Source organism: Brachyspira hyodysenteriae ATCC 27164, assembly GCF_001676785.2.
In the GTDB taxonomy this organism is placed as follows: domain Bacteria; phylum Spirochaetota; class Brachyspiria; order Brachyspirales; family Brachyspiraceae; genus Brachyspira; species Brachyspira hyodysenteriae.
Window position 1 is genome coordinate 2,998,919 of sequence record NZ_CP015910.2, and the last position, 42,529, is coordinate 3,041,447.

The window sequence follows — 42,529 nt, forward strand, 5'->3', positions numbered from 1 at the left end:
ATAATTCCATGTTTAGATGTAAGAGACGGAAGGGTTGTAAAGGGTACTAATTTTGAAGGATTAAAAGACGTTGATGATCCTGTTGAGCTTGCTAAATATTATAATAATTCTTTAGCTGATGAGCTTGTATTTTATGATATAACGGCTTCTTATGAGGGAAGAAAATTATTTGTAAATGTACTTGAGAAAGTAGCCAATGAAATATTTATACCTCTTACAGTCGGCGGCGGAATAAATACTATAAAAGATTTTGACATGGTTTTAAAATCCGGAGCTGATAAAGTAAGTGTAAATTCCGGAGCTATAAAGAATCCTGATTTAATAAGAGAAGCTGCCGAAAAATATGGAAATCAATGTGTTGTGCTTTCTATAGATATAAAAAGAGTTAATGGAAAATATTCTGTATTTTCTAAAGGCGGAAGAGAAGATACTGGAATCGATGCTATTGAATGGGCTGTAAAAGGAGAGAAGAACGGAGCAGGAGAGCTTGTAATAAATAGTATTGATACAGACGGAGTAAAAAACGGTTTTGATATAGAATTGCTTAAAGAAATAGCTAACAATGTTTCTATACCTTTAATCGCTTCAGGAGGTGCAGGAAACATGGAGCATTTCAAAGATGTATTTCAAGTTAAGGGTGTTGATGCTGGGCTTGCTGCTTCAATATTCCACTTTAAAGAAATAAATATTAAAGAATTAAAAGAGTATCTTCATAAAAATAAGATCGAAGTAAGACTTTAAATTTTTTATATATTTTAAATTTTATTAACGCACGGTGAATAGGTTTTTATTTGCTATTTAAATTATAATTCAGAATACATATATATTAGAAATTTATTTTAGCGTGCGGTGCATAAAGTCATAAATAAAAAAAACACTTGGGTGGGATTCTAAAAAATCTAATGAGATAATAAAAAAATAAAAGTTTATATTGCATATAAAAATTATAAGCCTTGAGGGTGGGGAGTGAAAATAAGTTTTAAAACTTAATTACACTTGCCCGCCCTTTATTATTATATGTGTTAATTTGTAATTATAATTTTTTAGATTTATAGCTTTAATTTGTAATTATAGCACCCGCCCTAGTATTTATTATATTTAAAAATTTATTTAACGCACGGTGAATGCATCTTTGTATGTTGTTTAAATTATGATTCATAATTAATTTATATTTTAAATTTTACTCTGCGTGCGGTAAAATCAATTATGAATTAATCTCATTTTCCATCATATTTTTCTTCTTTGTTGTTCTATAAATATAGATATACATTATTGCTGACAATAGTATAGAAACAACATCTGCTATAGGCTGTGACCATATTATCCCATTAATTCCAAAAAATTTTGTACCGAAATATATTGCAGGTACGAATGCTATTCCCTGTCTGCATACAGATAATATCAAAGAAGGCAATGCTTTTCCTAATGCCTGAAATGTTGATATGAATACGAATTGAAATCCTATAATAGGAGCTACTGAATATGCCGCTATTAAAAATTTAGAACCGTATTCTATAACCTCATCATTTTTTATAAATATTGCTATAAGCTCTTTTGAGAATATAAAAGCAAAAATTAAAAATATTATTCCTGATACAAAACTAAATAGGCATGAAAGTTTTATTGAAGCATTCATTCTTTTATAGTTTTTGGAGGCATAATTATATCCTATAAAAGGTTGTACTCCCTGCCCTAACCCTATGAATACCAAAAGAACAAGCATGAATATTCTTTGCGAAACCCCAAGTCCTGCTACTACATTATCATTATATCTTGAGGCAAAGTTATTTATTAAAATATTTGCTATGCTTATTAATACATTATTCATAAACACAGGGAAGCCTATTGAAAATACATTATTTAATATATCTTTTGATAATGCAAAATCTTTGAATCTTATTGAAAGGAAAGTGCTTTTTTTAGCTATATGCCAAATATAATATAATGTAGAAGAAGCATTTCCTATAATAGTAGCAAGAGCAGCACCTGCCACCCCCATATTCATATATAATATCATTATTGGATCTAATATAATATTGATTATAGTACCAAGCATCATACCTATCATAGCTTCTTTTGAAGAACCTTCGGAACGTACTATTTGCCCCAATGACATTTGACAAACTACAAATATTGCCCCGAATGCCACTATAAGTAAATAGTCTTTGGCAAATTTATATGTGTTTTGGCTTGCTCCTGATAATTTTAGTATATTATTTAAGAATACCAAAAAAACTATCATGCAAACAAATCCTGTAATTACGCTTGCAAAAAAAGCAAAAGATGAAACCTGCTTTGCCTTATCATAATTTCTAGCACCTAAACTTCTTGATATATAAGAAGCTCCGCCTATTCCGTATATAGAACCAAAGGACATAAGAACCAAATAAATAGGCATAGTCAAAGAAACGGCAGCTACCTGATTAGGATCATTAGTTTGTCCTACAAAAAAAGTATCTACCATATTATAGAATACGTTAACAAGCATTCCTAATATGGTTGGAAGCGCCAATGTTATTAATGCTTTATATACCGGATAATTTTCAAATATATCTATTTTCTTATCGTTCTGATTCATAATATTTTCCCAAAAAAGTAAAGAGTATTATATTACATTTGATTTTTATTATCAAGCATTAATCAAGTGAGAATTGAGCTATAAACCTAATAAAATCTTTGGCGTGTGTTAACATTTCTGTATTGGTATTTATTTTAGTAAAAATTTCCAATTTCCTTCTAATTTTCATATAAAATATCATATTTACAGCAAATTTTAAAGTATTTGTAAATATATTTTACATTTATTCTTGTAGTATAGTCTATTTATGTATAATATGTATTATTATGCTATGATTTTACTTGAGTTTTGTAAATTTATTGTAAATTATTTGTAAATAAATATTGCTTAATTTTTACATTCTGCTATAATTATAAATGTAAAGAGATTTTACAATATACACTGTAAGGAGATACAATATGACTAATTCATTAAACCTTTTTATTAAAATTACACCTAGCCAATTACCTCAAAATATTAGAACTTTTTTAGCTGCTAACTATAGAAATTCTAAAATCGTTTATATAGACAAAATTAAAGATGAATATGAAATAAAATTAAGCAACGGTATTTATATCAACTTTGACAAAAACGGTTCTTGGAATTATATAAGCAGCGATGACAAATTATCTGAAAATATACTTCCAAAAACTATAGCTAGCAAAATTAAAAACATAATGAAAAAATACAATAATGCTTATATATTTGAAATCAATAAAAGAATAGAATTCTACAGAGTAAGATTAACTAACTCTTTAGAAATTAGAATAAAAAATAACGGACAATTAATAATGGCATAACTTTTATCATTTTGTATCTCTTTAAAGTAATTAATATATAGGCTTGAGTCTTTAATTAGATTCAAGCCTTTATTTTTTAACTTCATTACATTTACCCACCCTCTAGGCTTATTATTTAAATCTGAAATTTTATTTTTTATTTTCTTATTATCTAATTAGAATTTTTTGCTACCCGCCCAAGCTTATTTTAAATTTAGAATGCATATAACGCACGCAGAATAATATTTAAAATATATACTAACTAAAAATAATAGTTTAAATAATAAATTAAAATCAGTTCACCGTGCGGTTAAGGAAATTCAAATAACAAATTCACAAACTCATTTTGACAAAATATATTCATTCTAGTATAATTAAATAAAAAAAGAGATATCATATATGCAAGAATTATTTTTATTTCCAAATTATAAAGCAAAAAATAATTATCTGAAAAATAATTTTAAAAAATATACTTTGGATATAACTAATTATCAAACACTTCATCAGTATTATAAAAGCAGTAAAGAAAGATTTTTTGAGAATTATAGAATAGAAAATAATGTTCAGGATATAGATGAATCAATAGCTATAATCAATATTCACAATATATTATTTCAATATAAAGAAAAAAATAAAGAGGCATTAATATCAAAACAAAATACAACTTATGAATTAGCATATACTTTATATAAACTCATAGAAGAAATAACATTAGCTAAATTTTATGGATTTAGATTAGATGAATATGATAATTTAAAAGATATAAATACAATAATAAATCTATATAAAGAATACAATAAAGAAAATAATCTATTAGATGAATTTGATATATTTGAACTTTTTATAAAATCAATAGAAAACAATGAATTAGAATTTTTAAATACTTATGAATCTATAAAAATTTATAATTTTGAAAAAATCCCTCCTTTGCATTTAATATTTCTTGAATCTCTAAAAAAACATTATAATAAAAATATAAAAATTATAATGCCTTATAGTATGGATAAGCATTTTAATAATTATAAATCATTCTTCCAAGGCATTGATAATTTTGAAGTCAGTCAAAACTCCAACTTTGCAAAAGCTTTGATTGGAGAAAATAAAGATATAAAAAAATATAAAGATAAAATAAAGTTTATATCTGGATTCGGTGCTAAACAGGAAACTGATACAGTAATTGATGAAATAATTAAACTTATAGACAGCGGAGTTAATCCTTATGATATAGGAATAATATTTTCTGATATTCAATTATACAGCGATATTGTTTCAAATAGATTAAAAGAATGCCAAATAAAATTTAATGAAAGAAGAGCCAACTTTATCTGGAGAGTACCTATAATACCTGTACTAACTTCTATATTTTTAATATTGGATAAATATAATGGAGAAATAGATGTTGATGCTTTAATAAAAATATTATCTTCTTCATATATAAAATTAGAAGGAATTAATCCTTATAATATAAGAGATTTGATTTACTCTTATGAAGATTATAATTCTATAGAAATATTTTCAAAAATGTCTTTCAAAGATTTTAAAAATAGAATTTCTAAAAAGTTTCAAAATAATGATGCCTCAAAATCAATATCAGATTTATTGGATTTATTGAATATACTTGTATCCAAAAAGAGCTATAAAGAAATAGGACTTGCATATATAAATATTTTAAAATTCCTAAATATAGAAAATACAGAAAATATAAAAGATACAGATAATATTGATAATAATAAAAATGAATATTTCTACAGAGATAATGAGGCATTAGCTTTATTTATTAATCTTATACTAGAAATAGCATATACAGAAAAATTAGAAAACATACAGAATCAGGAAATAAGCCACTTCGATTTTCATGCTGCTTTAAATACAATTTTAAGAGATAAGTCTATTGGAGAAGATAATGATAGGGATATATCTCTTACAGTGAGTAATTTATATGATGCAAGAGGATTAAAATTAAAACATATATTTATACTTGGGCTGAATAATGATTTTATAAACAGAAGACCTAATGCATTTTTTATAAGTGCAAAACTAAGAGAAGAAATAAATAGAAAAAATAAAAAAATAATCTTTAATACTCAGAGTTATTTATCAGATATTCATTATGCATTATTTTTAAATATATTATCATGCTGCTATGAGGATAGTAATATTTATTTCTCATTCAGATTCAAAGATGAAAAAGGAAATTTAGAAATTCCATTCTATTATATAGAAAATCTATACAGAGAATTGTATAATGAAGATTTCAAATTTGAAAGTTTAGAGAAAAACGGACTCATATACAGAAAAGAATATATACAAAGAGAAGATAATATTCATACAGATAAAGAAAATCTCATGAGCTTATTTTTATATAATACTATAGCATATAAAATTGATAATGCAGAAAATATTATAGATACAGTTTATCATAAACAGAATAAAAATATGCATCATGATTTTAATAATAATGAAGATATAAAAAATTTCTTTTTAAATATTTTAAAAGAAAAAGTATCCGTTACAACTTTGCAGGCTATAATGGAATGCCCAGCTAAATTTTTCTATTCAAAACTATATTCAAAAGAATCTGTTGAATCAAAAATACAGGGCATAAATTATATGGACAGAGGAAGAGCATATCATAAATTCTTCCAAGATTTTTATAAAGAAGTAAAAAATAAATATTCTGATGAAGGCTGCCATTTAATAGAAAGCGAATTTAATAATTACTGCAATATAGCAAATCAAGTCGTAGAAAACCATATAAATGATTTAATAAATATGTATTCATCTAAAGATTTAGAAGAAAAATATGTATTAGAATATAAATTCGATTTCAATGTTATAAAAGAAGAAGCATTGAATGTCATGTCATCTTTCATAAAAAAAGAAATAATAACTAATAAAATAAAAGAAGAAGATGAAGGATGTTTTTATATACCAACATCCTTTGAGAAATATATAGGAAGTAATTATAAAGAAGATTTTATAATTTATCAAAATAAAGATTTATCTATAAAAATAAAAGGTATAGCAGATAGGATCGATTTTAGTTATTCTGACAAAGAACATAAAAATATAAATGGAATTAGAATAGTAGATTATAAATCAAGCTATAAAATAGAAGAAGCTAAAGGTGAAACTCAAAAAGATATTATAAGAGAAACTATAAGAATATATTTGCAGCCAATTTTATATTTAAAATATATACTTAATGAATACATTAAAAAAAATATATCAGAAAAAATAAAATATTGTGAAGTAGTATTTACAGTATATAAAGAAAAAGATGTAATAAACGAATCTCAGGAAATAAATCAGATGTATAATGACAGAGACAGGCTCTTGTCTATATGCGGATATATTGACAGCGAATATAATTTAAATGACTATTTCGATGAAGTGTTTAATAAAATTTTAGAAGGAGAATTAGTTTATATATCAAACAGTACAAATTGCGAAAATTGCTATAATGCTCCTTATTGTGAAAAAGTTTATAAAAAAGATGATGATGAAAATTGATTATAACTTTTTAATTGAAATATTTTATTATTTACTATAATATAATCTGCATAATTAATATATTAAAAGGAATACTTTTATGAAAAGGATCATTGTAACAGGAGGAGCCGGTTTTCTAGGTTCTCATTTATGCGAAAGATTATTAAATGAAGGAAATTATGTAATATCTATAGATAATTTTTTTACAGGAAGCAAAGAAAACATTAAGCATTTATTAGATAATAAAAATTTTGAAAGCATAAGACATGACATAACAGAACCAATACATATAGAATGCGATGAAATTTATAATTTTGCCTGCCCTGCTTCGCCTATACATTATCAAAGAAATCCTATACATACTTTTAAAACAAGCGTTTTCGGTATACTCAATATGCTTAATTTAGCAAGAAACTGCAATGCTAGAATACTTCAGGCATCAACTAGCGAAGTTTATGGAGATCCTTTAGAACATCCTCAAAGAGAAAGCTATTGGGGACATGTTAATCCAAATGGTATAAGAAGCTGCTACGATGAGGGAAAAAGAAGTGCCGAAACTTTAATGATGGACTATCACAGAGAATATAACACAGATATAAAGATTATTAGAATATTTAATACTTATGGCCCTAGAATGAATGAATTTGATGGAAGAGTGGTTTCAAACTTTATTATACAGGCTCTAAAAAATATGCCGATAACAGTTTATGGAGATGGAAGCCAAACAAGAAGTTTCTGTTATTGTGATGATTTAATAGAAGGAGCAGTAAAAATGATGAACTCTGAAAACTTTATAGGACCTGTAAATTTGGGAAATACAGCAGAAATGACAGTTTTAGAATTTGCTCAAAAGATTATAGAAATGACAAATTCAAAGTCAGAAATTGTTTATAAAGATCTTCCTAAAGATGATCCTATAAAAAGACAGCCTAATATCACTTTAGCTAAAGAAAAACTTAATTGGCATCCTGAATATAAATTGGAAGACGGTTTAAAAAATACTATAGAATATTTCGACAATTATTTAAAAAGAAAATCATTATAGTATAAATAATTACATCTATAGTAATGTAAAAATTTTTGTAATTTTTTAAAATAAATTTTCACTTTTTCATAAAAATATTATATTTAATATACATAGAAAATAAAGGAAATAAAAAAATGAAGATAAAAATATTATTAACAGTAATATTAATTTTATTTGCTGTATCATGTGCTAAAAATAACCCATCAAACCCTATACAAAATAATAATAAAAGCAATTCTATAATCGGATATAATAATGGTGAAAATGGAAAAATAAATAATTATGGTGATAAAGTATCTATTGATTCATTAGATGGTATTGTAGAATACGGCGGAAAAGGACAATTAAATATTAAGTGGTTAGATGGAATTCATGCTGAAGGTCCTGAAGATATACAGGTATATGTAGATATTTATGAAGAAGATAAAATAGCTAGAGTACATGCTGGAGGTCTTTTTAATTTTGATAATATTAAGTTAGATAATAATAAAAATACATATTATTCAAGTGATGATAAAGGCAATTATACATTAACAATGAGATTTGGAAAGGATTCTATAACAGACTTTCAGGTTATAATATATTTTAACGGTGATAATTACAAATATTACGTTACAGCTGATAAATTAGATAAAATTATTAGAAATTAATTATAATAGAAAATTAATTAAAATAGGCTTTATATTTATTATAGAGCCTATTTTTTATATACATCTATAAAAATAGAATGTATTAAAATATAATAGTTAAAAATATTTTCTATTATATAAATTATAGAATATTATGAAGCCCGCATTATTTTAATGTAGGCTCCTTTATTATTTTAAATAATATGTATTATTTGTACTATAAACTTTTATTTTGGTAAATAATTTAATTTTTTATTTTTTATATTTTTATAATTATTTTACTATTATTACAGTTTTTTTACATTTTAGTAAATATTTATCATATTAATATTATATTAATCTAATAAATTTTATAAACTATATAAGTTTTTAATATATTATGTAAATATATTTTTATTTACTGCATTTATAAAAATAAGAAATAAATTTTCACTTTTTCATAAAAATGTTATATTTAATATACATAGAAAATAAAGGAAAATAAAAAATGAAGACAAAAATATTGTTAATAGTAATGGTAATTCTATTTGCTGTATCATGTGCAAATAATAATCCTGCTAATCCGGTTTCATCTTCTAATAATCTAGGAAATACATCAGGAACAGTAAATAAATCAAATAATAATATTAAAGATGATATTATTATAGAAGGTGGTGAACCTGTTAAGTATAAATTAAATGTTACTTATATAGTAGAAAATTTAGATACAGTTGGCAGATCAGGAGAAAAAATGGATATATATATAGATATCTATGAAGATAGTAATGATATTTTAATGCGTATACCTAGAGGAGTTGCCTTTCATAATGTAAAAAAATCTAATGGTAAATATGAAGGAACTTTAAAAAATTCAAATGGAACATATATATTATCAATGACAGTTTCTGGAGGTTATATAACAGATTTTAATCTCACAATACATGGTGATATGGAAAAATATTATTATAAATTACAATAGATGTTTTTAAACATTTGATTTAAAGAGGTATTTAATTATACCTCTTTTTTTTAATAAAAAACAATATACCCATATACCCTACTTGAATTTTATTAGAAATTTATTATAATTATATTGTTAGACTATTGTAACATTTTATAAAAAATAGTAAAATGAAATATGTTTTATATAGGGGTTTATATATGAAAATGACTTTAAAAATAGGAGGCATGCATTGTGCCGCATGTTCTAGGGCTGTAGAAAGAGCATTGAAAAAAACAGAAGGCATAGAAGATGCCAATGTTAATATAGCTACAGAAAAGGCTGTATTCAATTATGATGATAAAAAACTTAAGTATGATGATATAGTGAATGTTGTAGTTAAGGCGGGATATCAGGTTTTAGGTAAAGAGGAAGATCCTGCGGTTGTAAAGGCAAGAGAGATAAAAGATCAGAAAATAAGACTTATAGTATCAGCAATATTTTCTATACCTTTATTTTATATATCAATGGCGCCTATGGTAAGTTTTATTAAATTTCCAATACCTAGTTTTTTGGTGCATCATATTAATCCTCAAGTTTTTTCTATAGTTGCAATATTTTTATGCGTACCTGTTATGATATCAGGATATAAATTTTATACATTAGGTTTTCCTGCACTTTTTAGAGGTTCTCCTAATATGGACTCACTTGTGGCAATAGGAACAACTGCCGCATTTACTTATAGTATTTATTCTACTGTTTTAGCATTTATGGGGCTTAATCCTCATGGGGAAAATCTTTATTATGAGTCAGCTGCAGTTATAATAACATTAGTACAGTTTGGAAAATATTTAGAGGCTAGAAGCAAAGGAAAAACAGGTGAGGCAATAAAAAAACTTATGGGACTTCAGCCTAAAACTGCCACTATAATAAAAGACGGAGAAGAAAAAGAGATAAAAATTGCAGATGTAAAAGTTGATGATATAGTATTAGTTCGCCCGGGTGAAAAAATTCCTGTTGATGGAGTAATTATAGAAGGATACAGCAGTGTTGATGAATCAATGCTTACAGGTGAGAGCATCCCTGTTGAAAAGAGTGTCGGAGATAAAGTAGTTGGAGCTTCTATAAATAAAACAGGAAGTTTCAAATTCAAAGCTCAAAAAGTAGGAGCCGATACTGCATTAGCACAGATTATAAAACTTGTAGAAGATGCTCAGGGTTCAAAGGCTCCAATAGCACATATTGCAGATGTTGTTTCTTCATACTTTGTACCTGCAGTAATAACTATAGCTTTGATATCCGGTATAATTTGGTTTATAGCTCTTCATAATTTCGTATTCTCTTTAACAGTATTTGTATCAGTTCTAGTTATAGCTTGTCCTTGTGCTTTAGGACTTGCAACACCTACTGCAATAATGGTTGGTACAGGAAAAGGTGCTGAGCTTGGAATACTTTTTAAAAATGCTGAAGCATTAGAAGTTTCAGAAAAAATAAATGCTGTAATGTTTGATAAAACAGGTACTCTTACAGAGGGTAAGCCTTATGTTACAGATATTATTTCTGATTATAAAGACAAACTTCTTTTAATAGCTGCAAGTGCTGAAAATGGAAGCGAACACCCTTTAGGCGAGGCGATAGTAAGAGAAGCAAAAGAAAAAAATATAAAACTTCTTAATATAGAAAATTTCGAAGCCATAGCTGGTTTCGGAATAGAAGTATTCATTGATAACAAAAAAGTTTTAATGGGTAATGACAAACTAATGAATAAAGAAAATATCAATACAGAAAATTATAATTCATATATGGATAAACTTTCAAAAGAAGGTAAAACTCCTATGTATGTTTCCTATGACAATAAACTTTTAGGAATAATCGCAGTTGCTGACAAATTAAAAAAAGAAAGCATTGAGGCAATAAACAGACTTCACAAGCTAGGAATAAAAACTGCAATGATTACAGGAGATAACAAAAACACAGCAAATTCAGTTGCAAAAGAAGCTGGCATTGATATTGTATTTGCAGAAGTACTTCCAGAAGAAAAATCTAATGAAGTAAAAAAACTTCAGGATCAAGGCTTAACTGTTGCTATGGTAGGCGACGGTATAAATGATGCCCCTGCCCTAACCCAAGCGAATGTTGGAATAGCTATTGGAAGCGGTACTGATGTTGCTATAGAAAGTGCTGACATAGTATTAGTAAAATCAAATACAAATGATGTTGTAACTGCAATAGAATTAAGCAAGGTAACTATGAGAGATATAAAACAAAATTTATTCTGGGCTTTTTGCTACAATGTTATAGGCATACCTATTGCGGCAGGAGTTTTGCATGTATTTAGAGAGCCTTTAATAGCTTCTTCTATAGGAGGTTTTTTAACTGCTATTATGGGTAAGGATTTACTTTTGAATCCTATATTTGCTGCTCTTGCTATGAGTTTAAGTTCTGTTTCTGTTGTTACTAATGCTTTAAGATTAAACTTTTTCAAACCAAGCAAATAATTTTCATTTTTATTTATATACTAAGTTTTTAAAATCATATTTACTCAAAAGTCCATAGAAATTCAAAATTAAATTTCTACGGACTTCTTTTTTGCAATTTTAAAACGCATGCAGAATAAATCCAATAAGTAATAATAAGTTATAATTCAAGTTTTACTGAAAAATAAAATTCGATTTAACATGCGTTAATTAAACGCTAAAAATTTAAATAGAACTTGGGCGGGGGCTGTAAATTCTAATTCAGCAATATAAATAATTTAAATCATAATTTTAAGTAAGCAAAAAATATAAAAGGGCGGGGATTGTAAACTGTACTAAAATAATAAAACATATAAATTTTTTTACAAAAAAATAAATTATAGGAAACTTTTAACTAAATAATTCGTCTAATAAAGTAAATAGCATGCTATATTATTTTGAGATTGACTAATTTTGTAATAGGGGGAAAATTATAGATGAGAAGCAGAATTAAAATAGTTATAGATATAATAATGACTGTTCTTTATTTCGTTTTGATGGGATATCATTTTACAGGACGAACTATACATGAATATTTAGGATTTTTGATTTTTACATTTTTTATACTTCATAATGTAATGAATATTAATTGGTATAAAAATCTGCCTAAAGGAAAATATAATTTCAATAGATCTCTTAATACATTTATAAATGCAATGCTTTTTATATGTATGCTTGGATTAGTTGTAAGCGGAATATTATTTAATAGAGATTTAGTAGAATTTTTAAATCTAACTAATATCAAAGTATTTAATAAAAAGATGCATATAGTTTGCAGCTATTGGGGATTTATATTGATGTCTGTACATTTAGGAATGCATTGGGGAATATTTATAAATATGAGTAAAAAAATTATAAATATAAAAAAACAAATATATATATTGATAGCTTTGATAATATCTGTATATGGAATAGTTTCTTTTATAAAAAGAGGTTTTTATATTAATATGTTTGTAATTGCCAAAGTTCCTAAAGCTGAAGAAGCTGCAGTATTTTTCTTTATGGATCATGTTGCTGTAATGGGAGTTTTTATATTCATTACTTATTACTTACATAGATTAAGCAATAAATTAAATAAGATGAGTATACAGCAAGGATAATAACTTTATCTTTATAATTTTCAAAGTGCGGGAATAGATGTAATTAAGTTTAAAAATTTATTTACATCCCCCGCCCTTTATACTTTATAATTTCCTATTAAATATTTATATTAATTTTCTTTATAGCGAATACATAAATATTAACACCCGCCCAAGCTTTTATTATATTGACAATTTAATTAATGCAAATTCAATAATTATTTATTAATAAGTATTTTTTAATTAAACATTTTATTAGTATTGACAGATATATTTAAAAATATATAATTTATGAAATGAGTTTTATCTTTCAATAAATCCAACAATCTAATTTTCAGGATAATAGATGATAGTTTTAGAAAATGTCAGTAAGGTATTTAAAACTGCAAAAAATAAACAATTAAATGCAGTTAATAATGTATCTTTAAAAATAAACAAAGGTGAAATATACGGTATAATAGGTTTTTCAGGTGCCGGAAAATCAACTTTAGTAAGATGCATAAACTTATTAGAAAGACCTACATCAGGAAAAGTTTATGTAGACGGAGTGGAATTAACATCTCTAAAGCCCAAAGAGCTTAGAGAAAAAAGAAAAAAAATGGGTATGATATTTCAGCAATTTAATTTATTCGGTTCAAGAACAGTATTTAAAAATGTTGCATACCCTTTAAGATACCGAGGACTTTCAAAAGAAGAAATTGAAAAAAAAGTAATGTCTCTGCTTGATCTTGTAGATATAAAAGAAAAGGCTTATGTTTATCCTTCTCAATTAAGCGGCGGACAAAAACAAAGAGTGGCAATTGCAAGAGCTTTAGCTAATGATCCGCAGATACTTTTATGCGATGAAGCTACGAGTGCATTAGATCCTCAGACAACATCTTCTATATTAAAATTATTAAAAAAATTAAATGAAGAACTTGGAATAACTATAGTGGTAATAACTCATGAAATGAGCGTTGTAAAAGAACTATGTCATAGAGTTGCCGTTATGAGCAATGGTAATCTCATAGAAGAAGGAAATATATTTGAAGTATTCTCTCACCCTAAAAATCAAATCACTCAGGACTTTATAGATACTACTTCAAATGTATCTAAGATATATACACTTATAGAAGAAAAACATAATATAACTGAATTAAAAGCAGGCGAATGCATATTAAGATTAAAATATAAAAAAGACAGCGTTGGAGAGGCTTTAATATCTCATATTTCAAGGAAGTTTAATGTTGATGTTAATATAATATTTGGAAATGTTGAGCTTATAGATGAAAGCCTTTTGGGAGGACTTGTTGTTATACTACATGAAAAAGAAAAACATGGCATAACAAAAGCTGTGGAATTTCTTCATGAACAAAATGTTGATGCAGAGGTGATAAAAGATGCAAGATTTACTGAATAATTTAATGCCTAATGTTATGGCTGATTTACCTAGACTTTATCAAAGTATAATACAAACTTTTGTAATGCTTTTATATTCAGGTATAATATCATTTTTTATAGGCGGATTTTTAGGAGTGCTTTTAATAGTTACTAAAAGATTCGGTATAATGGAAAATATATTGGTATATGAAGTGCTAAGTAAAATAATTAACTTTTTCAGAGCTATACCATTTATAATACTTCTTGCTATGTTAGTGCCTCTTACAAGATTTATAATGGGTACTGCAATAGGAGTAAAAGGAGCTATTATACCTTTAATATTTGGTACAGTACCTTTCTTTGCAAGACAAATAGAAAGTGCATTATCAGAAGTTAATCCAGGACTAGTAGAAGCGGCTCAGTCTATGGGATCATCTCCTATAGCAATTATTTTCAGAGTATATTTAAAAGAAAGTATTGCCCCTATAGCAAGAGGTACTACTATAACAATAATTAGTTTAATAGGACTTACTGCTATGGCAGGAGCTGTAGGTGCAGGCGGACTTGGTACTTATGCTATACAATCAGGATATTATAGAAATAAATTAGATATTATATATGTGTCTGTAATACTTCTTGTAATACTCGTAGGTATTATACAGGCTGTAGGAAATTTTATAGTAAAAAAATCTACGCATTAAAAAATTATGATTAAGAGGAATTATTTATGGAAACTTTATTAAAAAGAAGAAAAGCTGTATTAATAGGAGCAGGACATGTAGGATCTCATGCCGGATATGCTTTAGCAGCTCAAGGTTTAGTTGAAGAAATTATTTATATAGATATAGATGAGAAAAAGGCATTAGCTCAGGCTTTAGATATATTCGATGCCACAGTTTATCTGCCACATAGAGTTGAAGTAAAAGCAGGAACTTATAAAGATATAGATGATGCTGATATAATGGTGGTATGTGCAGGTCCATTGCCTAATATGAATCAAACTAGAATGGATACTTTGGGTGCTACTATAGAAGTTATGAAAGATATAACAATTAAAATAAAAAATACAAAGTTTTCAGGAATCATAATAAATATTTCTAATCCTGCTGATGTTATTACACATTATATACAAAACAAATTGAATTATGATCCAAAAAGAATAATATCTACAAGCACCACATTAGATTCTGCCAGATTAAGAAGGGCTATATCTGAAGCGATTAATGTTGATCAAAAGTCAATACATGCCTATGCTTTGGGTGAGCATGGAGAAAGTCAAATGGTTCCTTGGTCAGCTGTTACTATAGCAGGAAAGCCTTTATTTGAACTTATGAAAGAAAAAGAAAAGTATTCAAAACTCGATTTAAAAGAATTAGCTAACAAAGGAAGAAGAGGCGGATGGGATGTTTTAGAAGGTAAAGGCTCTACAGAGTTTGGAATAGGTACCGCTTTGGCTGAAGTGGCACGCGCTGTACTTTGCGATGAACATAGAGTTCTTCCTGTTTCAGTATATTTAGATGGAGAATACGGACAAAATGATGTTTATGCTTCTGTTCCTGCTGTACTTGGAAGAAACGGGGTTGAAGAGATAATAGAAATAAAAATGAATGATGATGAGAAAAAATTATTTGATGAATCATGCAATGTTATGAAAAAGAATTATGAATTATCTTTGAATATGTGATATAAAAATAATAATGCTATGAAAAAAATAATTTTATTTTTTACTTGTATATTTTCTATTTCATGCTCTAATGCAAATGAAAATGTTCATATTGTAAAAGTAGGATATATAGGAGAATCTGATAAAATTATTTGGGAAGAAGTTATGAAAAAAGTTTCTAATGATAATATAGAAATAGAACTTGTATCTTATATAAATTATTCTTCTCCTAATAAAGCTTTGAATGATGGAGAAATTGATTTAAATAATTTTCAGCATTATGCTTTTTTTAATAATGAATTAGAAACAAAAGGATATGAGTTAACTGCAATAGCGGATACATGTCTTGCTGCTATGAATATATACTCTGATAATATAACAAATATTAATCAAATTAAACAATATGATAGAATTGCCATACCCGATGATGATTCTAACAGAGGAAGAGCTTTAAAAGTATTAGAAGCAGCAGGACTAATAAAATTAAAAGATAAATATAAACTTAACCCTAGCATAAATGATATAGAAGAAAATAAACTAAATCTAAATATCATTGAAGTTGATGCTGGAAGTATATATACTCTGCTTCCGGATATTGCATGCGCTGTAATTAATTGTAATTTTGCTTTAAACTTCGGACTTGATCCTTATAAAGATTCAATATTTAAAGATAGTCCAAGCAACTACAATGATAAGAACTATATAAATATTATAGCTGCTAGAACAAAAGACAAAGATAATGAGATATATAAAAAAATAATAGAAGCATATCAATCTGATGAGATTAAAAATATATATAATAAAAAATTTAAGGGTGTGTATATAGCTGTTTGGTAATTTAATTTTATAGTTTTAATGGGGGGAAACTATGAAATCTTTATTAATATTTTTTTTATTGATTAATATTCTTTCTTGTAATGATTCTAATATTGATATTATTAAGGTAGGTCATATAGGAGAATTTGATTATGATATATGGCAAAAAATAGACGAAGAATTACAAATTGAAAATGCCAAATTGGATCTGGTATATTTTGAAGATTATGAAATTTTAAATAAGGCATTAGATGACGGAGATATAGATTTGAATTCTTTTCAAAACTATTTATATTTTGTAAATGAAACTAACAAATATAATTATAATCTTCATATTTTAGGAAAAACTTTTGTGGCTCCTATGAATATATACTCAAAATTTATAACTAATATAAATCAAATATCATCGAATGCTAAAATAGCTATTCCTGATGATGAAGTCAATCTATCAAGGGCATTGCAAATATTAGAGGTGGCAAATATAATAAAACTTGAAAGATTTGATAACCATTTTTATAATATATCTAATGTCATAGAAAATAATTTAAATATTCAGATTATACCTATGGATGCTAGTATAATTTACTACAATATGGATAAAGTTGATGCCGCAGTTATAAATTACGGTTTCATTTCAGATTATATAAATTATAAAATTATTTTTTATGATGATATAACGCAATATTCACATATGGGTATGATGTCATATGCAAATCTGATTGTATGCAGAGAGAAAGACAAAAATTGTAATCTTTATAAATTTATAGCAGAAAGCTACAGACAAAAAATAAGAAAAAATATAGAAAAAAATATATTAGACGGTCTCATAGCAGTTGACTAATATTAGTATAGGAAATATATATGAAAAAACTATTATTTATTTTATTTTTATTATCATTTATTATTTCATGTAATTGCAAAAAAGATGAAGTAGTAAAAATAGGATACATAGGAGAGCTTGATATGAGTATATGGGAATATGTATCCAATGAAATGAAAGAAAAAAATATTATTTTGGAATTAATACAATTTTCAGATTATTCTATAATAAATAAAGCTTTAAATAGTGGACATATAGATTTAAATCATTTTCAGAATTACGCTTACTTTGTTAATGCCACAAATAAAAATGATTATTATTTGAGCATTATAGATAAAACATTTATAGCTTCTATGAATATGTATTCAAAAAATTTAACCAATCTATCTCAATTGCAGCTTAATTCTAAAATAGCAATTCCAAAAGATGAAGTAAATTTATCCAGAGCTTTAAAAATATTAGAATCTATAGGATTATTAAAATTAACTAAAAAGGATAATATCAATTATAATTTTACTACAAATGATATAAGAGAAAATTATTTAAAATTAGAGTTTGTAGATGTAGAAGCAGACGATGTTTATTCTGTAGTATCTTTTGTTGATGCTGCTTTCGTTAATCTCAATCTTAATTTTGATTTTAAAGATTCAAATATTTTATATTATGATGATCCTAGCAAATATGATTCTGATATGTATATTAATCTAATAGCTGCAAGATTAGAAGATGAGGATAACAGTCTTTATAAAACTATAGCTGAAGCTTATAAAAAAAGAATAAAAGAGGTTGTAGAATCAGGAAAATTAGAGGGAATTATCATCAATTATTAATAGTTTTTATTGAAATTATTCAAAAAATAATATAATCTAAATAAATTAATTTCATTAAAATTTTATAAAGGAGCGAAAATGAAAAAATTTTTATTATTGGTATCATCAGCCATATTATCATTAATGATATTATCATGCGGAAATACTTCTTCTGGTGATCAAAAGATAGTTAAAGTTGGTTTTGCTGGAGAGTCTGATTATCAAATTTGGGATCCTATAGTAGCTAAATTAGCTGAAGAAGGAATTAAAGTAGAGCTAGTATCTTTCTCTGATTATACTATACCTAATCAGGCTTTGAATGACGGAGAAATTGACTTGAATGCTTTTCAGCATTATGCATACTTTAATGATGAAGTATCAAATAAAGGATATGACTTAACTGCTATTGCTGATACTTATATATCTGCTATGAATATTTATTCTACTAATATTACTGATGTAAAAGAATTAAAAAACGGCGATAAAATAGCTATACCTAATGACCCTTCTAATGGAGGAAGAGCTTTAAAAGTTCTTCAGGCTGCAGGAATCATTAAAGTAAAACCTGAAGCAGGAGATACTCCTAGCGTAAGCGATATAATAGAAAATCCTTTAAACATTGAAATAGTTGAAATGGATGCGGGTGCTATTTACGGTGTTCTTCCTGATGTTGCTTGTGCTGTTATCAATGGAAACTATGCTATAGACTTCGGTTTGAATCCTGGTTCTGATTATATATTCAAAGATGATCCTTCTATTTACAGCGGAAAATCTTTTGTTAATTTAATAGCTGCAAGAACTAAAGATAAAGATAATGAATTATACAAAAAAGTTGTAGAAACTTATCAATCTGAAATAGTAGAAAAAGTTTATAATGAAAATTTCTTAGGTTCTTATCTTCCTACTTGGAAATAATATAAATATTAATTGAATAATATTTGAATTATAAAAAGAAAAGCATGAGATTTTTATTATCTCATGCTTTTTTATTTTGTTTTTTATATCATAATAATTTAATTAATCTAAATCGATATCATCATCTTCTTCATCTAAAGAAGGCTCTAATATAGCATCTTTACCTGTACTCATTATATCATTAACCAATTCATTAATATCTTCTTTATCAGATGAAAAATATTCTAATAACATAGAAAAATTCATTCCTGCTATAAGTCTAATATTAAATTTATTTTTCTCTTTTTTTGAAAATATATTTCCTATATTAAAAGGAGTTCCGCCATATAAATCTGCTAATATTATAATATCTTTCACATCATTCATTTCATCTAAGCAGCTTTGTAATTTTTTGGAAGTTCCTTCAAATCCGTCATCAGCTGACATGCATACTGTACGATATCCTGAAACTTCTCCTAATATCATTTTAGCAGATTCCATTATTTCATGAGCAAAATTACCATGGCTCATAAGTATTAAACTAGGTTTCATTTATTCCTCCATAAATATTTTATTAATTTCTTCTCTCAATTCTAAATAGGTATTATTATTTCTATTGGGGTGAATTCTGTTTGTAAGAACTATCATAGCCTCTTTAGAATTTAAATTTATTAATATAGAAGTTCCTGTAAAACCTGTATGATATAAAGTATATTTTCCATATCTTTTATCCCAGCCTAAAGTTCTATCTCCAAAATTAATATCTATTAATTTTTTTATTGAACTATGAGATAAAATTTTTTCATCGTCTTTTAATATAGAACAAACAAAAATATTTAAATCTTCAAGCGTAGAAAATAATCCTGCACTTCCTATCTCTCCTAAAGCATAAGCTTTGGAGTCATGAACTTCTCCGCATATTATTCCTCTTTTATCTGTAATCTCAGTTGGTATGCAGTAATATTTATTTGAAGGATAATATGAAGTATTATTCATATCAGCAGAATTAAAAATATAATCTTTAAATGCTTTATCTAAATTGAGATTTGTAATATTTTCTATTATAAATCCAAGTATAATAAAGCCTATATCAGAGTATATTGTTTTATGATAGTTTTCTTTATTTATAATAGTGTTATTAAATATTTTATTTCTATCTATATTGGTTTTATCTTCTAAATCTGCTTTAAGTCCTGAATTATGAAGCAGAAGCTCTTCTATAGTAATATTTTCATCTTTGAAATTACTGCAGAATTTAACAGCTTTATCATATAAATTGATTTTACCTAAATCCAATAATTTAAGCATCATTGAGGCAGTACCTACAACTTTTGTAAGCGAAGCTAAATCATAAATACTATTACTATCAACTTTATTTAAATTATTAGTTCCGTAAACACCTATATAATTATTTTTAATATAATTGTCTTTTATAAAACTATATGAAGCATTATATACGATATTATTTTCTACCGCTTTATTCAACATAGATGATATAGTGTCAAATTTATCCACAGTAATCCCTTTAAGTATAAATTATAATTTTTTAGGCACTTTTAGCTTTTTCTATAGCTATTCTCACCATGTTATTAGATTCTTTCAAAAGTTTCTGAGCTTTATCTTTATCTATAGAAGCCTTATTCATTATTATTGATACAGCAACAGATTTTCCGGATTCTTCAAATAATTTAGATGACTTTTCTATGTCAAGCCCTGTTATTGAAGATATCATTCTTACAGCTCTAGTTTCCAACTTTTTATTTGTAGGAAGCACATTAACCATATAGTTTCCGTACACCATTCCTGATTTTATCATCACACCTGTTGAAATACTGTTTACAACCATCTTAGCAGCTGTTCCAGATTTCATTCTAGTAGAACCAGATATTACTTCAGCCCCTACTATAGGAGTAATAACTATATCAGCAGATTTCTCAACATTTTCATTTCTATTTGATGATATCATCACAGTTAATGCCCCTACTTCTTTCGCATAATCTAATCCTCCTAATACATAAGGAGTTCTTCCGCTTGCAGCTATTCCTACAACGCAGTCTAAATTAGAAAGTTTGCAATTTACTAAATCTTCTCTTCCTAATTCTCTTGAATCTTCTGCGCCTTCAACAGCTCTGTACATAGCTTCTTTTCCGCCTGCTATGAGTCCGAAAGCTCTTTCAGGTGAAACATTGTATGTCGGAGTAAGCTCTACTGCATCTAAAGTACCCATTCTTCCAGATGAACCGGCACCTATATATATTAATCTGCCGCCTTTTACATATCTTTTTGCTATTTCATCTATAGCTTTTGCAATATTTTCACTTTCTTTGCCTACTGCCTCAGCAACTTTAACATCTTCAGAATTTATTATCTTAACCATTTCTATAGTACTTAAAGCATCTATATTCTTAGAATTTTCATTTACAGATTCTGTTACAAGATTATCTAAATTTTCCATATTTTATAACTCCATGTATACTTATTCTTCATCATCTAATTTTAATTCTCTAGTTAGAATGCTTGTATTTATGAGATTCTCTTTTATATTTTCAAAGTCTTTCTGTATAGCTCCGAAGTATAAAAGATCGCTCACAATAAGAGATGAATATTTTGAAGTAATAGCACCCATTCTGGTAAGCTCTTCATTATTAGGAACAGTGATCAAAACATCAGCCATCTTAGAAAGATTATTTGTTTTCTTTCTTGTTACAGCTATTATAGATGCTTTTTTTGAAGAAGCTATTTTCACAGGATAAATAACTTCATTAGTTCTGCCGCTATATGAAAAGGCTATAACTACATCTTCCTCTGTAAGATAATTAAAAAACTCAGCATTTAAATGTGCATCTTCATAAAAGAAAGCATTGAAATTTGCTCTCTTAAGTTTATGAAATAAATCATAAGCTGATATAGAAGAAGCTCCTATACCAAGCATATATATATTTCTTGCATTTCTTATTAGTTTAAAAGCCTTCTCCAAAGCCTCTTTATCTAATTGATAGAAAAAGTCTTCATTAGAGGATTTTATTAAAAGCATAATCTTATTGCATAGTTCTTCTACATTATCATCAGCTGATATTATGGTATTGATATTATATTTATTATCATCCTCACCATTTTTACTTGCTATAGATATTTTAAGTTCATCTAATCCCTTAAACCCAAGATCCTTAGCAAATCTAACCACAGAAGCAGATGATACTCCGCAGTTTTTTGAAATATCTAATGCAGTTAATTTAATAACCTCTTTTGGGTTTGACAAAATATAATTAGATATTTTCTTGTATGCTTTACTAAAATCTTCGTATTTATCTCTTATTATTAAATATGCATTCATTTTTACCACTCTTATTTTAAATATGCTTCTATAGATTGATCGGATTCATTTGGAAGCATTTGAGCAGTTACTTTTATACCATCGGCTATCATATCTTTTATTAATGCTATATCTTCATCTGTAAGGTTTACAGATTTCTTTATTTGCACAGAGCCTTCTTTTTTAGCTACATTACCAATATTAACAGTTTCTATAGGTACGCCGTCTTTGATTATCTTATTCATATCTTCTATATTTTTAGTTATTAAAAATATTTTATCTTCATCATATACGCCTTCTTTAAACTTTTCTGCAGCTTTAGCTTTTGATAATATTGATAATTTTACTCCTGCAGGTTTTGATATTTTTAAAGCGGCTATTATAGTTTCATCTTTAACAGCCTGATCATTAACTACAGCTATTCTTGTAGCTCCTACAGTATTTGTCCATACCATAGCAACTTGTCCATGTATTAATCTTTCATCTACTCTAGCATTTACTATACTCATATTATTATCTCCTTTTTATATATTTTAAAAATTATTTACTAAATAAACCAATAACAAAATCAAGCATTCCTTGAGAATTACCCAATACCATTCCTATTGCTATTATTACTACGATCAAATGAGTAGAATTAAATTTCTTCTTACCCAATAGCCAATAAGAGAATAATACTACAAGAAGCGGTATTAATGAAGGCATTATCTTATCAAGCATTGACTGTATATCCAAAGAAACCTCACCTAAATTGAATGTAAGATTAAGTTTATAAGTTATAACAGATGCTATTAATCCGCCTACAACTGTTAATCCCAAAATAGCAGCTCCTTCTGTTATAGGTGCTATAGAATTGGCAAATCCTACTGCCAATTTTTTACTTTGATTGTATCCAAGATAAGTAAATTTATATCTTAGAAAAAGTACAGCTAAACATGCAAATACTGGTACTATTAATCCTATAGCATTTCCGTCTAATGCCACATAAGAAGCAATAGAAAATACTATAGCTCTATATATAGCAAGAAATAAAGTATCGCCTACGCCGGCAAAAGGTCCCATTAAACCTGTTTTCAAACTAGATACAGCCTCTTCAGATTTTTCACCTAAACTCTCTTCCAAAGCCATATCTGCCCCTATTATAAGGTGAGACATTGCAGGAGTGGTATTGAAATATCCTAACTGCATTTTTAAAGCTTTTTTCATTCCTTCAGGATTATTTTTATATATTCTTTTTAAGGCAGGCATTATTACCCAAGCATATCCTAATCCCTGCATTTTCTCATAATTCCATCCCCATTGAAATCCGAATAAATTTCTAACATATACTTTATTAATATCGCTTTTAGTTAATTTATTATTTTCCATTTATTAACTCCTATTTTATTAAAATGAATTATTATCCGTCTATTTCTATTTCATCATCATCAGAAGCTGAATTACCTGCTGTCTCTTTTACAACTGTTTTATCCATTGTTCTATAATAATTAAGAGAAGCAAAAGCAAATCCTAATAAAGCTACAGCTAGTACAGTCATGTTTCCGCCGCTGAATGCTATAGCTACAAAACCTATTATGAAATAATAGAAATATTTTTTTAATGGTAAATATCTCATAAGTATTGCAATACCCATTGCAGGAAGTAAAGCTCCGGCAGCCTTTAATCCGTTCATAAACCAATCAGGTATGAAATTATTTATAGTCTGTATTACTGTTTCTCCGAAAAACAATCCTATAAATACAGGTATTACCCTTGATAATACCCATGGAAAAATACCTAGTACATTGCACATCTCTACTCCTCTGTAATTACCTTCCTCTGCATATCTATCTGCTTTGTGCTGGAATATCAAGTTAGTCATTCTTCCTAAAATATCAAGCTGTGTTAATAAAAGTCCTATAGGAACGGCTATAGCTATTCCGTATTCAGCACCCCTTTGTGAAATTATCGCATAAGAAGTACCTATTATTGCTCCGGATAAATAATCAGGAACTGTGGCTCCTCCATAAGTAGCTACTCCTAATGTGGCTAATTGCAAAGTAGCGCCTATAAATAATCCTGATTTTAAATCTCCCAACAAAAAACCTGTAAAAGCAGCAGCAAATAATGGTGTATATACGCCTATTTGTATAGAAATTTGATCTAATACGCCTATTACTGTGTATATACATAGTATTAGAATTACTACAGAAGATAATTCTTGCATAAAACATACTCCTAAAATATTTTTGTAATTATATTACATTAATTAAAATATTATACGTAAATAATGTAATTTCATTACATTTTAATAGTATACATAAAAAATCTGCTATTGCAAGTTTTTTTTATAAAAAATTCAAAATTTATCAATATAATTTTTTAATTTTAAAAAACCTCACTACATACCCGCCCTTTTATATTGGCATGTTCATTACATTCATAGACTAATTAATATTTAATATCAGTTTATAAAAGCAAGCCCGCCCAAAATTTAATTAGGTTTTATATCCTCATACCGCACGGTGAGCAGATTTTTCAATATAATGAAATTTGTATTATTAATTGATTAAAATTCTTCGATTGGTTTACCGTGCGTTTCATAAGTTACAAATTTAAAAAAAGCTTGGGTGGGTTTTAATATTTCTATATTTGTATTTAAGAAAAATAAGGTAAAAATTTCATAGTTATTTTTATAAGAATAAAGGGAGGGATATGTAAATAAATTAAAAAATTTTTAATTATAACATATATAGATGACAAAAATTGTCGCTGTATTTAAATAATAAAATAATAACTTATAAAGCATCAAATAAAATACTTAAGGATTTTTTTATATTACCGTTAATATTAGCAGTTAATTACTAAGTAAAGGAGTTATTAGTATGACTATCAATAGAATAAATAATAATAATGTACAGCAAGCAGCACAAGTTCAAATGCCTGTTCCTAAAGAAAATACTGCAGCTCAGAACCCTACTAATATACAAAAGATAAGCCAGCAAGGAAGCGGTATATCTCCTCTTTCAAGCAGATACACTTATGCTATAGGACGTGATGGAAAAAGATATGTTTTACAGCTTAGAATAGATATATCTTCTGTAAGAGCTTTTAGTTCATTAGCATAAAATATATTTTTTATATTATTTTTGTATTATGTAAACATTTACGGATAAAATGTTTTTATAAGGATAATTCTATGTTTTATATTAGTATATAAGCTGGAAATTTAAATTCCAGCTTAATAATATTATATTTAACTAGATTTCTTTACAACAATCCTATTACCTTCTACAAGAATAACTTTTAAACTGCTGCCCTTATCTATAAATTCACCTTCGCTTACAGCATCATATTTTTGTCCATCTATTACTATGTATCCTGAAGGTCTAAAAAAAGTTTCAGCAATACCCTCTTTGCCAATTAAATCATCATATGAAACACTTGAATGATATCCTGAAGTATCACTATCAAGTGTAATTTTATCTTTAAAATCTTTTGATTTGCTCATAAATCTTGCAATCAATATTACAAGTATTATATCTATTATTAAAGATATAAATATAACAAAAGATGCCACAGCAATATTATGTATTCCAAAAGAAATAAATATACCTGCCACAATACCTATTATTCCAAGTATACCTGTAATTCCGAAACCAGGTATAAGAAATATCTCAACGCAAAGAAGAATAATACCAAGCAAAAATATTGCAGGAGCCAAAAAAGTACTGCTTCCTGAAAAAAACTGAACAAAGAAAAATACAGCAAAAGCTATTATTGCAGTTACTCCTCCAACACCAAAACCTGGAGTCTTTATCTCAAGATATATTCCTGCTATTCCTATAGACATTAATATACTTAAAACAAAAGGATTAAGAAGAAATTTCAATACTGAATCATATACATCTTCTTCTATATTTATTATTTCCGCATTTTCAATATTTTTTAATTCTAATATTTCATTTATAGAATTAGCTTTTTTATCTGCAATATTTATAGATACTGCCTCATCTGCACTCAATGTAAGTAAAGTCTTATCATCTAAATCTATACCGTCACTTTTTTTAGTTAAAATTATAGTTTCATCAACCATAGCTTCGGCTGCTTTAGCATTCTTTTTCGTAGTTTCAGCAGATGCCCTCATGGCTGCACGCATTGCACTAACTTCTTTTTCACCTGCTTTTTTAGGTTCGTTTCCATTTAAATAAATCGGAGTAGCCGCACCTATAACACTACCGTCAGACATGTAAATTTCTTTGGCACTCAATGATATTAAAGCTCCAGCAGATAATGCATTCTTATTAATATAAACTACTACAGGAACATTGCTTTCCATAATATAATTTTTTATAGATAATGCTGATGAAAGAAGTCCTCCAGGCGTATCTAATTCTAATATAATCAAATCCGCTTTTTTATCATTTGCTTCATCTATTGAATTTTTTATATATCCAGCATACCATCTATCTATCTCTTGAAATTCCTGCTTCTTTATAACATAAACTTTACCGTCTTTAGAATATAAATAATTAGAAAAAATAAAGATGCTTAAAAAAAATATTATTAATATATTATTAAATTTTTTCATTAACCCCACTCTCTCCATAATATAAATTTATATTATTATTTTAGTATAACTTATATTTTTTTCAAGCATTCTTCATAATTCCCCGCCCAATTTTCTATAAAATACTTCTTAGAAATTTATACCTATTATTTTTTATAAACGAATACAGAAATGTTAACACCCGCCCAAGCGTAATTTAAATTTATAATCTTTATAACGCCGTTTAAAAGACTATTATTTATTATTTAAATTATAATTGAAAAAACAGCGTATATTTTAAGCATATCTCAGCGGCGGTGTATAAATATTAAATTTAAAAAAACTTGGGTGGGATTCTAAAAATTCTAATTGAGCCATAAAAAAAATTAAAAGTTTGAATTCAGATTTAAACTATAAATATAAAGGGTGGGGAGTGAAAATAAAACTTTAAAACTTAATTACATACCCCGCCCTTTTTCCTATAAAGTACAATTTAGAAATTTCTACCTATTATTTTTTATAAGCTAATATTTAAATGCTAACGCCCGCCCAAGTTTTATTTATACTGCAGAATTTTTTCATGACTGAAAACTTATTATCAATGTACCTGCCACTATAAAAAGCACACCTATAATAATTTTTATATTCAAAGACTCTTTTAAAAATATTGCCGCTAATATTATGGTAAAAACTATAGAAAGTTTATCTATAACTACTACCCTATTAACATTTCCAATCTGTAAAGCCTTGAAATAAAAAAGCCATGATAAACCTGTTGCTATACCTGATAATACTATAAATATAATAGTCTTTGTATTGAGATTTTTTATAGTTTCTATTGTGTTTATAGAGTTCACAGAATTTGTATAAAAAACTATAACCCAAGACATTATTAATATTATAATAGTCCTTATGGCAGTTGCTAAATTTGAATTAATTCCAGCTAAACCTATCTTTATAAGTATAGCAGTAAGAGATGCAAATATTGATGATAATAATGCAAAAATAATATCCATAGAAAAGCCCTTAATTTTTAATATAGTGTTTTGTAATTTTATATTTTTGTATTGAATTATTTTTTGTTTATGATGTTCTTATGCAGATAAAGCACATTATCTAAAAGCATAGAAACAGTAACACTTCCAACCCCATTAGGTACAGGAGTAATATAAGAAGCTAACTTTGAAGCCTCTTCAAAATTAACATCCCCTTTTAAAGAACCGTCCTCTAGTACATTTATACCAACATCTATAACTACAGCTCCTTCCTTTATATATTCGCCTGTAATGAATTCTGCTTTTCCTATAGATACACATAATATATCAGCATTCTTACAAAGCTCTTTTAAATTCTTAGTCTTTGAATGTGCTATTGTTACAGTAGCTGACTTCTGTAAAAGTAAATGAGCTAAAGGTTTGCCAACTATCTCACTTCTGCCTATAACAACAGCATTAGCACCTTCTATATTAATGCCTGATTTCTCTATTAAAGCCATAGCACTTTTAGCAGTACATGGAGCTAAATTACTGTCCCCTATGAATATCCTTCCCAAATTAACATGTGATATTGCATCAGCATCTTTTTCTATAGAAATGGTTTCATAAACTTTTTTCTTGCTTATATGTTTAGGAAGAGGCATCTGAATCATTATTCCGCTTGTTTCTGATTCTTCATTTAAATATTCTATTAATGTCAAAAAATCTTTTTCCGTTGTGTTTACAGGAAGATTATGCAAAGAGCCTATCATTCCTACACTTTCAGCCTGCTTTTTTGCCCTTGTAAAATAAACCTCTGTAGATTTATCATCCTCAAAGTATAGAAAATCTATTCTTGGCTTTTTTTCAAGAATTTCTGTTTCTTTCTTTATCCTTTCTTTTATCTCTTTCGCTAATTCTCTTCCATCTAAAATATTAGACATATAAACTCCTAATCAAATTTTCTTATTGTTTTATAATAATATAATGCTGTAAAATAAAATACAAGTATAGATTTTTTAATATTTATATTGTATAGTATTTAACTATGATAAAAAAAATATTTATTATATTTTTTACAGCCATAACTATAAGCAGCATATCTTTTGCTCAGAAAAAAATAATCATATTTGAAACAGAATACTACAATAACTATGCATCATATGCATTTAAAGACCTTATAATAAAAAATTTATTCATCAATTCTGACTTTCGTATAATACCTTATATGCCATATAGAAAAAATAATTATAAAGGAATAAAATCAAAAATAAAAGAACTCACTTTAAATAATAATGCAGATATATCTATCACATATAATTTATTAAAATATAAAAATGGATTCGTTCTTAATTATGTGATATTTGACAGAGAAAAACCTAATGAATGGAAAGAAAAAAATATTTATTCAAAAGAAGAAAAATTCTTTGAATCTATTAATAAAGTGCTGGAAGATATATATTCTTATTCTCAACAAAATAATAACCATAACCTAATAAAAGAAGATGAATATATTCCACTTATAGGGTATTACACTCAAATAGTAAACAGCAATGAAAAGTATGATGAAGATAAGAAAAAAAATTATGAAATGTTCTTTAATTTCTATAAAGATAATATATATTTCAATATGGATTATTTAGAATATCTTACAGAAAAAGGAAATAAAAATTCCATCAATGATATGAATATAATAGTAAATAATATGAAGAAATATTTGGATAAAAATAATCATTATTATTTATCTGCTATTGGAGATTTATATTACAGCAAATATAAAACTAATGTAGAAAATGAGGATATAGAAATAAGTATAGAAAATTATATCAAAGCTATAAATGCCAAAAATTATAATTACATATATTATAAAAAACTTGCCAATGCTTATATATTAAACAATGATTATGATAATGCTTCAAAATGCTATAATAAATCAATAGAAATTTATGATAAAGATATAAGCTTAATAAAAGATGCAGTATATTTACTTAAAAGAGATATGAATAAGAATGGAAATTTAGTGATAGAATATTTAAAAAAAATTGTTAATATAAATAAGAATGATGATGAATCTTTGGAAGAATTAGCAGGTATATACGAAAATTTAGGGGATAAGTATAATTGTCAAATCTATTATACTAAACTTCTTGAAGCTGTTAATTATAATCTTTATATAATTAATAATGAACAGCCCAATCCTGTACTATATGATAAATATATAAAAAAAAGAAATGAAATAACAAAAAAATTAAAAGACTTGAGTATGTAATTTATCATATAATATTTTAATAAATCGTATATACAAAAAAATATATTTATTGTATAATCGCAAAAACCAAAAAGGAATAAAAAATGAAAATTATTAATAGTATAATAACAAATACTAATAATGTAATGTACGGTTATTTATTATTGGCAGTATTCCTTGTTATTTCTGTTTTCTTTACTATAAGATTAAAAGGAATACAAATTTCACATTCAATACATGCCTTAAAACTTCTATTCTCAAAACATGAAAAAGGAGACGGAGTTTCAGGATTTGTGAGTTTTTGTATAAGTACGGCTTCAAGAGTTGGTACAGGAAATATTACCGGAGTTATGACTGCGGTTTCTGCAGGCGGACCTGGTGCTTTATTCTGGATGTGGATAATGGCTATTTTAGGCGGAAGTTTAGCTTTTTCAGAAAGTACATTAGCACAGCTTTATAAAGAAAAAGATTCTCAAGGAAAGTTTATCGGAGGAGCTTCTTTCTATATAAAAAGCAGATTAAAAAAACCAATACTAGCAATATTATTTGCTTTGTGTATGATATTTACATATACAACTTTTAATGGAGTTCAGGCCAACACAATATCAAGTGCCCTATCAAAATACAATGTATCTGTTTATATCACAGCCATAATTTTAACAGTAATCACAGGAATAATATTATTCAGTAAAAGAAGAGAGACTATAACTCATGCTTGTGTATTTATAGTACCTGTTATGGCAATACCTTATATATTGATAGGACTTTTTATATTCTTTACTAATTTGCCTTCAGTACCTTTGGCATTTCAAAATATATTCATTCAGGCATTTAAACCTAGTGCAGTTTTTGGAGGTGCTATAGGAATCACAATTTCAAACGGATTAAAAAGAGGTTTATTCTCAAATGAAGCTGGTATGGGAGGTGCTCCTCATGCTGCTGCAGCTGCTCATACTTCTCATCCTTGTAAACAGGGTTTAATACAGATGTTCTCAGTATTTACTGATACTATATTGATATGTTCTATTTCCGGATTCATACTTCTATTATCTCCTGAAGCTATGAATGAAGTTAAAAATATGGAAGGTATTAATTTATTCCAATATGCTATGGAATCACATTTGGGAAGTTTCGGTTCTATATTTATTACAGTATGTATATTGTTCTTCTCTTACAGTTCTATATTAGGAAATTTCTTCTATATAAAAACTGGTGCTGCTGCTGTAAAAGATAATTTTGTAGCCTATATAATAGTAGGACTTATGACTATAGCAATGGTTTTTGCAGGTTCATTGGCTGAGTTCAAAACTATATGGGGAGCAGGCGATATGTTTATGGGCTTTATGGCTTTATTAAACATTATAGTTATGGTAATACTTAATAAGCCTGTATACTTGCTTACTAAACATTATGTAAGTCAATTAAAAGAACATAAAGAACCTACATTCGATAAAAACATAATAGAAGAATTAAAAACTGATGATGCCATCACTCAATGGGATAATAAAAATTAATTGTATAAAAATTGATTAATAATAAATATAATAAGGGCTTGCACTTGATTAAAAGTGAAGCCCTTTATTTTTTAATTTAAATAATTAATAAAAATAATAAAAAACCCCAAGCATTAATAAATAATACTTGGGGAAAAACTATGATTAGAATATATTAATTAAAAGTTGACATCATTTCCATAGTAAGCTGCTTCTAATACCTTTTTCATATTAGAAACGTCAGTCTCTCTTGGGTTAGAGCCTGTACAAGGGTCAGCAACGGCATTCTTAGCTATATCATCACATTTTTGTTTGAAGTGATCTTCAGTTACGCCGTTATCTTTATAAGTTTGTTTGATTCCTAATTTACTATTTAATTCTTTAACTTTGTTTACTAAAGAAGCTGTAAGCTCTGCATCAGTATTTCCAGAAAGTTTAAGCATTCTAGCTATATCAGCAAATCTATCGGCACAAACTTTTGAATTGTATTGTATAACATAAGGAAGAAGTATAGCATTGCATCTTCCATGAGTAATATGGAATTCAGCACCTGTTTTATGAGCCAAACTATGTACTATACCAAGTAAAGCATTTGAGAAAGACATACCGGCTAAACATTGAGCAACATGAAGTTTTGCCCTACCCTCTTTATCTCCCTTAACTGCTTTTTCTATATTATGAACAATCATATCAATAGCTTTCATAGCTAAAGCATCAGTAATATCAGTTCTAAGTCCTGCAACATAAGCCTCTATAGAGTGAGTAAGTGCATCCATACCAGTATCAGCAGAAACTGTTTCAGGCATTGTCATAGGAATAGAATAATCTAATATAGCAATGTCCGGAGTAATTTCAAAATCTGCTAATGGATATTTAATATTAGTAGAATAATCAGTTATAACTGAGAAAGCAGTAACCTCTGAAGCTGTACCGCTTGTAGAAGGAATTGCTGCAAATATTGCTTTCTTTCTAAGTTTAGGCATAGTGAAAGGAGTTTTAATATCATCAAATTTCTTCTCAGGATATTCATAAAACACCCACATAGCCTTAGCCGCATCTAAAGCAGAACCTCCTCCCAATGCCACTATTACATCAGGATTGAATTCTCTCATAGCCTCAGCACCTCTATAAACTGTTTCTATAGAAGGATCTGGTTCAACACCGTCAAAAATCTTAACTTCTAAACCAGTATCTTTTAATATCTTTTCGCATTTATCAAGGAAGCCTCCTCTTTTCATGGAAGATCCGCCTGTAACTATTATAGCTTTTTTATAACCTTTCAAATTTTTCAATTCTTCCATAGCATTATCGCCATAGTATAAATCTCTAGGGATTGTGAACCTTGACATATTTAATCTCCTAAAATATCTTTTTATTGTTCTTTATTATAACATTTATATAAAACTTGTCAATTATATTATTATAAAAAATATATATTTTTTATAATTTAGTATATTATAGATACATATTGGTTCTTTATATTAAGTTAGTAAATAAATAAAGGTACAAGTAGTTTTTTACTTGTACCTCATAAAGATAAGATATATGTTAATTATTACCAAGCTTTGTTTGAACTTCCAAACACATCCATATTATGGCAAACTGTTTCATAAACATTATTTCTTATGCCTTTAATTAATTTCATTAAATCAGTACCATTTTTCTCAGGATCTTCTTTAACAAAATCCATTACAGCTTTACCTGCAGATTTACAATTTCCTGTATAGAAATTGATCTTACATATTCCAAGACTTACAGCTTTTCTGAAATCATCATCATATATACCAGATCCGCCATGTAAAACTAAAGGTAAATTAGTTAATTTTGATATAGTTTCTAATCTTTCAAAATCTAATTTTGGCTCTCCTTTATAGTTTCCATGAACATTACCTATAGATATAGCTAAAGCATCAATTTCTGTCTTTTTAACAAAGTCTAAAGCTTCATCAGGATTTGTAAATGCATCTTCTTCTTTTACTATATTTGCTTCAGATCCGCCAATAGTTCCTAATTCACCTTCAACAGATATTCTTACACTATGACATATATTAACTATCTCTTTAGTTCTTCTAATATTTTCTTCATAAGGATAAGCAGAAGCATCAATCATTATAGAAGAAAAACCATTCTGTATGCATCTCACAACAGTATTTAATGTTAAGCCATGATCCAAATGCAATACTACAGGAACAGAAGCCTTAGAAGCCATATCAACTGCTGCCTTACAAAAAGATTCAAAATTAGGCATATCAACTACATGTCCTTCAGCTATTTGAGTTATAACAGGACTTTTCTTATCTTCAGCAGCTTTAATAATTGTTTCTAAGAAAGTAAAAGAACTTACATTAAAAGCTCCAATTCCATATTTACCGTCTTTAGCTCTATTTAAAGCATCTTTTAAAGTTACAATAGACATTTTTATATTCCTCCGATCTCTAATAATTTATATTAATTTTTTTTAGCAGAAAACTTTTTCCAAAAACCTAATACCAAAGCAGTTATAACAGAACCTAAAATTATTATTCCAGTATATAATAGAGGTTTATTTGTTATAGGTATTACAAATATACCGCCATGTGAAGCCATCATTACTATATTAAAATACTGAGTTAAGAATCCTGAAACCATAGCACCTATTACAGATGAAACTATTACTCTTACAGGGTCTGATACAGCAAAAGGAATTACACCTTCTGTTATAAAGCAAGCACCTAAGAAATAACAAGTTTTACCAGCTTTTCTTTCTGTTTCAGTAAAGTATTTAGCAAATAATGTTGTACATAAAGCTATTCCCAAAGGCGGAACCATTCCCCCTGCCATCATAGCACTCATGAAATCAGCATTTCCTGAAGCAAAAGCAGCATTTGCAAATAAACCAGCTGTTTTATTTATAGGTCCTCCCATATCAGTAGCCATCATTCCTGCTACTATTAATCCTATAATTCCTTTGTGAGAAGCACCTATTCCGTTTAAGCCTTGAACCATTAAATCCATCAATTTAGCTATAGGCATAAATACAGGCCATAATATTAAACAAGTTAAAATCAATCCGAATAAAGGATATAATAATGCACCTTTCAAACTAGAAATAGATTTTGGTATATTCTTTAATACTTTTTTCAATAGTATTGCTACATATCCTGCTACAAAGCCTGCTAATATACCGCCCAAGAAACCTGTTTTATAATAGTTTGCTAATAAACCAGCAACCATACCAGGCATGAATGCAGATTTACCTCCAACACTATTAGCAATATAAGCAGATAATATAGCAATGATTAAACTGAAAGCTCCAACTTTTCCTCCACCTATTGTATCAAAGAATCCTGCTATAGGATTATAATCAGGTGATTCAGGATTTGAAGCAGTTATTCCAAATGCAAATGAAATACCAATACATATACCTCCAGCAATAATAAATGGAAGCATATTTGAAAATCCTGCCATTAAGTGTTTATATATTCCTTTTCTTGAAGAAGTTTGAAGAAGATCATCTAAATCCTCGTCTCCAGATGCTTCTAATGTATATGATTTAATATTTCCAGATATTATATTTTTTATAAGATTATCAGAATTTTTCACAGCCTCAGTTACGGGAACTTCAATTATTTTTTTACCAATGAATCTATCTTTATTTTCAACAGGTTTATCAGCAGCAAATAAAACATAATCTGCATTTTTTATGTCATCAGCAGTTAATGCATTTCCTATACCGTCAGATCCTTGCGTTTCAACTTTAATTTCAACATTGTTTGATGCTGCATATTTTTTTAAAGCATTGGCTGCCATATATGTATGAGCAACGCCTGTGGGACAAGATGTAATTGCTACGATTTTCATAATAAAATTTCTCCTTGTTTTTATTTTTATTTATATTCAATAAATATTATGCATTATTTTTTAATACTTCTTCCATTTTCAATATAATCTTGGATTCATCCCCACTCTTTGAATTTCTTATAAATGTTTGCAGATCATCATCTTGAACAATGGATGCAACAGAGCTTAATATATCTATAAACTCATTATTTGCTTTTAAAGGAGCTAGTATAGAATATGCTAAATCTATATTCTCACCTTTGTTATATTCAATAGGTTTTTCTAACTGTACTAATATAACCTTAAGCTTGTTTATAGCTTCTGATCTAGCATGAGGCATTGCTATCATATCGCCTATAATGGTATTGCCGTCTTTTTCCCTATCAAATAATCCTTTTTTTACATCTTCAGCATTATTAGATATGCCTAAATCTTTAGAAATACAAGATAAAAAATCAAATAATTCATCTTTATTTGAGCAAGACTTACTCAAAAATATAGTAGATTCAGAAATAAAATCCATAAATATAACCTCAAATTAATTAATTTATATATACAAGTATATAAAAATTATTATAAATTGTCAATAACTTAATCAAAATATTATCAAAATATTATCAAAAAATTTAAAAAAATCCCAAGGTTTATATATTAAATACCGGAAATGATAATAAATTAATATGATTTTGTAAGGAGAATATCTATATTATTTTCTTTAAGATATGAAGTTATATCATCTGGAGGAAGTTCATCTGTTATTAGTTTATGAATTTCATTAAGATTGCAATATGTTTGAAGTGAGATGCAATTGAATTTACTTTTATCAGCAAGCAGCACAACCATCTTACTTTTTATAACTGCCATAGATTTTATTTCTGATTCCAATGCTGATAAATCTGTAACTCCATTAGTAACTGATAAGCCTGTTGTAGACATGAAACATTTTGATATATTAAATGTTTTGAGTATATTGGCACTAGAAGCTCCTAATAATGATAAATTTTTTCTATCAAGAACTCCTGATAAAGAAATGACGTTCATGTTTTCATAATTTATAGTTTTGTATATTACTTCTAAATTATTTGTAATTACTGTGAGATTATTTATATGTTTTAAGTAATCCACTATATTTAAAACTGTTGTTCCGAAATCTATAAATATTATATCATTATCTTCAACTAATTCTGCTGCTTTCTTTGCTATTAATATTTTATTTTCTATATTTGTTATTTTTCTTTCATTGAAAGGCACAGGATTATCTTCAGATTCAAATTTTATACCTCCGTATATTTTTTTGAATCTTTTATCAGATAATAATAAGTCCTGTATATCTCTTCTTATAGTGCTTTTAGAAATTTCAAATTCATCACATATCTGATCCAAAGTTACTATTTTATTATTATAAATAAAAGTTTTTATATTATCAATTCTTTTCGAACGCATTCAATATACTCTAACACTAAAATTTATTATTTCACATTATATGAATAATATAAATTAAAATCAATAGTAGTAAATTTTTTTTTACTTATGTTCAATTTAATATATTAAGGAATTATTATATACTCTGAATCATTAATAATAAAAAATTATTAATTAATATATTTTTTTATAGAAAATTAACACTATCAAATATAATATTAAATTCCGCCATATAATTTTAATATATCTTCTATCATAGAAAAGATTTTCTCTTCATCGCCGACTTTAGAATTTCTTATAATATTTTGTAATTCTTCATCTTGAACAACCATAGCAATTAATGTTAATACATCTATAAATTCATCATTAGCATCTATAGGTGCTACTATAGAATAAGCTAAATCTATACTTTCATCAGGACTATATTCTATAGGTTTTAGAAGAGATACGATAGTAACTTTAATTTCTTTTATAGACTCCATTCTGGCATGCGGCATAGCTACCATATCAGCTATCACAGTATTGCCGTCTTTTTCCCTATCATATAAACCTTCTTTTATATTTTCTGCATCATAACTAGGATCTAATTCACTTATTTTCTCAGATAAAAAATCAAATAATTCCTCTTTTGATGAACTAGTATTTTCTAGAAATATTCTTTCTTTATCAATAAAACTCATAATAATCTCCTAAACTATAAAATTTTATTAAACTAATATTTATTAATCTCTGCTAAAATTCTGATAAATAAATTTAAATGGTATATATATTTTACCATTCTCAGCATAATCATTCCATAAACCCTGAGGAGGCGGTTTTAATTTTTTAGCATATTCAATAGCCTTAGAACATGAATTATCTAAACTAGTCTGTCCATTTATAGAAGTTTTCAAAAATTTTTCAAACTCTATATTTCCTTCCTCATCTATAGAAATTAAAACCTCAACTTCATCGGTTCTTATAAGTCCCAAATAATGTGCCTGGTTAGGAATAGTAAGATACCAAGAATCTCTTATAGATCCTACTAAAGCATAGAAATACCAAAAATATTCCTGAGCCTTAGTGCCAAGCTGCATGCTTCCTGTTTCGCTGGAAAACACAACTGCTCTGTCGGCACCCTCTTCAAATGATGCAGGTATTTTAGTATCACCTTTTATTCCTGGATTTTTAGGTTTATAAGTTTCTACATTATCTCTGGATATTTCATTTCCTAATTCTTTTTTTTGTCTCTGCTGATTTTGATTATTATTAGGCTTTATATTTTCAGTTGGTCTTCTTTCTATTATTGGACTGTTTGCTCCGTCTCCTAAAAATGAGAATACAGAAGTATCAGAAAAGACTTTTGAAGGCTTAACATCTGTCTGCCCTTTTGATCTCAATGTCTTATCAGAAGCAAAAGGAGTATCTTCTTTGCTCTCTTCCTCTTCTACTTCAGGAGTTTCTACCAAGAACATATAATCATCTTTTTTATATCTTTCCTCAGCTTCTTTTCTAGCTTTCTCATATGCAAAAACTTCCTGCATTATAGATGTATTTATAAGGCTGAATAAAAATATATGAAGTATAAAAGACACTATAATGGAAAATAGTATATCTTTTCTTTTTATTAATTTTCTTTTTATATTTGAAATTTTTTCTTTTATGTTCATGACTTTTATTCTATAATTAATTAATATATTTTACAAGTTTTAAAACACATAAAAAGCTTTAAAATAAAATCATATTTTCAAATTTATATAATGATTTATATATAAAAATGTTTCACATGAAACATTTTTAATAAAATATTATTTATTAATATAATATACTAAACTTTCAGGTAAAGAATTGTCAATTAAATAAATTTCATTAAGCCCGCCCTCTCGCCCCAAATTATACGCACGATTAATATATTTAAATTTAAAGCAAATAAATACAAACATATTCAATATATTATTTACCTATTAACCGTGCGCAAAAATGTTTCATGTGAAACATTTTTGATGCAGTATTATTGTATTAATAAAAACTTTAATATATAATAAAAATAAATAAATCTTGGAGAATAACTATTAAAAAGAATAATAAAGAAATCATTGATAATGATATCAAAACAGATGATGAGTTTATAGAAGAAATAACCGGCACTGATAATAATAAAAATACTGTTGAAAAAGGTGTTATATACGTGGTTGCTACTCCTATAGGAAATATGGAAGATATAACTATAAGAGCTTTGAAAATTCTTAGAAACGTAGATTTTATATTGGCAGAAGATACAAGAGTAGCATTGAAGCTTCTTAATTTCTATAATATAAAAAATAAATTATTTTCTTATCATAGCCATTCATCTGAATATAGAATCAATGAATATATAAATGAAATATTAAATGGAAATTCAGCTGCTATAGTAAGCGATGCAGGTACTCCTTGTATAAGTGATCCTGGAGTAAGCATCATAAAATTGGCTATAGAAAAAAATATAAAGATAGTACCTGTCGGAGGAATATCTGCTTTTACTTCTTTGCTTTCAGTTTCCGGAATTTCAGGCAATACTTTATTTGTGGGTTTCCTTTCTAATAAATCAGGAAAAAGAAGAAATCAATTAAAAGAATTATATAATAATCAAAAAACAATAATAGTAATATATGAATCCGTATACAGAGTAAAAGAATGTATAGAAGATATTGTTAACATATTCGGAGAAAAAACGGATATTGTTATCGGAAGAGAAATCACTAAACAGTTCGAACAGATAATAAGATCTGAGGCCAAAAATATCCTTGATTTTTTTATAGATGGTAGTATACTAACTAAAGGTGAATTTTGTATTATAATTGATAATAGAAAATCTAAAGTATGCGAGGCTAATGCCGAAAATAATTTATGTAAGGAGTCATACTATGACAATTGATAAAATAGGCGGCACATCAAATATACAACAAAAATCTAACATTAAGTACAATGAAAAAGTTTCTAAAATGGGTTCAGATAGAATAGAAATTTCTAATGAATCAAGATTAGCTTTGCAAAACGAAAAACTAGTTAATATTATCAAAGAAGCTCCAGATGTAAGAGAAGAGAAAATTGCAGAAGCTAAAAAAAGATTAGAATTATATATGCAAGATGGTGCCTTAAGAGAAGAGGTATTAAACTCTTTGGCTAATTCTATAATAGATTCTATGCCTTTAGAATAATAGGATTCTATTATAAATTTAGTTATTGAAAATTCTAATCTTAAAAATAGTAAGGATAAAACTTACTATTTTTAAAAAAATGAGTTATCATAAGCAAGTAATTATATACATAATCAAAATCGAAGTTTTACTGATAGTCTAATTCTTGGAAAATTTATTTACTAATTCTACCCTATTCTTGACTCCTGATTTCTCATATATATTAGCCACATGATTATTTACCGTATTAAGAGATATGCTAAGTATTAATGAAACTTCCTTATTAGTTTTACCATCTAAAAGATAAGATAATATTTCTTTTTCCCTTCTAGTGAGATTTATATCTATTTCTTTGCCGGATTCATTTTCTATTTTAGAGTTATCTATCATATTATTTTTCATATTGCTTGTATTTGACATTTTATTATTAACTATATTAATAAAATACCAAGATAAATAACCAAGCATCACTAAATTCCACCATATATAAAACAAGAGCAATGTTATATCCATAGAACCTATATCAGCAACTTCCATTCTATAAAGAATAAGCTGATACATAAGAACTGGATATATTATTATAGTTATAAGACCTAATATCTTTACTATTAATTTCATTGTCTTATCTTTTATACTCTTATAATTTATAGCCCCTATTACAAAAATAACTATTATAGATATATAAAAAATTATGCTGCTTATAATGTAAATATCAAATGTTATCAATATTCCCAATATACTCAAAATAAAATGAATTATTGATAAACTAATATATACAATATTCTGTTTAAAATTCCAATTTATATTTAAAAATCTATATAAAAATGCAGGTATAAAATAAAGCATTAATGACATTGCCACAGAAAAACTAAAGAAGTACAAAGTATTGAAAATATTATTAGACATAAAATATGGAATTGTCAAAAAACTTAGAAGTTTGATAGCTCTTATTAATAGAAGAAAAGCAAAAGTAAATAAAAATACTATATAATATTTAAGCCATGCAACTCTTTCTATTATATAATAAATAATAGAAAAAAGTATTGTGGAAAAACCTATTATAAAACCAAATAAATAGGCAATTAAAAGAATATATCCTAATACATAATTCATAACTTATTCTTAGCTGGAAATATTATATTAATCCTTTGTTCATTTTTAGAAGATTCAAGCCATATATTGCCGTAATGTTCTTTTATTATCCTATACGATGTATATAAATACATATTATTAAAATTGAAATTATCATAAGATATTAAAGGGGTTTTAAAAAGCATTCTCTTTATATCATCAGGTATATTATCGCATTCAAAAGTTATAGATATATCTATGCATTCCTTATTTAAATCGAGTTTTTTTTCATCTTTTTCACTTATATTATCAACCCCATTCATTAACAAAAATTCTTTATCATCATCATAATTTATTAAGCTGTATGATATATTCATTGATGTATTTATCTTTATTATACTATAAATAAAAGAAAATATATTAAGAATACTTCTTTTTATTTTATCTCTATCCATTAAAATTACACATTCTGTCAATATTTTATCATTCAATGTTATTTTTATTTTTTTGGATTTAAATAAATCAAATACACTATCCAAAGCTTCATTTATAACAAGAGATATATTTTCAAAATTCATATTAAGCTGAAAAGAATCAGAATTTATATCATTAAAGTCGCTTAAAGCTTCCATAGTTCTATTTATTAAAAAAGATTGTCTTACTATTGTTGCTCTTGATTCGCTGCAGTAATTATTAGCACACCTTTCAAGATCTATATATTTTGATATTATACTATTATAATTTTGAACATCATAAATTATATTTGAAATTAAATCTTTTAATTTTCCATTGATATAAAAGTTTTGTTTCATAATTCTATCCAAAATAAACATAATATTTTTGTATTTATTATAACATACAATTATTAAAAATGCTAACTATATAATATGAATTCAAAATTTGAATTCATAATTAAAATTCATATATAAAATTTTATATTGAAATTTATACAGTATTATTTATACAAATTTATCAACATTATCAACAAGTTATTAACATTGTTAAAATAATTGAATTCATTATGTTTTAATTATATTAAATTCAAATTTTGAAGGATATTTTAAATTTGTATTATATAATAAATATATATATTTAAATTTTTAAATAAATTTTTTATTATTATTAATCTGTTGATATGTTGATAAGT

40 protein-coding genes (1 of these 40 only partly in view) are annotated in these 42,529 nt (G+C 26.7%); 20 read left to right on the plus strand and 20 right to left on the minus strand.

Features of this window, described 5'->3' with window-relative positions; all coding sequences use genetic code 11:
• Positions 1–741, plus strand: partial view of an imidazole glycerol phosphate synthase subunit HisF gene (gene hisF, locus BHYOB78_RS13025; RefSeq protein ID WP_020064657.1) — the 3' portion only. It extends 15 nt beyond the left edge of the window; 741 of the gene's 756 nt are visible here — the last part of the coding sequence; its start codon lies beyond the left edge, outside the window; it ends in the stop codon at positions 739–741.
• A 463-nt stretch (positions 742–1,204) separates the two neighbouring features.
• Here the strand turns inward: hisF and BHYOB78_RS13030 are convergent, their stop codons facing one another.
• Positions 1,205–2,578 (minus strand): MATE family efflux transporter, encoded by a 1,374-nt coding sequence (locus BHYOB78_RS13030; protein WP_020064656.1) that lies wholly within the window; start codon positions 2,576–2,578, stop codon positions 1,205–1,207.
• 398 nt (positions 2,579–2,976) lie between these two features.
• Here BHYOB78_RS13030 and BHYOB78_RS13035 point away from each other — a divergent pair, with 398 nt between their 5' ends.
• From BHYOB78_RS13035 to BHYOB78_RS13100, 14 genes are all read left to right on the plus strand, one after another.
• Positions 2,977–3,357, plus strand: coding sequence for a PepSY-like domain-containing protein (locus tag BHYOB78_RS13035; RefSeq protein ID WP_020064655.1), 381 nt, complete (start codon positions 2,977–2,979; stop codon positions 3,355–3,357).
• A gap of 378 nt (positions 3,358–3,735) precedes the next feature.
• Entirely contained in the window at positions 3,736–6,849 is a 3,114-nt protein-coding gene (locus BHYOB78_RS13040; RefSeq protein ID WP_020064654.1) for a PD-(D/E)XK nuclease family protein, read from the plus strand.
• Between the two features lie 79 nt (positions 6,850–6,928).
• Positions 6,929–7,873 (plus strand): UDP-glucuronic acid decarboxylase family protein, encoded by a 945-nt coding sequence (locus BHYOB78_RS13045; RefSeq protein WP_020064653.1) that lies wholly within the window; start codon positions 6,929–6,931, stop codon positions 7,871–7,873.
• Positions 7,874–7,989: 116 nt separating this feature from the next.
• Positions 7,990–8,505, plus strand: coding sequence for a hypothetical protein (locus BHYOB78_RS13050; RefSeq protein ID WP_020064652.1), 516 nt, complete (start codon positions 7,990–7,992; stop codon positions 8,503–8,505).
• A gap of 466 nt (positions 8,506–8,971) precedes the next feature.
• Complete coding sequence (locus tag BHYOB78_RS13055) at positions 8,972–9,442, plus strand: hypothetical protein (RefSeq protein ID WP_020064651.1); 471 nt, start codon at positions 8,972–8,974, stop codon at positions 9,440–9,442.
• Positions 9,443–9,624: 182 nt separating this feature from the next.
• Positions 9,625–11,901 (plus strand): heavy metal translocating P-type ATPase, encoded by a 2,277-nt coding sequence (locus BHYOB78_RS13060; protein WP_020064650.1) that lies wholly within the window; start codon positions 9,625–9,627, stop codon positions 11,899–11,901.
• A gap of 455 nt (positions 11,902–12,356) precedes the next feature.
• A complete protein-coding gene (locus tag BHYOB78_RS13065) occupies positions 12,357–13,019 on the plus strand; it encodes a DUF4405 domain-containing protein (protein ID WP_020064649.1) in 663 nt (220 codons plus the stop codon).
• 325 nt (positions 13,020–13,344) lie between these two features.
• Positions 13,345–14,397 (plus strand): methionine ABC transporter ATP-binding protein, encoded by a 1,053-nt coding sequence (locus tag BHYOB78_RS13070; protein ID WP_012671253.1) that lies wholly within the window; start codon positions 13,345–13,347, stop codon positions 14,395–14,397.
• Positions 14,378–15,058 (plus strand): methionine ABC transporter permease, encoded by a 681-nt coding sequence (locus BHYOB78_RS13075; RefSeq protein ID WP_020064648.1) that lies wholly within the window; start codon positions 14,378–14,380, stop codon positions 15,056–15,058. Before BHYOB78_RS13070 ends, BHYOB78_RS13075 begins: the two co-directional genes overlap by 20 nt.
• Before the next feature lie 26 nt (positions 15,059–15,084).
• Positions 15,085–16,041, plus strand: coding sequence for an L-lactate dehydrogenase (locus BHYOB78_RS13080; protein WP_020064647.1), 957 nt, complete (start codon positions 15,085–15,087; stop codon positions 16,039–16,041).
• Between the two features lie 18 nt (positions 16,042–16,059).
• Positions 16,060–16,857, plus strand: coding sequence for a MetQ/NlpA family ABC transporter substrate-binding protein (locus tag BHYOB78_RS13085; protein ID WP_012671256.1), 798 nt, complete (start codon positions 16,060–16,062; stop codon positions 16,855–16,857).
• A gap of 31 nt (positions 16,858–16,888) precedes the next feature.
• Complete coding sequence (locus BHYOB78_RS13090; protein WP_012671257.1) at positions 16,889–17,677, plus strand: MetQ/NlpA family ABC transporter substrate-binding protein; 789 nt, start codon at positions 16,889–16,891, stop codon at positions 17,675–17,677.
• A gap of 20 nt (positions 17,678–17,697) precedes the next feature.
• A complete protein-coding gene (locus BHYOB78_RS13095) occupies positions 17,698–18,486 on the plus strand; it encodes a MetQ/NlpA family ABC transporter substrate-binding protein (protein ID WP_020064646.1) in 789 nt (262 codons plus the stop codon).
• Between the two features lie 78 nt (positions 18,487–18,564).
• On the plus strand, positions 18,565–19,380 hold the full coding sequence (locus BHYOB78_RS13100) for a MetQ/NlpA family ABC transporter substrate-binding protein (RefSeq protein ID WP_020064645.1): 816 nt from the start codon (positions 18,565–18,567) through the stop codon (positions 19,378–19,380).
• A 102-nt stretch (positions 19,381–19,482) separates the two neighbouring features.
• On the opposite strand, the gene BHYOB78_RS13105 is transcribed toward BHYOB78_RS13100, so the two are convergent.
• The 7 genes from BHYOB78_RS13105 to BHYOB78_RS13135 are packed head-to-tail and all read right to left on the minus strand — an operon-like array spanning position 19,483 to position 24,878.
• Entirely contained in the window at positions 19,483–19,911 is a 429-nt protein-coding gene (locus BHYOB78_RS13105; RefSeq protein WP_020064644.1) for a PTS sugar transporter subunit IIA, read from the minus strand.
• The gene (locus BHYOB78_RS13110) at positions 19,912–20,874 is read right to left on the minus strand and encodes a serine hydrolase domain-containing protein (RefSeq protein WP_020064643.1); all 963 of its coding nucleotides are present in this window, start codon (positions 20,872–20,874) and stop codon (positions 19,912–19,914) included. It abuts the gene before it with no gap.
• A gap of 31 nt (positions 20,875–20,905) precedes the next feature.
• Entirely contained in the window at positions 20,906–21,814 is a 909-nt protein-coding gene (gene murQ, locus BHYOB78_RS13115; protein ID WP_012671262.1) for an N-acetylmuramic acid 6-phosphate etherase, read from the minus strand.
• 21 nt (positions 21,815–21,835) lie between these two features.
• Entirely contained in the window at positions 21,836–22,693 is an 858-nt protein-coding gene (locus tag BHYOB78_RS13120) for a MurR/RpiR family transcriptional regulator (protein ID WP_020064642.1), read from the minus strand.
• Between the two features lie 11 nt (positions 22,694–22,704).
• Positions 22,705–23,181: a PTS sugar transporter subunit IIB gene (locus BHYOB78_RS13125; protein ID WP_020064641.1), complete on the minus strand. Its 477-nt coding sequence runs from the start codon at positions 23,179–23,181 to the stop codon at positions 22,705–22,707.
• A 31-nt stretch (positions 23,182–23,212) separates the two neighbouring features.
• The gene (locus tag BHYOB78_RS13130; RefSeq protein WP_012671265.1) at positions 23,213–24,040 is read right to left on the minus strand and encodes a PTS system mannose/fructose/sorbose family transporter subunit IID; all 828 of its coding nucleotides are present in this window, start codon (positions 24,038–24,040) and stop codon (positions 23,213–23,215) included.
• A 31-nt stretch (positions 24,041–24,071) separates the two neighbouring features.
• On the minus strand, positions 24,072–24,878 hold the full coding sequence (locus BHYOB78_RS13135) for a PTS mannose/fructose/sorbose/N-acetylgalactosamine transporter subunit IIC (RefSeq protein WP_012671266.1): 807 nt from the start codon (positions 24,876–24,878) through the stop codon (positions 24,072–24,074).
• A 658-nt stretch (positions 24,879–25,536) separates the two neighbouring features.
• Between BHYOB78_RS13135 and BHYOB78_RS13140 the strand changes: the two genes are divergently transcribed.
• Positions 25,537–25,779, plus strand: a complete 243-nt coding sequence (locus BHYOB78_RS13140; protein ID WP_012671267.1) for a hypothetical protein — start codon at positions 25,537–25,539, stop codon at positions 25,777–25,779.
• A gap of 128 nt (positions 25,780–25,907) precedes the next feature.
• Here BHYOB78_RS13140 and BHYOB78_RS13145 read toward each other — a convergent pair whose 3' ends face one another.
• The 3 genes from BHYOB78_RS13145 to BHYOB78_RS13155 form a co-directional block, all read right to left on the minus strand.
• The gene (locus tag BHYOB78_RS13145) at positions 25,908–27,242 is read right to left on the minus strand and encodes an NfeD family protein (protein WP_047104594.1); all 1,335 of its coding nucleotides are present in this window, start codon (positions 27,240–27,242) and stop codon (positions 25,908–25,910) included.
• A gap of 536 nt (positions 27,243–27,778) precedes the next feature.
• Positions 27,779–28,216, minus strand: coding sequence for an EamA family transporter (locus BHYOB78_RS13150; RefSeq protein ID WP_020064896.1), 438 nt, complete (start codon positions 28,214–28,216; stop codon positions 27,779–27,781).
• Positions 28,217–28,272: 56 nt separating this feature from the next.
• A complete protein-coding gene (locus tag BHYOB78_RS13155) occupies positions 28,273–29,118 on the minus strand; it encodes a bifunctional 5,10-methylenetetrahydrofolate dehydrogenase/5,10-methenyltetrahydrofolate cyclohydrolase (RefSeq protein WP_012671270.1) in 846 nt (281 codons plus the stop codon).
• Between the two features lie 104 nt (positions 29,119–29,222).
• Between BHYOB78_RS13155 and BHYOB78_RS13160 the strand changes: the two genes are divergently transcribed.
• The gene (locus BHYOB78_RS13160) at positions 29,223–30,443 is read left to right on the plus strand and encodes a tetratricopeptide repeat protein (RefSeq protein WP_012671271.1); all 1,221 of its coding nucleotides are present in this window, start codon (positions 29,223–29,225) and stop codon (positions 30,441–30,443) included.
• A gap of 83 nt (positions 30,444–30,526) precedes the next feature.
• Entirely contained in the window at positions 30,527–31,936 is a 1,410-nt protein-coding gene (locus BHYOB78_RS13165) for an alanine/glycine:cation symporter family protein (protein ID WP_012671272.1), read from the plus strand.
• 158 nt (positions 31,937–32,094) lie between these two features.
• On the opposite strand, the gene BHYOB78_RS13170 is transcribed toward BHYOB78_RS13165, so the two are convergent.
• The 7 genes from BHYOB78_RS13170 to BHYOB78_RS13200 all read right to left on the minus strand — a co-directional run bounded on the left by BHYOB78_RS13170 (position 32,095) and on the right by BHYOB78_RS13200 (position 38,805).
• A complete protein-coding gene (locus tag BHYOB78_RS13170) occupies positions 32,095–33,264 on the minus strand; it encodes an iron-containing alcohol dehydrogenase (RefSeq protein ID WP_012671273.1) in 1,170 nt (389 codons plus the stop codon).
• 206 nt (positions 33,265–33,470) lie between these two features.
• Positions 33,471–34,331 carry a class II fructose-bisphosphate aldolase gene (locus tag BHYOB78_RS13175; protein WP_020064897.1) on the minus strand — a complete coding sequence of 287 codons (861 nt, stop codon included), beginning with the start codon at positions 34,329–34,331 and terminating at the stop codon, positions 33,471–33,473.
• Between the two features lie 32 nt (positions 34,332–34,363).
• Positions 34,364–35,755 (minus strand): PTS fructose transporter subunit IIC, encoded by a 1,392-nt coding sequence (locus tag BHYOB78_RS13180; protein WP_012671275.1) that lies wholly within the window; start codon positions 35,753–35,755, stop codon positions 34,364–34,366.
• 46 nt (positions 35,756–35,801) lie between these two features.
• Entirely contained in the window at positions 35,802–36,257 is a 456-nt protein-coding gene (locus BHYOB78_RS13185) for a PTS sugar transporter subunit IIA (protein WP_012671276.1), read from the minus strand.
• A 152-nt stretch (positions 36,258–36,409) separates the two neighbouring features.
• Positions 36,410–37,177 carry a DeoR/GlpR family DNA-binding transcription regulator gene (locus tag BHYOB78_RS13190; protein ID WP_012671277.1) on the minus strand — a complete coding sequence of 256 codons (768 nt, stop codon included), beginning with the start codon at positions 37,175–37,177 and terminating at the stop codon, positions 36,410–36,412.
• 197 nt (positions 37,178–37,374) lie between these two features.
• The gene (locus BHYOB78_RS13195; RefSeq protein WP_012671278.1) at positions 37,375–37,836 is read right to left on the minus strand and encodes a PTS sugar transporter subunit IIA; all 462 of its coding nucleotides are present in this window, start codon (positions 37,834–37,836) and stop codon (positions 37,375–37,377) included.
• 42 nt (positions 37,837–37,878) lie between these two features.
• Entirely contained in the window at positions 37,879–38,805 is a 927-nt protein-coding gene (locus tag BHYOB78_RS13200) for an energy transducer TonB family protein (protein WP_012671279.1), read from the minus strand.
• Between the two features lie 518 nt (positions 38,806–39,323).
• Between BHYOB78_RS13200 and rsmI the strand changes: the two genes are divergently transcribed.
• Together rsmI and BHYOB78_RS13210 are read left to right on the plus strand one after the other, a co-directional pair.
• Positions 39,324–40,049, plus strand: a complete 726-nt coding sequence (gene rsmI / locus BHYOB78_RS13205; protein WP_012671280.1) for a 16S rRNA (cytidine(1402)-2'-O)-methyltransferase — start codon at positions 39,324–39,326, stop codon at positions 40,047–40,049.
• Complete coding sequence (locus BHYOB78_RS13210; protein ID WP_020064898.1) at positions 40,039–40,332, plus strand: flagellar biosynthesis anti-sigma factor FlgM; 294 nt, start codon at positions 40,039–40,041, stop codon at positions 40,330–40,332. Before rsmI ends, BHYOB78_RS13210 begins: the two co-directional genes overlap by 11 nt.
• Before the next feature lie 138 nt (positions 40,333–40,470).
• On the opposite strand, the gene BHYOB78_RS13215 is transcribed toward BHYOB78_RS13210, so the two are convergent.
• Positions 40,471–41,424 (minus strand): helix-turn-helix domain-containing protein, encoded by a 954-nt coding sequence (locus tag BHYOB78_RS13215; RefSeq protein ID WP_012671282.1) that lies wholly within the window; start codon positions 41,422–41,424, stop codon positions 40,471–40,473.
• Complete coding sequence (locus BHYOB78_RS13220) at positions 41,421–42,194, minus strand: ATP-binding protein (protein WP_012671283.1); 774 nt, start codon at positions 42,192–42,194, stop codon at positions 41,421–41,423. The genes BHYOB78_RS13215 and BHYOB78_RS13220 overlap by 4 nt, the downstream gene beginning before the upstream one ends.
• Positions 42,195–42,529 lie beyond the last annotated feature (335 nt).

Bases quoted from the DNA above. Each gene is read 5' to 3' on its own strand.
- BHYOB78_RS13030 (WP_020064656.1), bottom strand. From the start codon at position 2,578: ATGAATCAGAACGATAAGAAAATAGATATATTTGAAAATTATCCGGTA.
- BHYOB78_RS13035 (WP_020064655.1), top strand. From the start codon at position 2,977: ATGACTAATTCATTAAACCTTTTTATTAAAATTACACCTAGCCAATTA.
- BHYOB78_RS13040 (WP_020064654.1), top strand. From the start codon at position 3,736: ATGCAAGAATTATTTTTATTTCCAAATTATAAAGCAAAAAATAATTAT.
- BHYOB78_RS13045 (WP_020064653.1), top strand. From the start codon at position 6,929: ATGAAAAGGATCATTGTAACAGGAGGAGCCGGTTTTCTAGGTTCTCAT.
- BHYOB78_RS13050 (WP_020064652.1), top strand. From the start codon at position 7,990: ATGAAGATAAAAATATTATTAACAGTAATATTAATTTTATTTGCTGTA.
- BHYOB78_RS13055 (WP_020064651.1), top strand. From the start codon at position 8,972: ATGAAGACAAAAATATTGTTAATAGTAATGGTAATTCTATTTGCTGTA.
- BHYOB78_RS13060 (WP_020064650.1), top strand. From the start codon at position 9,625: ATGAAAATGACTTTAAAAATAGGAGGCATGCATTGTGCCGCATGTTCT.
- BHYOB78_RS13065 (WP_020064649.1), top strand. From the start codon at position 12,357: ATGAGAAGCAGAATTAAAATAGTTATAGATATAATAATGACTGTTCTT.
- BHYOB78_RS13070 (WP_012671253.1), top strand. From the start codon at position 13,345: ATGATAGTTTTAGAAAATGTCAGTAAGGTATTTAAAACTGCAAAAAAT.
- BHYOB78_RS13075 (WP_020064648.1), top strand. From the start codon at position 14,378: ATGCAAGATTTACTGAATAATTTAATGCCTAATGTTATGGCTGATTTA.
- BHYOB78_RS13080 (WP_020064647.1), top strand. From the start codon at position 15,085: ATGGAAACTTTATTAAAAAGAAGAAAAGCTGTATTAATAGGAGCAGGA.
- BHYOB78_RS13085 (WP_012671256.1), top strand. From the start codon at position 16,060: ATGAAAAAAATAATTTTATTTTTTACTTGTATATTTTCTATTTCATGC.
- BHYOB78_RS13090 (WP_012671257.1), top strand. From the start codon at position 16,889: ATGAAATCTTTATTAATATTTTTTTTATTGATTAATATTCTTTCTTGT.
- BHYOB78_RS13095 (WP_020064646.1), top strand. From the start codon at position 17,698: ATGAAAAAACTATTATTTATTTTATTTTTATTATCATTTATTATTTCA.
- BHYOB78_RS13100 (WP_020064645.1), top strand. From the start codon at position 18,565: ATGAAAAAATTTTTATTATTGGTATCATCAGCCATATTATCATTAATG.
- BHYOB78_RS13105 (WP_020064644.1), bottom strand. From the start codon at position 19,911: ATGAAACCTAGTTTAATACTTATGAGCCATGGTAATTTTGCTCATGAA.
- murQ (WP_012671262.1), bottom strand. From the start codon at position 21,814: ATGGAAAATTTAGATAATCTTGTAACAGAATCTGTAAATGAAAATTCT.
- BHYOB78_RS13120 (WP_020064642.1), bottom strand. From the start codon at position 22,693: ATGAATGCATATTTAATAATAAGAGATAAATACGAAGATTTTAGTAAA.
- BHYOB78_RS13125 (WP_020064641.1), bottom strand. From the start codon at position 23,181: ATGAGTATAGTAAATGCTAGAGTAGATGAAAGATTAATACATGGACAA.
- BHYOB78_RS13130 (WP_012671265.1), bottom strand. From the start codon at position 24,040: ATGGAAAATAATAAATTAACTAAAAGCGATATTAATAAAGTATATGTT.
- BHYOB78_RS13135 (WP_012671266.1), bottom strand. From the start codon at position 24,878: ATGCAAGAATTATCTTCTGTAGTAATTCTAATACTATGTATATACACA.
- BHYOB78_RS13140 (WP_012671267.1), top strand. From the start codon at position 25,537: ATGACTATCAATAGAATAAATAATAATAATGTACAGCAAGCAGCACAA.
- BHYOB78_RS13145 (WP_047104594.1), bottom strand. From the start codon at position 27,242: ATGAAAAAATTTAATAATATATTAATAATATTTTTTTTAAGCATCTTT.
- BHYOB78_RS13150 (WP_020064896.1), bottom strand. From the start codon at position 28,216: ATGGATATTATTTTTGCATTATTATCATCAATATTTGCATCTCTTACT.
- BHYOB78_RS13155 (WP_012671270.1), bottom strand. From the start codon at position 29,118: ATGTCTAATATTTTAGATGGAAGAGAATTAGCGAAAGAGATAAAAGAA.
- BHYOB78_RS13160 (WP_012671271.1), top strand. From the start codon at position 29,223: ATGATAAAAAAAATATTTATTATATTTTTTACAGCCATAACTATAAGC.
- BHYOB78_RS13165 (WP_012671272.1), top strand. From the start codon at position 30,527: ATGAAAATTATTAATAGTATAATAACAAATACTAATAATGTAATGTAC.
- BHYOB78_RS13170 (WP_012671273.1), bottom strand. From the start codon at position 33,264: ATGTCAAGGTTCACAATCCCTAGAGATTTATACTATGGCGATAATGCT.
- BHYOB78_RS13175 (WP_020064897.1), bottom strand. From the start codon at position 34,331: ATGTCTATTGTAACTTTAAAAGATGCTTTAAATAGAGCTAAAGACGGT.
- BHYOB78_RS13180 (WP_012671275.1), bottom strand. From the start codon at position 35,755: ATGAAAATCGTAGCAATTACATCTTGTCCCACAGGCGTTGCTCATACA.
- BHYOB78_RS13185 (WP_012671276.1), bottom strand. From the start codon at position 36,257: ATGGATTTTATTTCTGAATCTACTATATTTTTGAGTAAGTCTTGCTCA.
- BHYOB78_RS13190 (WP_012671277.1), bottom strand. From the start codon at position 37,177: ATGCGTTCGAAAAGAATTGATAATATAAAAACTTTTATTTATAATAAT.
- BHYOB78_RS13195 (WP_012671278.1), bottom strand. From the start codon at position 37,836: ATGAGTTTTATTGATAAAGAAAGAATATTTCTAGAAAATACTAGTTCA.
- BHYOB78_RS13200 (WP_012671279.1), bottom strand. From the start codon at position 38,805: ATGAACATAAAAGAAAAAATTTCAAATATAAAAAGAAAATTAATAAAA.
- BHYOB78_RS13210 (WP_020064898.1), top strand. From the start codon at position 40,039: ATGACAATTGATAAAATAGGCGGCACATCAAATATACAACAAAAATCT.
- BHYOB78_RS13215 (WP_012671282.1), bottom strand. From the start codon at position 41,424: ATGAATTATGTATTAGGATATATTCTTTTAATTGCCTATTTATTTGGT.
- BHYOB78_RS13220 (WP_012671283.1), bottom strand. From the start codon at position 42,194: ATGAAACAAAACTTTTATATCAATGGAAAATTAAAAGATTTAATTTCA.